Source organism: Agromyces subbeticus DSM 16689, assembly GCF_000421565.1.
In the GTDB taxonomy this organism is placed as follows: domain Bacteria; phylum Actinomycetota; class Actinomycetes; order Actinomycetales; family Microbacteriaceae; genus Agromyces; species Agromyces subbeticus.
Genome location: NZ_ATXG01000009.1, coordinates 110,491 through 158,912, shown reverse-complemented (window position 1 = coordinate 158,912; position 48,422 = coordinate 110,491). Strand labels below are relative to the sequence as shown.

Annotated in this window: 43 protein-coding genes (1 of these 43 running past the window's edge); 28 read left to right on the top strand and 15 right to left on the bottom strand. The window is 69.0% G+C overall.

Going from position 1 to position 48,422, the window contains the following annotated elements:
* Positions 1–1,016: hypothetical protein (locus H521_RS26445; RefSeq protein ID WP_245560992.1), on the top strand; the 1,016-nt coding region annotated here is incomplete at its 5' end.
* A gap of 83 nt (positions 1,017–1,099) precedes the next feature.
* Here the strand turns inward: H521_RS26445 and H521_RS23330 are convergent.
* A complete protein-coding gene (locus H521_RS23330) occupies positions 1,100–2,095 on the bottom strand; it encodes a ketopantoate reductase family protein (protein WP_051159307.1) in 996 nt (331 codons plus the stop codon).
* Positions 2,096–2,153: 58 nt separating this feature from the next.
* On the opposite strand from H521_RS23330, the gene truB reads away from it, so the two are divergent.
* From truB to H521_RS23320, 12 genes are all read left to right on the top strand, one after another.
* Complete coding sequence (gene truB / locus H521_RS0113495; RefSeq protein ID WP_026482276.1) at positions 2,154–3,086, top strand: tRNA pseudouridine(55) synthase TruB; 933 nt, start codon at positions 2,154–2,156, stop codon at positions 3,084–3,086.
* Positions 3,083–3,451, top strand: coding sequence for a hypothetical protein (locus tag H521_RS0113490; protein WP_022893559.1), 369 nt, complete (start codon positions 3,083–3,085; stop codon positions 3,449–3,451). Before truB ends, H521_RS0113490 begins: the two co-directional genes overlap by 4 nt.
* A 26-nt stretch (positions 3,452–3,477) precedes the next feature.
* Entirely contained in the window at positions 3,478–3,921 is a 444-nt protein-coding gene (locus H521_RS0113485; RefSeq protein WP_022893558.1) for a hypothetical protein, read from the top strand.
* Positions 3,918–4,886 carry a bifunctional riboflavin kinase/FAD synthetase gene (locus tag H521_RS0113480; protein WP_022893557.1) on the top strand — a complete coding sequence of 323 codons (969 nt, stop codon included), beginning with the start codon at positions 3,918–3,920 and terminating at the stop codon, positions 4,884–4,886. Before H521_RS0113485 ends, H521_RS0113480 begins: the two co-directional genes overlap by 4 nt.
* Positions 4,883–6,097 (top strand): MFS transporter, encoded by a 1,215-nt coding sequence (locus H521_RS0113475; RefSeq protein WP_022893556.1) that lies wholly within the window; start codon positions 4,883–4,885, stop codon positions 6,095–6,097. The genes H521_RS0113480 and H521_RS0113475 overlap by 4 nt, the downstream gene beginning before the upstream one ends.
* Positions 6,098–6,192: 95 nt before the next feature.
* Positions 6,193–6,603 (top strand): hypothetical protein, encoded by a 411-nt coding sequence (locus H521_RS0113470; protein ID WP_156891435.1) that lies wholly within the window; start codon positions 6,193–6,195, stop codon positions 6,601–6,603.
* Positions 6,604–6,752: 149 nt separating this feature from the next.
* Complete coding sequence (locus H521_RS0113460) at positions 6,753–7,697, top strand: sugar-binding transcriptional regulator (protein ID WP_022893554.1); 945 nt, start codon at positions 6,753–6,755, stop codon at positions 7,695–7,697.
* Between the two features lie 39 nt (positions 7,698–7,736).
* A complete protein-coding gene (gene deoC, locus H521_RS0113455) occupies positions 7,737–8,744 on the top strand; it encodes a deoxyribose-phosphate aldolase (RefSeq protein ID WP_022893553.1) in 1,008 nt (335 codons plus the stop codon).
* Positions 8,745–8,753: 9 nt separating this feature from the next.
* Positions 8,754–10,355 carry an aldehyde dehydrogenase family protein gene (locus H521_RS23325; RefSeq protein WP_022893552.1) on the top strand — a complete coding sequence of 534 codons (1,602 nt, stop codon included), beginning with the start codon at positions 8,754–8,756 and terminating at the stop codon, positions 10,353–10,355.
* Positions 10,352–11,212: an aldehyde dehydrogenase family protein gene (locus H521_RS0113445; RefSeq protein ID WP_022893551.1), complete on the top strand. Its 861-nt coding sequence runs from the start codon at positions 10,352–10,354 to the stop codon at positions 11,210–11,212. Before H521_RS23325 ends, H521_RS0113445 begins: the two co-directional genes overlap by 4 nt.
* Before the next feature lie 160 nt (positions 11,213–11,372).
* The gene (locus tag H521_RS0113440) at positions 11,373–12,533 is read left to right on the top strand and encodes a N(5)-(carboxyethyl)ornithine synthase (RefSeq protein WP_022893550.1); all 1,161 of its coding nucleotides are present in this window, start codon (positions 11,373–11,375) and stop codon (positions 12,531–12,533) included.
* A 220-nt stretch (positions 12,534–12,753) separates the two neighbouring features.
* Positions 12,754–13,611 (top strand): glycerophosphodiester phosphodiesterase, encoded by an 858-nt coding sequence (locus H521_RS23320; protein ID WP_051159301.1) that lies wholly within the window; start codon positions 12,754–12,756, stop codon positions 13,609–13,611.
* On the opposite strand, the gene H521_RS0113430 is transcribed toward H521_RS23320, so the two are convergent.
* Together H521_RS0113430 and H521_RS0113425 are read right to left on the bottom strand one after the other, a co-directional pair.
* Positions 13,608–14,156 carry an O-acetyl-ADP-ribose deacetylase gene (locus H521_RS0113430; RefSeq protein ID WP_022893548.1) on the bottom strand — a complete coding sequence of 183 codons (549 nt, stop codon included), beginning with the start codon at positions 14,154–14,156 and terminating at the stop codon, positions 13,608–13,610. The genes H521_RS23320 and H521_RS0113430 overlap by 4 nt on opposite strands.
* Positions 14,157–14,164: 8 nt before the next feature.
* On the bottom strand, positions 14,165–14,443 hold the full coding sequence (locus H521_RS0113425; RefSeq protein ID WP_022893547.1) for a metal-sensitive transcriptional regulator: 279 nt from the start codon (positions 14,441–14,443) through the stop codon (positions 14,165–14,167).
* Between the two features lie 76 nt (positions 14,444–14,519).
* Here H521_RS0113425 and H521_RS0113420 point away from each other — a divergent pair, with 76 nt between their 5' ends.
* Positions 14,520–16,436, top strand: coding sequence for a DUF2207 family protein (locus tag H521_RS0113420; protein WP_040424678.1), 1,917 nt, complete (start codon positions 14,520–14,522; stop codon positions 16,434–16,436).
* 43 nt (positions 16,437–16,479) lie between these two features.
* Here H521_RS0113420 and H521_RS0113415 read toward each other — a convergent pair whose 3' ends face one another.
* A complete protein-coding gene (locus tag H521_RS0113415; protein ID WP_022893546.1) occupies positions 16,480–16,692 on the bottom strand; it encodes a hypothetical protein in 213 nt (70 codons plus the stop codon).
* Positions 16,693–16,957: 265 nt separating this feature from the next.
* On the opposite strand from H521_RS0113415, the gene H521_RS0113410 reads away from it, so the two are divergent.
* The 5 genes from H521_RS0113410 to H521_RS0113390 all read left to right on the top strand — a co-directional run bounded on the left by H521_RS0113410 (position 16,958) and on the right by H521_RS0113390 (position 22,342).
* A complete protein-coding gene (locus tag H521_RS0113410) occupies positions 16,958–19,081 on the top strand; it encodes a DEAD/DEAH box helicase (protein WP_022893545.1) in 2,124 nt (707 codons plus the stop codon).
* Positions 19,082–19,198: 117 nt separating this feature from the next.
* Entirely contained in the window at positions 19,199–20,230 is a 1,032-nt protein-coding gene (locus H521_RS0113405; protein WP_022893544.1) for a 6-phosphofructokinase, read from the top strand.
* Between the two features lies 1 nt (position 20,231).
* Positions 20,232–20,714 (top strand): 8-oxo-dGTP diphosphatase, encoded by a 483-nt coding sequence (locus H521_RS23315; protein ID WP_022893543.1) that lies wholly within the window; start codon positions 20,232–20,234, stop codon positions 20,712–20,714.
* 108 nt (positions 20,715–20,822) lie between these two features.
* Positions 20,823–22,001, top strand: coding sequence for an inorganic phosphate transporter (locus H521_RS0113395; protein WP_022893542.1), 1,179 nt, complete (start codon positions 20,823–20,825; stop codon positions 21,999–22,001).
* Positions 21,998–22,342 (top strand): hypothetical protein, encoded by a 345-nt coding sequence (locus H521_RS0113390; protein WP_022893541.1) that lies wholly within the window; start codon positions 21,998–22,000, stop codon positions 22,340–22,342. Before H521_RS0113395 ends, H521_RS0113390 begins: the two co-directional genes overlap by 4 nt.
* 102 nt (positions 22,343–22,444) lie before the next feature.
* Here H521_RS0113390 and H521_RS0113385 read toward each other — a convergent pair whose 3' ends face one another.
* A complete protein-coding gene (locus H521_RS0113385; protein ID WP_022893540.1) occupies positions 22,445–23,731 on the bottom strand; it encodes a uracil-xanthine permease family protein in 1,287 nt (428 codons plus the stop codon).
* 122 nt (positions 23,732–23,853) lie between these two features.
* Between H521_RS0113385 and H521_RS0113380 the strand changes: the two genes are divergently transcribed.
* Complete coding sequence (locus tag H521_RS0113380) at positions 23,854–24,171, top strand: DUF4190 domain-containing protein (RefSeq protein WP_022893539.1); 318 nt, start codon at positions 23,854–23,856, stop codon at positions 24,169–24,171.
* A 79-nt stretch (positions 24,172–24,250) separates the two neighbouring features.
* Here the strand turns inward: H521_RS0113380 and H521_RS0113375 are convergent, their stop codons facing one another.
* The 5 genes from H521_RS0113375 to H521_RS0113355 are packed head-to-tail and all read right to left on the bottom strand — an operon-like array spanning position 24,251 to position 29,306.
* The gene (locus tag H521_RS0113375) at positions 24,251–25,012 is read right to left on the bottom strand and encodes a FadR/GntR family transcriptional regulator (RefSeq protein WP_022893538.1); all 762 of its coding nucleotides are present in this window, start codon (positions 25,010–25,012) and stop codon (positions 24,251–24,253) included.
* A gap of 9 nt (positions 25,013–25,021) precedes the next feature.
* A complete protein-coding gene (locus tag H521_RS0113370) occupies positions 25,022–25,813 on the bottom strand; it encodes a 3-oxoacyl-ACP reductase (RefSeq protein WP_022893537.1) in 792 nt (263 codons plus the stop codon).
* A gap of 25 nt (positions 25,814–25,838) precedes the next feature.
* The gene (locus H521_RS0113365) at positions 25,839–27,194 is read right to left on the bottom strand and encodes an aldehyde dehydrogenase family protein (RefSeq protein ID WP_022893536.1); all 1,356 of its coding nucleotides are present in this window, start codon (positions 27,192–27,194) and stop codon (positions 25,839–25,841) included.
* Positions 27,191–27,958, bottom strand: a complete 768-nt coding sequence (locus H521_RS23310; RefSeq protein ID WP_022893535.1) for a gamma-glutamyl-gamma-aminobutyrate hydrolase family protein — start codon at positions 27,956–27,958, stop codon at positions 27,191–27,193. Before H521_RS23310 ends, H521_RS0113365 begins: the two co-directional genes overlap by 4 nt.
* Positions 27,939–29,306: a glutamine synthetase family protein gene (locus H521_RS0113355; protein ID WP_022893534.1), complete on the bottom strand. Its 1,368-nt coding sequence runs from the start codon at positions 29,304–29,306 to the stop codon at positions 27,939–27,941. Before H521_RS0113355 ends, H521_RS23310 begins: the two co-directional genes overlap by 20 nt.
* A 227-nt stretch (positions 29,307–29,533) precedes the next feature.
* On the opposite strand from H521_RS0113355, the gene H521_RS0113350 reads away from it, so the two are divergent.
* Positions 29,534–31,096, top strand: coding sequence for an amino acid permease (locus H521_RS0113350; protein ID WP_022893533.1), 1,563 nt, complete (start codon positions 29,534–29,536; stop codon positions 31,094–31,096).
* 120 nt (positions 31,097–31,216) lie between these two features.
* On the opposite strand, the gene H521_RS0113345 is transcribed toward H521_RS0113350, so the two are convergent.
* The 4 genes from H521_RS0113345 to H521_RS0113330 all read right to left on the bottom strand — a co-directional run bounded on the left by H521_RS0113345 (position 31,217) and on the right by H521_RS0113330 (position 37,932).
* Positions 31,217–32,854, bottom strand: a complete 1,638-nt coding sequence (locus tag H521_RS0113345) for a fucose isomerase (protein ID WP_022893532.1) — start codon at positions 32,852–32,854, stop codon at positions 31,217–31,219.
* A gap of 10 nt (positions 32,855–32,864) precedes the next feature.
* The gene (locus H521_RS23305) at positions 32,865–35,354 is read right to left on the bottom strand and encodes a GH116 family glycosyl-hydrolase (RefSeq protein WP_022893531.1); all 2,490 of its coding nucleotides are present in this window, start codon (positions 35,352–35,354) and stop codon (positions 32,865–32,867) included.
* Positions 35,351–36,841, bottom strand: a complete 1,491-nt coding sequence (locus H521_RS0113335; RefSeq protein WP_022893530.1) for an FGGY-family carbohydrate kinase — start codon at positions 36,839–36,841, stop codon at positions 35,351–35,353. Before H521_RS0113335 ends, H521_RS23305 begins: the two co-directional genes overlap by 4 nt.
* A 92-nt stretch (positions 36,842–36,933) precedes the next feature.
* On the bottom strand, positions 36,934–37,932 hold the full coding sequence (locus H521_RS0113330) for a LacI family DNA-binding transcriptional regulator (RefSeq protein WP_022893529.1): 999 nt from the start codon (positions 37,930–37,932) through the stop codon (positions 36,934–36,936).
* A gap of 149 nt (positions 37,933–38,081) precedes the next feature.
* On the opposite strand from H521_RS0113330, the gene H521_RS0113325 reads away from it, so the two are divergent.
* The 7 genes from H521_RS0113325 to H521_RS0113295 all read left to right on the top strand — a co-directional run bounded on the left by H521_RS0113325 (position 38,082) and on the right by H521_RS0113295 (position 47,588).
* A complete protein-coding gene (locus tag H521_RS0113325) occupies positions 38,082–39,200 on the top strand; it encodes a glycoside hydrolase family 172 protein (RefSeq protein WP_022893528.1) in 1,119 nt (372 codons plus the stop codon).
* A 75-nt stretch (positions 39,201–39,275) separates the two neighbouring features.
* Positions 39,276–40,382, top strand: a complete 1,107-nt coding sequence (locus H521_RS23300; protein ID WP_211215508.1) for a DUF4185 domain-containing protein — start codon at positions 39,276–39,278, stop codon at positions 40,380–40,382.
* A 228-nt stretch (positions 40,383–40,610) separates the two neighbouring features.
* Positions 40,611–41,945 (top strand): ABC transporter substrate-binding protein, encoded by a 1,335-nt coding sequence (locus tag H521_RS0113315; protein ID WP_022893526.1) that lies wholly within the window; start codon positions 40,611–40,613, stop codon positions 41,943–41,945.
* Positions 41,946–42,023: 78 nt separating this feature from the next.
* Complete coding sequence (locus H521_RS0113310) at positions 42,024–43,022, top strand: carbohydrate ABC transporter permease (RefSeq protein ID WP_022893525.1); 999 nt, start codon at positions 42,024–42,026, stop codon at positions 43,020–43,022.
* A 9-nt stretch (positions 43,023–43,031) separates the two neighbouring features.
* On the top strand, positions 43,032–43,853 hold the full coding sequence (locus tag H521_RS0113305; RefSeq protein ID WP_022893524.1) for a carbohydrate ABC transporter permease: 822 nt from the start codon (positions 43,032–43,034) through the stop codon (positions 43,851–43,853).
* A 36-nt stretch (positions 43,854–43,889) separates the two neighbouring features.
* Positions 43,890–45,932, top strand: a complete 2,043-nt coding sequence (locus tag H521_RS0113300; RefSeq protein WP_022893523.1) for a glycoside hydrolase family 183 protein — start codon at positions 43,890–43,892, stop codon at positions 45,930–45,932.
* Positions 45,933–46,079: 147 nt separating this feature from the next.
* Positions 46,080–47,588: an aspartate ammonia-lyase gene (locus tag H521_RS0113295; RefSeq protein WP_022893522.1), complete on the top strand. Its 1,509-nt coding sequence runs from the start codon at positions 46,080–46,082 to the stop codon at positions 47,586–47,588.
* 10 nt (positions 47,589–47,598) lie between these two features.
* Here H521_RS0113295 and H521_RS0113290 read toward each other — a convergent pair whose 3' ends face one another.
* Positions 47,599–48,422: the 3' portion of a fumarylacetoacetate hydrolase family protein gene (locus tag H521_RS0113290; protein WP_022893521.1), read on the bottom strand. 52 nt of this gene lie beyond the right edge of the window; the window shows 824 of its 876 coding nt (coding positions 53–876); its start codon lies off the right edge, out of view; its stop codon occupies positions 47,599–47,601.

The window sequence follows — 48,422 nt, the reverse complement described above, 5'->3', positions numbered from 1 at the left end:
CGTCGTGGCCCTTCACGATCGACGATGAGCCGTGCGTGATCCAGGTCGACGGTGCTCCGACCTTCTCCGACACGTGCGGTCCCGACAACGAGAAGCTCACTGTTCCCGACGACACGGAGACGATCGACTGGAACTCGACCGAGGTCGCCGGCGTCATCACGGTGACGGCGACGGCGAAGCCGGGCTCGGCGTTCCCCGAGGGCGTGACGACGACCTGGACGTTCAAGGTCGATGACAGCCCCTGCGTGATCGAGCTCGTCGGTGCGCCGACGTTCACGGACACCTGCGGACCGAACAACGAAGAGCCGATCATTCCTGATGACACCGAGACCATCGACTGGAGCGCGGTCGACGGCGACGAGGTCTGGACCGTGACCGCGACGGCGAAGCCCGGCTACGCCTTCAAGGAGGGCGGTCCGGTGACCTGGACCTTCCCATACTCCGACGATGAGTGCATCGAGCCGAGCCTCAAGGGCTCGGTCGCGACCGGCGAATGCGTGGCCGACTCCCCGTGGATCTTCTTCGACGTCGAGCTGACCGACCCCGACCAGCAGTCCACGGGTAACACGGCATCGCTCGTGCTGACCGACGGCACGAACACCCACACCATCGAGCTCGGCGACCTCGTCGACGGCAAGCTCACGGGTGAGGCGCTGTGGCCCGGTGCCTCGGTCGACGAGAACGGCGTCGCGAACGGCTGGCCGGGCTGGGCCAAGGTCGGCAACCAGTGGATCGAGGTCGACGACAACTTCGCGTGGACCCGCGGTGACATCGAGGCCACGATCGTCGTGAACCCCGAGACCACGGTCGCGATCTCGTACCCCGAGGCCACGCCCCTGTGCGCCACCGGCCCCAAGGGATCCGGGGGCGGCGCGAGCACGCCGGCCGCTTCGACCGGCACCGGGCTCGCGAGCACCGGTTTCGCGGGAACGACGGTCGCCATCGTCGCCGGCATCATCGTGATCGCCGGACTCGCGTTCCTCGTGATCGCGCGCATCCGCCGCAAGCGCGCATAACGCACGCTGCACACTGAGGGGGCCCGGTTCGCCGGGCCCCCTTCGTGCTGTTCCGGGGGCAACTCGGGTGTGGAACCCGGCGGTCAGGCCGGCACGTCGGCGAGCACGCGCTCGAGCGGCAACGAAGCGCCGCGGGCCTCGACCTCGTGCACGAGGGCGGTGAGCGCACGGTTGACCGGCGCATCGAGACCGGCGGCGGATGCCTCGCGCACGACGGCGCCGTTCAGAAAATCCACTTCGGTCGGCTGGCCGCGGCGCACGCTCTGCTGCGTCGACCCGAGGTTCGGCACCGCGCCCATGCGCAGGCGCATGAGCAGCGGCAGCACCTGGCCGATGGCGAGCGGCAGCCGGGCGAACAGTCGCAGACGGCGATCGCCGAGCCCTTGCAGCGTGCCAAAGCGCACACCGCGCGCGATGCCGACCCGCACGGTCTCGCGCATCGACGCGGTGACGACCCGGCGGAGGCGCCGATCGTCGACGACCTCCTGCACGCTGCGCCCCACGATCGCGGGAACGGCGTTCAGCATGTTCACGATGAGCTTGGTCCACTGAGCACCTCGGAAGCCGTCGATCGCGACCACCGGCACGGCAGCCGAGAGCACCGCGGCGATTCGCACGCTCTCGGGGTCGGCCGGCCCGTCGCCGCGCCCGAGGTAGCTCGTGGCCGGCGTCGTGATGCGTACGACACCGGGCTCGGTGTAGTTGGCCGCGATGATCGACAGCAGGCCCATGCAAGCCGATCGTGGGAGCAGGCGCGCGGCGGTCGCGACCCCGTCGAGCCCGTTCTGCACAACCACGACGGGGGCGCCGTCGATGAGGGCGGCGTTCGCCTCGATCGCGGATGCCGCGTCTTGCGCCTTGGTGCAGACGAGCACGAGATCGGGCGAGGCGGTGAGCCACTCGCCGGCGGCGACTCGCGCGCGCACCTCGCCGTATCCGCCGCTCAGGCTGATGCCCGACTCGCGGATGACCTCGAGGCCCGCGCCTCGCGCCGTCACCTCGACATCGTGCCCCGCTCGCGCGAGCAGTGCTGCGAACGTGCCGCCGAGCGCGCCTGCGCCGATGATGCCGATCTTCACCGCTCCAGCGTATGCGCGCCGCGCGAGCGGGCCGCGCACGACTGTTAGCCTGTACGGCGTGAACAGCGGCATCCTCCTCGTCGACAAGCCGCAGGGAATCACGAGCCACGATGTGGTCTCGCGCATGCGTCGCCTCGCCGGAACCCGCAAGATCGGGCACGCCGGCACCCTCGACCCGATGGCCACCGGGCTGCTCGTGCTCGGCGTCAACGGCGCCACCCGGCTGCTGCACTACCTCGTCGGACTCGACAAGGAGTACTTCGCCACGATCCGTCTCGGCTGGAACACGAGCACCGACGACGCAGAGGGCGAACCGCTGCGCGCGGCATCCGCCGACGTCATCGCCGCTGCGACCGAGCAGGCGATCCGCGCCGCGATCGCCCCCCTCACGGGCGAGATCGAGCAGGTGCCGAGCACAGTCAGCGCCATCAAGGTCGCCGGCAAGCGCGCGTACCAGCGTGTGCGCGACGGTGAGACCGTCGAGCTCGCGGCACGCCGGGTGACGGTTTCGGCGTTCGAGCCGCTCGCGTTCCGCGCCGGCGACGCGCATCTCGATGTCGACGTGCGCGTCGAGTGCTCGTCGGGCACCTACATCCGGGCGCTCGCCCGTGATCTCGGTGCCTCGCTCGGCACCGGCGGGCACCTGACGGCCCTCCGGCGCACGCGCATCGGCCGGTTCAGCGTCGACGAGGCGAGCGAGCTCGAGGGATTCGACGTCGCCGCCTCCATCATGAGTCCAGCGGATGCCGCGCGGCGTGCGCTGCCCGTCGTCGAGCTCAGCTCGGCGCAGGCCGTCGACCTCGGGCACGGCAAGCGGGTCGACCTCGCGGAGGTCGGCGGGCTCGCGGCATCCGGCGAGACGCCGCTGCCGGCGGTGCTCGCCGCCATCGACGCCGACGACCGCCTGGTCGCGATCGTCGAGCCGAAGGGCCGCCAGCTCAAGGTGGTCACCGGGTTCCCGCCCGCCGAGGCGGGGGAGGCCGGGGCATGATCGAGTGGTTCACCTGGGTGCAGTTCGCCGTCGCCGTTCTCGCCGGGCTGGTCGCGATCGGGCTCGGTCTCGCCGGGCGGGTGCCGAGCGATCTCACGATCGGGGCGCTGGCGCTCGTCGAGCTGCTGCTCGTCGCCCAGCTCGTGATCGCGATCGCTGCGCCGGCATTCGGCAACGTGCCGACGGGAAGCCCGCTGGAGTTCTACACCTACCTCGTCGGCGCGCTGCTGCTGCCGCCGGCGGCGGCGTTCTGGGCGCTGCTCGAGCGCAATCGCTGGGCGACGGTGATTCTCGGCGTCGCCGCCCTCGCCGTCGGCGTGATGGTCTACCGCATGCTGCAGATCTGGACCGTGCAGCAGGCGTGAGTGCTGGTCTGAGAGAATCGAACGACATGAGTGACGTGCGCAGTGCCCAGCCCGAAGTACGACAGGGCCGGCGAATGAGCGGCATCGGGCGCGTGCTCGTCGCCGTCTACGGGGTGCTCGCGCTTGCGGCGATCGGGCGTTCCTTCGTGCAGATCGCCTCCAAGTTCGACGAGGCACCGCTCGCATACGCGCTCTCGGCACTCGCAGCGCTCGTCTACGTCGTCGCGACCGTCGCGCTCATCCGCCCGGGCCGCGCGTGGTATCGGGTGGCATGGGCGACGATCGCGTTCGAGTTCACGGGCGTCGTCGTCATCGGCGCTCTCAGCGTCGCCTTCCCCGCACTCTTCCCACACGACACCGTGTGGTCGTGGTTCGGTCGCGGCTACCTGTTCATCCCGCTCGTGCTGCCGGTGCTCGGCATGTGGTGGCTCGCCCGGCACCGCCCGGCCGTCGAAGGGGATGCCTCGTGAAGACCTTCAAGGGCCTGGCGGGCGTGCCGTCCGGCATCGGACCGTCGGTCGTCACGATCGGCAAGTTCGACGGCGTGCATCAGGGCCACCGCGCCGTGATCGCACAGGCGCGGCGCATCGCCGACGAACGAGACCTCGCGGCCGTCGTCGTGACCTTCGATCGCAACCCGCTCGCTCTGCTGGCTCCCGACAAGTGCCCCGACTCGCTCGTGAGCGTGCGGCAGAAGCTCGAGCTGCTCGCCACCACAGGGGTCGACGCGACCCTGCTGCTGCCGTTCGACCGCGCGCTCGCCTCGGTGCCGGCGACGGAGTTCGTCGAACGAGTGCTCGTCGACGCGCTCGACGCGAATGCGGTGCTCGTGGGCAGCGACTTCCGCTACGGCGCGCGCGGTGCCGGAGATGTGCCGCTGCTGATCGAGCTCGGTGCGAAGTTCGGGTTCACGGTCGACGTCATCGACGATGTGCGCCCAGAGGGCGAGCGCCGGGTCTCGTCGACCTGGATTCGCGAGCTGCTCGCCGAGGGCGACGTGCGCCGCGCGACGGAACTGCTCGGGCACACGCCGACGGTGTCGGGCATCGTCGTGCACGGCGCGGCCCGCGGACGCGAGCTGGGTTTTCCCACGGCGAACCTCAGCCCCGAGTCCGAGGGGCTGATCCCTGCCGACGGCGTCTACGCGGGCTGGCTCACCGATGCCGGCACCCGGTACCCCGCAGCGATCTCGGTCGGCGACAACCCGACCTTCGAGGGCGTTCCCAAGAAGCAGGTCGAGGCCTACGTGCTCGATCGCGAACTCGATCTCTACGACCACGTCGTCGACGTGGAGTTCGTCGAGCGCATTCGAGGCATGGTCGCCTTCACGAGCATCGAGGCGCTGATCGAGACCATCCGCGACGATGTCGAGCGATCCCGCGGCATCCTCGCCGGGGCAGCGGCACCGGAACCCCAACGAGATTCGAAGCGATGACTCCACCCGCGATCCGCCCGCTCTGGGCGGGTCGCGCGCTCGCCCTCACCGGCATCGTGCTGGTCGCGTTCAACCTCCGAACGGCCGTGGCATCGGTCTCGCCGATCCTCGAGCATCTCGAGGCCGAAGTTCCCCTCGCGCCGGCGGTCGTCGGATTCCTCGGCATGCTGCCTCCGCTCTGCTACGCGGTCTTCGGTGTTCTGACGCCCGTGGTGGCGAAGCGGCTCGGGCTCGAACTGACCCTCGTCGTCGCGCTGGTCGCACTGACCGCTGGCCTCGCCGGACGAGGCCTTGCAGGGTCGGCGCTGTGGCTGGTCGTGGCGTCGTCGGTCACGTTCGCGGCGATCGGTGTCGGCAACGTGCTGTTGCCGCCCCTCGTCAAGCGCTACTTCCCCGATCGCATCGGTCTCGTCACGACGATCTACGTGACCGCGATGTCGATCAGCACCTTCACGCCGCCGCTGATCGCGGTGCCGATGGCGGATGCCGCGGGCTGGCGGGTCTCGCTCGGCGAGTGGGCGTTCATCGCCGCGCTCTCGCTCGTGCCATGGGTCGCGATGCTCCTGCACCCGCGGAGGCAGGCGCCCGAGGCACTGCCTGAGGAAGCGGACCCCGGGCAGTTGCGGCATGCCCTGCGCTCACCGCTCGCCTGGTCCCTCACGGTCGTGTTCGCGGTGTCGGGCTTCAACGCCTATGCGGCGTTCGCCTGGCTGCCCACCGTCCTGCACGACGTCGCGGGAGCCTCTCCAGCGCAAGCGGGCGCCCTGCTGTCGCTGTATGCGGCGATGGGACTTCCGGCCGCGCTGCTCGTGCCGATCGTCGCCGCGAGGTTTGGAAGGGTTCGCCTTCTCACGGCGGTCGCCGTCGCGGCGCTCGTGGCCGGATACCTCGGGCTGCTGCTCCTGCCCGACTGGGCCACGTGGCTCTGGGTCGCCCTCACGGGCTCGGCGCAGCTCCTGTTCCCCCTCTCGCTCGTGCTCATCAACGTGCGAACACGAACGCACTCGGGGGCGGTGGCACTCTCGGGGTTCGTGCAGTCGACGGGCTACCTCATCGTCGCCGTGGGCCCGCTCGTGGTCGGCCTGTTGCACGAATGGTCGGGAGGATGGACGTGGCCCCTGTCGTTCCTGCTGATCTCCGCGGTGCCGGCGGCGATCGCGGCGGGCGTGATCGCCCGCCCGCGGTTCTTCGAAGACGATCGGGTCTCGTAGAGCCGGGGCCGCGAGGCGGCTCGGGTCGTCGTCTCGGAACGGATGCGCCGTATTCCATTGCCGTCGAGGCCATCGGGTCGTAGTATCCGGGTGCCATGGATATGCTCCTGCAATTCGCCGAGGCCGCGACGACCGCGAAGCCCCCGAACCTCTGGGGAGCGCTCGGTTGCGCGCTCGCCTACAGCGGCGCCCTCTTCGCGACGATCGACTCCTTCGCCGACATGCTGCTCGCGCCGGGCGATCGGCCTGATGGCAGGATGTCGCCTGCGCTGAAGCTGAAGTCGGGGTCGAAGCTCTCCGCTGCCGGCATCACGGTGGTCTCCGCCGGCACCGTTCTGGCGCTCGACGCCAATTGGTTCGCGCTCGTCGCTCTCAGCATCGTGTTCCTCGTGCTCGTGGGCATCGGCGCACTCGTGCTCGTGCGGCACCGTGCCGCATCGACGGTCCGGATCGCCGCACTTCCGGCAGCAGAGGCCCGGGAACAGACGCCGCTCGTCGGAGGGTGACCTCGCTCGAGCGCCGAAACGCACGTGTCTGCTTCGAGTCGCGATGGCGCGCGGCATCCGTCACCACTCTGCTCATCTGAGCACTCGAGCCTACGAGTGTTGCCGATGCGCACCCGGCTGCTTACGCTGGAGTGGACGGACGGAGGCGCATGGACGAGATCGACGAGCTGCTCTCGATCAGGGCGGCTGAGCTGTACTACGAGGAGAACAAGACCCAAGACGAGATCGGGCAGGCGCTGCGCCTGACCCGGTGGAAGGTCGGGCGGCTCCTCGCTCAGGCGAAGCAGCGCGGGTTCATCCGCATCGAGATCCTGCATCCGCGCGCGCGGAGACTGCCGATCGAGCGGCGACTGCGCGAAGAGCGCGGCCTCGCCGACGCGATCGTCGTCTCGACGGCAGGCGTCACGTCGCCCGAAGAGCTGCAGGCGCGCACCGCGCAGGCCGCGGCCGACTACCTCACCGCGCTGCGACCCGTGCCGCACACCCTCGGGGTGAGCTGGGGCCGCACCCTCTTCGAGATCTCGCAGCACCTGCGCAACGGCTGGGCCACGGGCGTCAACGTCGTGCAGATCAACGGCGGCGTGAGCCTCAACCGTCGGCCGGGCACTGCGGCGGCAACCGCCGTCGGCATCGCTCAGAAGGGCGGCGGCAGCGCCACGCTGCTGCCGAGCCCGGCGATCCTCGAGCGCCTCGAGACGAAAGAGGCAATCGAGTCCGACCGCGTCGTCGCGGGCGTCATCGATCTCGCGCGCTCCGCCGACGCGTACCTCTTCAGCGCCGGCGCAGCCGATCACTCCTCGGTGCACGTGGAGAGCGGCTACCTCTCGGTTCCCGACGTCGACCTGCTCGTGCAGAAGGGCGCAGTGGGCGACGTCGTCGGCCGATACATCGATTCCGATGGCAACATCGTCGATCCCGCCCTCGATGCGCGAACGGTCGGGCTCACGCTCGACGAGCTGCGCCGGGCCGAGCTCGCGATCGCCGTCATCTCCGGCCCGGGCAAGCACGCCGTCGCCGATGCCGTGGTGCGCAGCAGGCTGTGCTCCGTGCTCGTCACCGACGAGGCCACGGCCCTCCACCTCCTCGACGGCTGACGCGAGCGTCGGCCCCATACGAAAGCCAGGTTCTTCCCCATGTCAGGCACCTCACTCGTCACCGCCCGCGAGCGGGCCATCGCCGTGCTCGGCGGCGAGCCCGACGACGCGACGCTTCGCCGCTATCTGCACGGCATCCCCGGGGTCGACGCGGTCGGCCTCGAGCAGCGCGCCGCCGGTCTCGGCACGCGTTCGATCAAGACCACCTCGAAGCAGTGGGCACTCGACAAGATCATCACGCTCATCGACCTCACGACGCTCGAAGGTGCCGACACCCCCGGCAAGGTGCGCTCGCTCGTCGCCAAGGCGATGACACCCGACCCGTCGGATGCCACGACGCCGCGAGTCGCGGCGGTCTGCGTGTACGGCGACATGGTGCCGTACGCGATCGAGGCACTCGGCGCCGCTCACGGCGATCCTGACGACGGCCTCATCTCGGTCGCAGCGGTCGCGACGGCCTTTCCGAGCGGTCGAGCGTCGCTCGAGATCAAGCTCGCCGATACGGCCGAGGCGGTCGCCGCGGGCGCCGACGAGATCGACATGGTCATCGACCGCGGCGCTTTCCTCGCCGGTCGCTACGGACTCGTGTTCGACCAGATCGCGGCCGTGAAAGGGGCGTGCCGCCGGCCCGACGGCTCGAGCGCGAGCCTCAAGGTGATCCTCGAGACCGGCGAGCTCGTGACCTACGACAACGTGCGCCGTGCCTCATGGCTCGCGATCCTCGCGGGCGGCGACTTCATCAAGACCTCGACCGGCAAGGTCGCGCCCGCCGCGACCCTGCCGGTCACGCTCCTGATGCTCGAGGTCGTGCGCGACTGGCATCTGGCCACCGGTCAGCGCATCGGGGTCAAGCCCGCCGGCGGCATCCGCTCGTCGAAAGACGCCATCAAGTACCTCGTGACCGTCGCCGAGACGGTGGGCGAGGAGTGGCTGGTGCCGCACCTCTTCCGCTTCGGTGCCTCGAGCCTCCTGAACGACGTGCTGCTGCAGCGGCAGAAGATCGCGACCGGGCACTACTCCGGCGCCGACTACGTGACGATCGACTGAGACGGAAAAATGAGCTTCCTCGACTACGCACCCGCCCCCGAATCCCGGGCGATCCTCAACCTTCGCGACCGCTACGGCCTGTTCATCGACGGCGAGTTCGTCGACGGGCGCGGTGAGCCGTTCCACACCATCAGTCCGGCCACCGAAGAGCACATCGCGACCATCTCGACGGCGAACACGGCCGACGTCGACGCCGCGGTGGCCGCCGCCCGTCGTGCGTACGACCGCACCTGGTCGCGCATGTCGGGCCGTGACCGCGGCAAGTACCTCTTCCGCATCGCCCGCCTCGTGCAAGAGCGCGCCCGCGAACTCGCGGTCGCCGAGTCGCTCGACAACGGCAAGCCGATCAAGGAGTCGCGCGACGTCGACGTGCCACTCGTCGCCGCCTGGTTCTTCTACTACGCGGGCTGGGCCGACAAGCTCGATCACGCCGGCCTCGGCGCGAATCCTCGCTCGCTCGGCGTCGCCGCACAGGTGATCCCGTGGAACTTCCCGCTGCTCATGCTCGCGTGGAAGATCGCCCCGGCGCTTGCCGCGGGCAACACCGTCGTGCTGAAGCCGGCCGAGACCACGCCGCTCACGGCGCTCATCTTCGCCGAGATCCTGCAGCAGGCCGAGTTGCCGCCCGGAGTCGTCAACATCATCACGGGCGCGGGTGACACGGGCGCGGCGCTCGTTGCCCACGAGGGCGTCGACAAGGTCGCCTTCACCGGCTCGACCGGCGTCGGCCGGGCCATCGCCAAGCAGATCGCCGGCACCGACAAGAAGGTCACGCTCGAGCTCGGCGGCAAGGCCGCCAACATCGTCTTCGACGACGCACCCATCGACCAAGCGGTCGAGGGCATCGTCAACGGCATCTTCTTCAACCAGGGGCACGTCTGCTGCGCGGGTTCGCGCCTGCTCGTGCAGGAGAACATCCACGACGAGGTCGTCGAGCGGCTGAAGCTGCGACTCTCGACGTTGCGCCTCGGCGACCCGCTCGACAAGAACACCGACATCGGTGCGATCAACTCGAGGGAGCAGCTCGAGCGCATCCGCGAACTCTCCGATATCGGCGTTGCCGAGGGAGCCGACCGCTGGACCGCACCCTGCGACATCCCGGCGAACGGCTTCTGGTACGCCCCGACGATCTTCACGAACGTGCAGACGTCGAGCCGCATCGCGCGCGAGGAGATCTTCGGCCCGGTGCTCTCGGTGCTCACGTTCCGCACGCCGGCCGAGGCGATCGCGAAGGCGAACAACACGCCCTACGGCCTGTCAGCCGGCATCTGGAGCGACAAGGGCAGCCGCATCCTCGCCGTCGCCGATCAGTTGCGGGCAGGAGTGATCTGGGCGAACACGTTCAACCGCTTCGACCCCTCGAGCCCGTTCGGCGGCTACAAGGAGTCGGGCTACGGCCGCGAAGGCGGGCGTCACGGCCTCGCTGCGTACCTCGCCCCGGCCCCGATCGGCCAGTCGGCGGCGGGCCGAAGCGCACTCGGCCGTGGCGCATCGAAGGGCGCGATCGAGGCGGATGCCGCTGAGCCGGCCGTCGGCGCACGAGCCGCCAAGCCCGCCCGCGGCGCGAAGCGCCGACAAGCCGACGCCGCGACGAAGGGATCGAAGCGATGAGCCGCCTCGCCGTGCCGAAGACCTACAAGCTCTACATCGGGGGAGCGTTCCCCCGCAGCGAGTCGGGCCGCACCTACGAGGTGCTCGCCGCCGACGGCGGGTTCCTCGCGAACGCCGCGAAGGCCTCGCGAAAAGACGCTCGCGATGCGATCGTCGCGGCTCGGGCCGCAGTGGCCGGCTGGTCGGGCGCCACCGCCTACAACCGGGGGCAGGTGCTCTACCGCATCGCCGAGCTGCTCGAGGGTCGTCGCGCCCAGTTCGTCGCCGAGATCGAGCAGGCCGAGGGCGTCACACGCGCCGCGGCATCCGCTCAGGTCGACGAGGCGATCGACCGCTGGATCTGGTACGCCGGCTGGGCCGACAAGTTCGCCCAGGTCACTGGCAACGCGAACCCCGTGGCCGGGCCGTACTTCAACATCTCCGTGCCGGAGCCCACGGGCGTCGTGGCGGTCATCGTGCCGCAAGACAGCTCGTTGCTCGGCGTGGTGTCGGCGATCGCACCCGCCCTCGTCGCGGGCAATGCCGTCATCGCCGTCGCGAGCGAGCGGTTCCCGCTCTCGGCGATCAGCCTCTCCGAGGTGCTCGCCACGAGCGACGTGCCGAAGGGCGTCGTCAACGTGCTCACCGGTTCGCCGGCCGAGATCGCGCCGTGGCTCGCGAGCCACGCCGATGTCAACGCGCTCGACCTGGTCGGCGCCGGCGACCTCGACTGGATCTCCCTCGAGGTCGACGCGGCCGAGACCCTCAAGCGCGTGCTGCGCCCCGAGTCGGGCCCGGATGCCGCGGCTCCGGCGCTCGGCCGCATCAGCGCGTTCACCGAGACCAAGACCGTCTGGCACACGAAGAGCCTGCTGTAGGCGAGCTCTGCGCGGGCCGTGCCCGCGCCGACGACATGGCGTAGCCTCGGGAACAGGTCGCCGCAAGCGCGGCCGGTGATTCGACGGCGACCTGTTCATCGCGGATTCCTTCGAGCGAATCCGTCGATGCACCGCACCGGCGGGAGACAGGCTGTCCGCCATGACCACGAACCCCACTCCGCTGCTGAAACTCGGCGTGCTCGCCCACTCGAGCAAACCCGACGAGCGCCGGCTGCCGCTGCATCCCGCGCATCTCGAGCGCATCGACGCCGATCTCCGCGAGCGCATCATGCTCGAACGCGGGTACGGCGAGCGATTCGGCGTCGCGGATGCGGAGCTCGAGCCGCTCGTCGCGGGCATCGGCAGTCGCGCCGAGGTCATCGCCTGGGGCGACGTCGTGCTGCTGCCGAAGCCGCAGGCGCTCGACCTCGCCGACCTGCGCGACGGCCAGGTGCTGTGGGGCTGGCCGCACTGCGTGCAGGATCGCGCGCTGACCCAGCAGGCGATCGACAAGCGCCTCACCCTCATCGCGTGGGAGGCGATGAACCACTGGACCGCGAGCGGCGGCTTCGGACTGCACGTGTTCCACAAGAACAACGAGCTGGCCGGGTACTGCTCGGTGCTGCACGCACTGCAGCTCTGCGGGTCGACGGGCGACTACGGCCGGCGCCTGAGCGCGGTCGTGATCGGCTTCGGCGCCACCGCTCGCGGCGCGGTCACCGCCTTGAACGCCCACGGCGTCCATGACGTGCGCGTGCTCACGAATCGCGACACGGCGGCGGTCGGATCCCCGATTCCCTCGGTCGACATCATCCAGTTCGAGCACAACCCCGACGCGCCGTTCCTCAGCACGGTGAACAGCGAAGACGGCCCGGTTCCGCTCGCACCGTTCCTGGCCGAACGCGACATCGTGGTGAACTGCACGCTGCAGGACCCGAACGCGCCGCTCACCTACCTGCGTACCGAGGACCTCGCGGCGTTCCGCCCGGGCAGCCTCATCGTCGACGTGTCGATCGACGAGGGCATGGGCTTCAGCTGGGCTCGGCCGACCTCGTTCGCCGCACCGATGTTCACGGTCGGAGAGTCGACGAACTACTATGCCGTCGACCACAGCCCGTCGTATCTCTGGAACTCGGCCACCTGGGAGATCAGTGAGGCGCTCCTGCCCTTCCTGCGCACCGTCATGGAGGGAGCCGCCTCGTGGGCGGCGTCGGCGACCATCGACCGAGCGATCGAGATCGCCGACGGCCGGGTTCGGAACCCTGCCATCCTCGACTTCCAGCAGCGGGCGGGGGAGTACCCGCATCCGACCGTCGGGTGACGAAGCCGCGGTGCCCCCCCGAACGGGATGTAACGAAATGGTAACGGGCTTGCTAGAGTGACCTGCACCATCGCGCGACGGAGCGCGATCGGTGGAAAGGCCCGAATCCGTGACCCGCACTCCACGTGCGATCGGCTCGTCGATCGCACCTCCGGCTCGTTCAACTCGCCAACGCTCACGTCCTCTCCTCGATCGCCTCGCTCACCCGCCTCGTCGTGCCGTGCGCATCCTGCTCGCGGCCGGCGCCGTGGTCGCGACCGCGTCGACGCTGCTCGTCGCTGGCACACCGACCACGGCGTCCGCTGTCGACGTCTTCGGTGCGCTCCGCGTTCCCGGTGAGGCCGCGTTCATCGTCGGGCACCGCGGCGACCGTGCGGCGGCGCCCGAGAACACGATGGTCTCGCTCGAACTCGCGATGGACGAGCTCGACTTCGTCGAGACCGACGTGCAACTGAGCCGAGACGGAGTGCCCGTGCTGTTCCACGACACGATGCTCGAACGGGTGACGGGCATACGTGACACCGTCGGCGAACTCGATCTCGCCGAGCTCCAGCGCCTCGACGTCGGAGCCTGGTACGGCGAGGAGTACGCGGGGGAGCGGATGCCGACGCTCGACGCATTCCTCGAGTCGCTCGCCACCCGCGAGACGGCGCGCGCCCTCGTCGAGCTGAAGGCCGACTGGACGATCGCCGAGGTGCGCACGGTCATCGACCTCGTCGAGCGGCACGGGCTGCGCGGCCGCGTCGTGCTGCAGAGCTTCAGCCTCGAGACGTTGTTCGCCGTGCAGCAGGTCTCACCCACGACCCCGCGCATCATGCTGATCCGCGAGCTGCCGGCCGATCCGGTGCCGCTCGCCGAGCGACTCGGCGTGATCGGCTTCGGCACGACGGTCGCCTCCGTGACCGCCGAGCCGGCCGCCCTCGTCGCGCTGCACGAGGCCGGCGTCGCGGTGCTCTGCTACACGCTCAACAGCAACGAGCACTGGCAGGAGGTCAGCGCGCTGGGAGTCGACGGCATCATCACCGACGAACCCAGTGAGCTCGACGACTGGCTGGCGGTGACAGCGCCGGGCACCTAGGAAGCGTCGGTCGCTGCGATGCCGAGTTCGAGGGCCGCATCGGCGAACACCCGATGCATGGCCGGGGAGAAGAGCACGAACCGGATGCGTTCAGACGAGGGGGCGCCGGCTGCGGCCGCGAGGGCCGTTCGCGCGGCATCCGCCGCCGGCCAGCCGTAGACCCCGGCCGAGATCGCGGGAAGGGCGACGGATGCCGCGCCGAGCTCGGCCGCCAGGGTGAGCGAGCTGCGCACCGCTCCCGAGAGGAGGAGCCGCCGGCGATCGGCCTCCGCGCCGGGGCCAGGCCAGACGGGACCGACGGTGTGGATGACCCATCGGGCCGGCAGGCGGCCGGCACTCGTCGCCACGGCTTCGCCGACTGGCAGGCCGTCGGGCAGGGTGGTCGCCCGGAGGTGGCGGCACTCCGCGAGGATCTGCGGCCCTCCCGCGGCGTGGATCGCGCCGTCGACACCACCTCCGCCGAGGAGCGAGGAGTTCGCGGCGTTCACGATCGCATCGACGCGCTGCACGGTGATATCGCCCGAGATCAGTTCGATGCGAGGCATCCGCTCGGCTACCCCCGGTTGTTGGAGAGCTCGAAGATGCGCACGAGCTCTGCCACCGCCGCTTCGCGCTGCTCGCCACCCGCCTCGTACATCTCGGTCACGTGGGTGCGCAGGTGATTCTCGACGAGGAGCTTGTTGAGCGAGCCCAGCGACTTCTGCACCGCGAGCGAGAGGGTGATGATGTCGACGCAGTAGTCGTCGTTCTCGATCATCTTCTCGATGCCGCGCAGCTGGCCCTCGATGATCTTCGTGCGGTGCATGGCGCGCTTCTTGATGTCCTCGATCACGAGTACAGGATACCCCGTTCGCCGGTGATACCCCCAAGGGGTACCTGTGAATGTGCGAGGGAGCTAGCGTAGGGTCATGCGCCGCCACCGACTCGCCGCAACGCTCGCCGCCGCCATGGCCGCAGCAGCACTCGCCCTCGCGCCGACCGCCGTGGCGTCTGCGGCTGGTGCGCCGGGCGAGACCGCGGCATCCGTCATCGGCGACGTGTCGACGGGCGTCGACGACTTCACCTTCGACTCCTTCGATGCCGTCTACGAGCTGTCGCGCGACGAGGGCGGCCGCTCGGTGCTCGACACCACCGAGACGATCGTGGCGAGATTTCCCGAGATCGACCAGAACCGCGGCATCCGGCGGGCGATCCCGAGCTCCTACCGCGGTCACCCCACCGACATCGAGCGCATCACGGTGACCGATGAGACCGGTGCGCCCCGCTCGTTCGAGGTCGACACCGAGGACGACGACGAGGACTTCGTGTACGTCACCGTTCGCGCCGACGACTACGTGCACGGCGAGCAGACGTACGTGATCGGCTACCGCCAGCACAACGTCACGCTGCAGCCCGACGATGCCGCGATCGACGAGTTCTACTGGGACGTCAACGGCACCGGCTGGGCGCAGCCCTTCGGACGAGTGAGCGCCGAGTTGCGCCTGAGCGATGACGTTGCGGCGGCGTTCACCGGTGATGCTTCCTGTTATCAAGGCGGCAGCGGCTCGAGCGCGTCGTGCGACGCGCTCGAGATCGTCGAGTCGCAGCCGCCGGTCATCACGGCCGAGGGTCTCGACCTCGGCCCGTACGAGAACCTCACGCTCGCCGCGGCGTTCGCGCAGGGCACCTTCGTGCCGCGCGACGAGTCGTTCGGCTCCTCGCCCGCTGCGATCACGAGTGCCATCGCCGCCGCGTTCGCCGTGCTCGCGGCCGGTGCCGCGGCCGTCATCCGCGGCACCCGATGGCGCGACCACCCCGGTCGCGGCACGATCATCGCCGAATACGAACCGCCGGCGGGAACCTCGGCCATGACGGCCGCCGACCTGGTCGGCCGAGCCGACAAGGGCGTGACCGCGACGATTCTCGATCTGGCGGTCGGCGGCGAGCTGCGCATCGTCGAGTCGGGACGGCGCAAGTACGCCGTCGAACGGGTCAGCGAGACCTCGGCCCCGCTCCCGGCCGACGACGACGCGGCCGGGGTCATGCGAGCCCTGTTCGCCGACTACCGGCGTCGCCGAGAACTCACGCAGGACACCGCACTCGGCAAGCAGTTGCTCGCGCTGCGAACGTCGGTGGGCAAGCGGGTGGTGAGCGATGGGCTGCGCCGTCGTGCGCCGATCGGGCCGCGCCTGCTGCTCGCGGCTGGGGCGCTCGTCGCCGCGGTGCTCGCGCTCGTCTTCGGCATCATCGCGCTCGACGCGCAGATGGGCGGATTCTGGCCGGCCGCGTGCTTCATCGTCGCGATCATCGCGGCGGTCGCGACCTTCGGCACGGTCGCCGTCGTCCGGCCGCTCACCGCTCAGGGGCGCGTCGTCCGCGACCACCTCGAAGGGCTTCGGCTCTACATCCGCCTCGCCGAGGCCGATCGGCTGCGAGTGCTGCAGAGTCCGAGCGGTGCGCTCCGGGTGGAGCGGCCTGCCGCCGCATCCGTGCCGGGTGCTTCGCCGACGGATGCCTCGAGCGCCCAGCCGTTCGCCACGACCCTCGACCCCGTGACGGTGCTGAAGCTCAATGAGCGCTTGCTGCCGTACGCCGTGCTGTTCGGCCTCGAACGCGAGTGGAGCCGCGAACTCTCGGCGCTCTACGAGCAGACGGGCGCCGAACCCACGTGGTACGCCGGCCGCGACGGGTTCAACGCCGGACTGCTCGCTGCCGGGGTGTCGTCGTTCTCGTCGGCCGCGAGCTCGTCGTGGTCGGGCTCGAGCTCGAGCTCGTCATCGAGCGGCTCCGGCGGAGGCGGCTCGTCGGGCGGCGGCGGTGGCGGCGGGGGCGGCGGGGGCGTCTAGCCCGGTCCGACGGCTCGGCGCGGTTCGAGTCACCCGCTGCGAATCACTCCTCGCCGGCCGCCTCGCGTTCGTCGGCGAGGTCGACTCTGCGCTCCTCGTCGATGCCGGGCGTCTCGTCGGTGAGCGCGTCGTCGAGCGGTCGCTCGTCGTCGGCAGCCTCACCCGCGGCGTCGGCTTCGTCGAACTCGGTGTCTTGCGCGACGGTGAAGTCGTCATCGGGCGAGAGGGCCTCGCCCCGGCCTGCGCGAACGTTCATGAGGGCAGGGTAGGCCTGTCGCGCCGAATCCGCACGGGGTTGACGCTAGACTGGGGGTTGCGCACGGCGAATCCGTTCTTCGGCCGACCGCGTGAGCTGGGTGTGATCCCGTGAGTTGGTGTGATCACGAACCTGAGTTCACGCGATGCTCGGTTCGGGATTCGCGCACCGCGAGCCACCGATGCAACTCGGTGCGACCGAGCGGTCTCGACCATCTGACGGTGGCGAGGGGCGTGCCGGATTCGGCCCAGATACTGGAGGACCATTGGCCCAGACGAGGCAGCGACAGCGGACGCGTTCGCGCGACGATGACGCACCGATCATCCCGATCCTCGCGCGCAAGGTGCGCGAGGTGGAGCAGAAGGCGCAGAAGGGCAAGCTCGGCCCGACGAACCGCACCAAGTTCCAGGTGATCGCGCTCCTCATGCGCGAGGAGCGCGCCCGGGTCAAGGCCGACACCGAGGTGACCGACGCCGCGCGTTCAGAGCTGCTCAAGCGGCTCGACGGCATTGCACAGATCCTCGCGAAGACCGCGGCTCGCGACACGAGCCTCATCGCCCTGCTCGAGCCCGACGCCTCGATCTCGACGGTCGCGCAGCGATTCCGCCGCGACTGGCTGCTCGAATCCGGTGCCGAGCTCTCAGCCGATGAGCTCATCATCACCCGCGAGGCCGAGGTCACGCCGCAGCTCAGCGAGAACCAGGTCATCCCGGCATCCGTTCGCTCGCGCCAGCTCGCGAACCCGTTCCTCCCGCCCGACTTCTCGAAGCCGACGGCCTCGAACGTGCCCGTGCGACGGCTCGCCAACTGGGAGCTGCTCGGCCCCCTGTTCAAGTCGTTCGAGGTGGGTTCGGGCGGCCAGGCGGCCACCATGGAGCTGCCGGAGGCGCCGAAGGTCGACCGGCTCTCGCCGCGCGGTCTCGAGCTCATGGCACACCAGGTGCGCTTCATCGAGAGCGCGCGCGAAGGGCACCGCACCTTCCTGCTCGCTGACGAACCGGGCCTCGGCAAGACGGCGCAGTCGGTGCTCGCGGCATCCGTCGCCGGTGCCTATCCGCTGCTCGCCGTCGTGCCGAACGTCGTGAAGATGAACTGGGCACGCGAGGTCGAGCGGTGGACTCCGCACCGCCGCGCCACCGTCATCCACGGCGACGGCGACACGCTCGACGCGTTCGCCGACGTCGTCATCGTCAACTACGACGTGCTCGACCGGCACATGGCGTGGCTGTCGACCCTCGGCTTCAAGGGCATGGTCGTCGACGAGGCGCACTTCATCAAGAACCTGCAGTCGCAGCGCTCGAAGAACGTGCTCGCCCTCGCCGAACGCATCCGTCGTGCCGCGCCGGGCGGCGACCCCCTGCTGCTCGCCCTCACCGGCACCCCGCTCATCAACGATGTCGACGACTTCCGCGCGATCTGGAAGTTCCTCGGCTGGATCGAGGGTGACAAGCCCTCGCCCGAGCTGCTCGGCCGACTCGAAGAGACGGGGCTGACTCCCGCCGACCCCGGCTTCTACAGCGCCGCCCGCCGATCGGTGATCGATCTCGGCATCGTGCGCCGTCGCAAGGTGGATGTCGCGGCCGACCTGCCCGCCAAGCGCATCGCCGACCTTCCCGTCGAACTCGACGACGAGCTCGGGCGTTCGGTGCGCGCCGCCGAGCGCGAGCTCGGCAATCGTCTCGCCGGGCGCTTCCGTGCGCTCGTCGAGGCGCGCAAACTGCGCGTCGGCGACCTCGACGACGATCAGCGCGACCAGTTCATCCGCGCCGTCGCGAGCGCCGAACTCGAGGAGTCGAAGTCGACGAAATCGGGCGAGAACGTCTTCACGATGGTGCGGCGCATCGGCCAGGCCAAGGCCGGGCTCGCCGCCGACTACGCGGCCCAGCTCGCACGCTCGGTCGGCAAGGTCGTCTTCTTCGCCAAGCACATCGACGTCATGGACCAGGCCGAGGCGGCCTTCGCGGCGCGAGAACTGCGCACCGTGTCGCTTCGCGGCGACCAGACCGCCCTGCAGCGGCAGGCTGCGATCGACGCGTTCAACAAAGACCCCGAGGTCGCCATCGCGGTCTGCTCGCTCACCGCGGCGGGCGTCGGCGTCAACCTGCAGGCCGCGTCGAACGTCGTGCTCGCCGAGCTCAGCTGGACCGCAGCCGAGCAGACGCAGGCGATCGACCGCGTGCACCGCATCGGCCAAGACGAGCCCGTCACCGCGTGGCGCATCATCGCCGCGCACACGATCGACGCCCGCATCGCCGAGCTCATCGACTCCAAGCAGGGCCTCGCGGCTCGCGCGCTCGACGGCAGCGATGTCGAGCCGGGCTCGGCCGACTCGGTGCAACTCGACGCCCTGCAGCACCTGCTGCGGCAGGCGCTCGACGGCGCGCTGTAGGCGATCGCGAGCCGCGTCGGAACACGAAGTCGAGGTTCGCTAGACTTCCCGGAGTCGTGCCCCGATGAAGCGGCTCCCGCGACGCAATTCCCCCACAGCGAAGGAGTCTCACGCGCCATGAAGATCGGCATCCTCACCTCGGGCGGCGACTGCCCCGGCCTCAACTCGGTCATCCGCGGCGCGGTGCTGAAGGGCGTCATCTCGCACGAGACCGAGTTCGTCGGGTTCCGCTGGGGTTGGAAGGGCGTCGTCGAGGCCGACATCATGCCGATCACGCGTCATGACGTGCGCGGACTCGCCAAGCAGGGCGGCACGATCCTCGGCTCGAGCCGCACCAACCCCTACGAGGGCGAGGGCGGCGGCCCCGAGAACATCCAGCGCATGCTCGACGAGCAGGGCATCGACGCGATCATCGCGATCGGCGGCGAAGGCACCCTCACTGCGGCGCGCCGCCTGCACGACGAGGGCGGCATCAACGTGGTCGGCGTGCCCAAGACGATCGACAACGACCTCGCCGCCACCGACTACTCCTTCGGCTTCGACACGGCCGTCGAGATCGCGACCGAGGCCATCGACCGCCTGCGCACGACCGCCGACTCGCACGGCCGCTGCATGGTGCTCGAGGTCATGGGCCGCCACGTCGGCTGGATCGCCCTGCACTCCGGCATGGCCGGGGGAGCGCACGCGATCCTGATTCCCGAGCAGCCGCAGTCGATCGAGCAGATCTGCGAGTGGGTCGAGTCGGTGCGCGACCGCGGCCGCGCGCCGCTCGTCGTCGTCGCCGAGGGATTCACGCTGCCCGGCATGAACGAGGCGCACTCGCACAAGGGACTCGACGCGTTCAACCGGCCTCGCCTCGGCGGCATCTCGGAGCAGCTCGCACCGATGATCGAGGAGCGCACCGGCATCGAGTCGCGCGCGACCGTGCTGGGCCACATCCAGCGCGGCGGCGCCCCATCGGCCTACGACCGGGTGCTGGCGACGCGCCTCGGCATGGCCGCCGTCGACGCCGTCTACGACCGCGCGTGGGGCTCGATGGTGACGCTTCGCGGCACCGACATCCGCACCGTGTCGATCGCCGACGCCGTGGGCAGCCTCAACCGCGTGCCGCAGTCGCGGTACGACGAGGCGAAGATCCTGTTCGGCTGAGATGCCGCTGCCCCAGGTGTGCGTCTGCTACCTCCTTCGCGAGCGCGACGGGCGCGTCGAGGTGCTCCTGGGGCGCAAGAAGCACGGGCTCGGCATGGGGTACTTCGTCGCGCCGGGCGGCAAGCTCGAGCCCGGTGAGTCGCCGGCGGATGCCGCGGTGCGAGAGATCTTCGAGGAATCCGGTCTCGTCGTGGCCGCCGCCGACCTGGAGTCTCGCGGCGTGCTGAGCTACCTCTTCCCGCATCGAGAGGCGTGGAGCCAGGAGTCGAACGTGTTCGTCTGCCGTCGATGGCAGGGCGAACCGACGCCATCCGATGAGATCGACCCCGAGTGGTTCGACGTGCTCGCGATCCCGCTCGACGAGATGTGGGACGATGCGCGCCGCTGGCTCCCCGTCGTGCTGGCCGGGGGCGATGTGCGGCGCACCTTCGTCTTCGGCGCCGACCTCGCGACCGTGGTGGAGGAGCGCAGTCCGGTCGCGTAGTATCGACGGGTGCACGGCGAACGCCGACTCTGCAAGGCACGTCCCCTGAACATCTGGTGAAGTCCTCTCTGAAGGCGTGGGCTGCACCGATCCCAGAGAAAGACGCCGGTGGATCTCACCCTCATCGTCGTGCTGGTCATCGCACTGGCGCTCTTCTTCGATTTCACCAACGGCTTCCACGACACGGCCAACGCCATGGCGACCCCCATCGCAACGGGGGCGCTGAAGCCGAAGGTCGCCGTGGGCCTCGCCGCGATCCTGAACCTCGTCGGCGCCTTCCTCTCGACCGAGGTGGCCAAGACCATCTCGGGCGGCATCATCAAAGAGGGCGACGGCGGCGTGCTCATCACGCCCGAGCTCATCTTCGCCGGGCTCATCGGCGCGATCGTGTGGAACATGATCACGTGGCTGCTCGGCCTGCCGTCGTCGTCGAGTCACGCGCTCTTCGGCGGCCTCATCGGCGCCGCCCTCGTCGGCTTCGGCGTCGGCGCGATCGACTTCGCCGTCGTCATGTCGAAGGTGATCCTGCCGGCACTGCTCGCGCCGCTGACCGCCGGCCTCATCGCCTACGCGGCGACGAAGCTCGCCTACGCGATCACGCGTCGCTACGACGGCAAGCCCGACGGCCGCGACGGATTCCGTCACGCTCAGGTCTTCTCCTCGTCGCTCGTCGCCCTCGCGCACGGCACGAACGACGCGCAGAAGACCATGGGCGTCATCACGCTGACCCTGGTCGCCGCGGGCCTCCAGCCGGCCGGTGCCGACGTGCAGCTCTGGGTCATCGTCACGTGCGCCGTCGCCATCGCGCTCGGCACGTACATGGGCGGATGGCGCATCATCAAGACACTCGGCACCGGACTCACCGACGTCAAGCCCGCACAGGGCTTCGCCGCAGAGACCGCCACCGCGGCGACGATCCTCGCCTCGAGCCATGTGGGCTTCGCACTCTCGACCACGCAGGTCGCTTCGGGTTCCGTCATCGGCTCCGGGCTCGGCCGCCGCGGCTCCAAGGTGCGCTGGCGCACCGCCGGCCGCATCGGCATCGGCTGGCTGCTGACCCTCCCGGCCGCCGGTGGTGTCGGCGCGCTCGCGGCCGTCGTCGCGCACCTGGGCGTCATCGGTATCATCATCGACACGATCGTCGGCGTGGGCGTCATCGCCGGCATCTTCCTCTGGTCGCGACGCAACGAGGTCTCGCACCACAACGTCGTGAGCGAGGTGGCCCACTCCGGGCGGGCCGTCAAGATCAAGCGCAACCCGAAGCCGAAGAAGAAGGTGACCTCGTGATCGACTGGCTCGCGTTCCTGCTCGTCTTCGTCTCGGCGATGGTCGGCACGGGCGTGGTCGTCGCGTCGTACTCGCTCGGCATCCGACTGCTCACCACCTCGGGCCGCACGCCTATCGTGACGCCCGCCGAGTTCACCGATGCGATCACCGTGGTGACACCCGCCGAGATCCGTCAGGCCGAGAAGCGGGCGGCCAAGGCCGCGCGAAAGAGCCCGTTGAGCGACGGGCAGAAGCGCGCCGCACTCATCGCGGCATGGGTGTGCTTCGCGGTCAGCGGCATCTCGGTGCTGGTCGGCATCTACCTGATCGTCGGCGAGCACCTGATGAAGCTGTTCGGCTGACCTCGCTCAGCGCACCGGTTCTTCGCTGAGCGCACCGAGCACGAACAACGGATGCCCCGTCGCCGATCATCGGCAACGGGGCATCCGTCGTTCACGCGCGCGTCAGTTCGTGCCGCGGGCCTTCGCGATGCCGTTCATGAGGTGGTAGATCGCGATCGCGGCGATCGTGCCGAGGGCGATGCCGTTGAACGCCACCGTGCCGATCTGGAAGGTGAAGTTCGCGATGCCGATGATGAGCGCCGTCGCGGCGGTGAACTGGTTGACCGGCTTCGTGAAGTCGACCCGGTTGTCGAGCCAGATCTTCACGCCGATGATGCCGATGAGGCCGTACAGCGCCGTGGTGACGCCGCCCAGCACGCCCGCCGGAATCGTGTTGATGACCTCGCCGAACTTGGGCGAGAGGCCGAGCAGCACGGCGATGAGGCCGGCGACCCAGTACGCGGCCGTTGAGTAGATGCGGGTCGCGGCCATCACGCCGATGTTCTCGCCGTACGTCGTGGTCGCCGATCCGCCGAAGAATCCGGCGATCGTCGTCGCGAGGCCGTCGGCGAAGAGTGCGCGACCGGTGTGTGCGTTGATCGACTGGTCGGTCATCTGGGCGATGCCCTTGATGTGACCGACGTTCTCGGCGACGAGCACGAGCACGACCGGGAGGAACGCCGGCAGCAGCCCCCAGACCGCGGCATCGGCGAGCGGGTTGGCCGGCAGGTGGAACGACGGCAGGCCGACCCACGCGGCGCTCTCGATGCGGCTGAAGTCGATCTCGCCCTGCACTGCGGCCGCCGCGTAGCCGACGAGCACGCCGATCAGGATCGACACCCGGCCGAGGATGCCGCGGAACGCGACGCTCGCGATGACGACGACGGTCAGCGTGATGAACGCGGTGAGCGGTGCGGCCTTGAAGTTGTCGAATGCGGCGGGCGCGAGGTTGAACCCGATGAGAGCGACGATCGCGCCAGACACCACCGGTGGCATGAGCACGTCGATCCACTTGGTGCCGACCCAGAGCACCAGCAGGCCGACGAGCGCCAGCAGCACGCCCACGACGACGATGCCGAAGAGCGCGGCGCCCATGGGGTCGGACACGCCCTTCGCCGCCGTGGCCGCGGTGATCGGGGCGATGAACGCGAACGAGGAGCCGAGGTAGCTCGGCACCCGGTTCCTCGTGATCAGGAGGAACAGGATGGTGCCGATGCCCGAGAAGAGCAGGGTCGTGGCGGGCGGGAAGCCGGTGAGGATCGGCACGAGGAAGGTCGCGCCGAACATCGCGACCACGTGCTGGGCACCGAGGCCGATCGTGCGCGGCCAGCTGAGGCGCTCGCCGGGGGCGACGACCTCGCCCGGGGCGACGTTCTTGCCATCGCCGTGAATGGTCCAGGGCAGGGTCATGCTGCTCCGTTCAGGAGGAGGGGAGGGGGATCCATCAGATCGTATCGGGGGGATACCCCGATACCCGGCGCCCCCCGGCGTGCGTAGCGTGGAAGCACACCCACGAACAGGAGAAACACACCATGACCACCGTCACCGACACCGCAACCCAGGCGCCGTTCGCGGAGCCGAACCCCTACGCCACCCCGGCTGCGGAGACGCGCGGGTTCAGCATCTCGAGCCTCGTGCTCGGCCTCGTCTCGATCATCGCGAGCTACACGTTCATCGTGCCGGCGATCGGTCTGGTGCTCGGCGTCATGGCGCTCAAGCGCGAGCCCGCGGCCCGCACCATGGCCATCTGGGGCATCGTGCTCAACTCGGTCATGCTCGCCGGCGCCGTGCTGGCGACACTCGGCTTCCTCGTCTTCGGCCTCGCGATGCTGCCCTTCGCGTTCATCTGAGTCCGCTGGCACGCGTGACGGGTCGTCTCTCTCGGGAGGCGGCCCGTTCTCGCGTTCGGCGCCGCCACGCGGCATCCGCTCAGGCGTAGAACCCGCGGAGCAGGGCCTCGGTGCCCTCGAGGTGCTCGGCCATGGCGCTCGCCGCGTCGTCGGCGTTGCCACGCAGAATCGCGTGCACGATCGCTCGGTGCTGCTCGTTGGAGTGGGCGATGTTCGGTGCGAGCAGGGGAATGCCGTCGAGCAGTTCGTTGACCCGCATGCGCACGTCGGCAACGAGGGGAATGACGCTCGGCGCTCCGAGCACCTCGGCGATCAGCAGGTGCAGCCGGGAGTCCGCCATGCGGTACTGCTCGCCCGTGGCTGTGCGGCACTCCTCATCGGCCTGCCACAGTCTTTCGCGATCGTTGCTGCTGAGCTCGCTCTCGGCGGCGCGGCGCGCGGCGCCCACTTCGATCACCGAGCGCAGGGCGAGCGTGTCTTCGAGACGCCCCGAGGCGACGAGCGGATCGGCCGATGACCCCGAGGTCGCCGGAATCGCGGCCGGCAGCTCATCGGAAACGAAGGTGCCGCCGTAGCGTCCCCTTCGCGCGACGATCCATCCGGCTTCGGCCAGCGAGGCGATCGCCTCGCGCAGGGTGTCGCGGCTGACCTCGAGCATGCTCGCGAGCTCGCGCTCGGCGGGCAGGCGCTCGCCCGGACCGATGAGGCCGAGGCGGATCGACTGCAGCAGCCGCTGCACCGTCTCTTCGAACGCGTTCGCCGGGCGGGCCGGCGTCAGCAGCAGGCCGGCGCTCAGCACCTCGGCGGGTTCCGCCGGTTCGTCGTGCGTGGCGTCGGTCATGGTTCGAGCCTAGAGCGGTGTGACGTACGCCGAGCTGATGCCACCGTCGACGAGGAACGTCGAGCCGGTGATGAACGAGGAGTCGTCGCTCGCGAGGAACGCCACAGCCGCTGCGAGCTCGTCGGGCTCGGCGAACCGGCCGACGGGGATGTGCACGAGCCGGCGCTGCGCGCGCTCGGGGTCTTTCGCGAAGAGCTCCTGCAGGAGCGGCGTGTTCACCGGCCCAGGGCACAGCGCGTTCACGCGGATGCCCTGACGGGCGAACTGCACGCCGAGCTCGCGGCTCATCGCGAGGACGCCGCCTTTCGAGGCGGTGTACGAGATCTGCGAGGTCGCCGAGCCGAGCACGGCGACGAACGACGCCGTGTTGATGATCGAGCCCCGGCCCTGGGCCGTCATGTGCCGCAGCGCGGCCCGGGAGCAGAGGTAGACCGACTTCAGGTTGACGTCTTGCACCTTCTGCCATGCCGGGAGTTCGGTGGTCTCGATGGAGTCGTCGTCGGGCGGCGAGATGCCCGCGTTGTTGAACGCGATGTCGACCGAGCCGTAGACCCTGGCCGCCTCGTCGAACAGGTGGTCGACCTGGGCCTCGTCGGTGACGTTCACCTGCACGAAGAGACCGCCGACGAGCTCGGCGGCGGCCGGGCCGGCCGTGGCATCCATATCGCCGATGACGACCTTCGCGCCTTCAGCGGCGAGACGCTTCGCGGTGGCGAGGCCGATGCCCGATGCCCCGCCCGTGATGACGGCGACGCGGCCGGCGAGGCGCTGGGTGAGATCGATGCGGGGGAGGTCGGTCATGGTGCTCCTGTCGTGGATCGTGCCGTCAGTCGACGGCGAGGAAGACGTTCTTGGTCTCGGTGAAGGCGAGCGGTGCGTCGGGCCCGAGCTCACGACCGAGTCCCGATTGCTTGAACCCGCCGAAGGGCGTCGAGTACCGCACCGACGAGTGCGAGTTCACTGAGAGGTTGCCCGCCTCGACGGCGCGGGCGACACGGATGCCGCGGCTGAGGTCGCGCGTCCAGATCGAGCCGGAGAGGCCGTAGCGGCCGGCGTTCGCGAAGCCCACCGCGTCGGCCTCGTCGTCGAACGGGAAGACCGAGACCACCGGCCCGAAGATCTCCTCGCGGGCGGTGCGGGCATCGCGCGACGGGGCGAGCACCGTCGGCGGGAACCAGAACCCGGGTCCGGTCGGGGCGCTCGCGCGGAACGCGAGCTCGGAGTCATCCGGAACGAAGGATCGCACCCGCTCGAGGTGGGCCGCCGCGACGAGCGGGCCCATCTCGGTCGACTCGTCGGTCGGGTCGCCGACGCGCACCCCGGCGACGGCCGGCTCGAGCAGTTCCATGAAGCGCTCGTAGACGCTGCGCTCGACGAGGATGCGGCTTCGCGCGCAGCAGTCCTGGCCGGCGTTCTCGAAGACCCCGTACGGGGCGGTGGCCGCCGCTCGCTCGAGGTCGGCGTCGGCGAACACGATGTTCGCGCTCTTGCCGCCGAGTTCGAGGGTGACCCGCTTCACCTGGTCGGCGCAGCCCGCCATGATGTGCTTTCCGGTCTCGGTCGAGCCCGTGAAGACGATCTTTCGCACGGTCTCGTTCGAGACGAACCGCTCGCCGACGACGGACCCGGCGCCGGGGATCACCTGGAAGAGCCCGTCGGGAAGGCCGGCCTCGAGTCCGAGCTCCGCCAGCCGAAGGCTCGACAGCGGCGTCCACTCCGCCGGCTTCAGCACGACGGCGTTGCCGGCCGCGAGCGCCGGCGCGAAGCCCCACGCGGCGATCGTCATCGGGAAGTTCCACGGCGTGATCACGCCCACGACGCCGAGCGGCTCCTGGAAGGTCACGTCGAGTCCGCCGGCGACGGGGATCTGGCGCCCGAAGAGCCGCTCGGGGACGGCCGAGTAGTACTCGAGCACGTCGCGCACGTGCGCGGCCTCCCACCGGGCCTGCGTGATCGGGTGCCCCGAGTTGCGCACCTCGATCGTCGCGAGTTCTTCGACGGCGCCGTCGACGGCGTCGGCGAAGCGGCGGAGCATCCTGGCCCGGTCGGCGGGAGCGACTCGCGCCCACTCGAGCTGTGCGGCGGCGGCACGGGCGATCGCCGCGTCGGTCTCGTCGATCGAGGCGGCGGTGACGGTGGTCACGACGCTCTCGTCGGCGGGGTTCACGATCGTGTGGCTCACGACTGGCTCCTCGTTCGCGCTGTGGTCTGGCGGTGGGTGCGTGCGGCGTCGACGAGTCCGGCGAAGAGCCTCCGGTCAGCGGCGTTCTCTTCGGGATGCCACTGCACGCCGAGGCCGAACGGAACCGTCGTGAGCTCGACGGCCTCGATCACGCCGTCGTCGGTGCGGGCCGTGACTCGAAGGCCTGGCGCCACCTCGTCGAGCGCCTGGTGGTGGTAGACGTGGATCGGCAGGGGATCGCCCCGATCGCCGAGCAGCGCTGCGAGGCGCGAACCGGCCACGACGGATGCCTCGGCCTCGCCGAACTTCGCGGGTGCGGGCTGGTACGCGTCGCTGCCGACGACGTCGGGCAGGTGCTGTACGAGCGTGCCGCCGAGTGCGACGTTCAGCATCTGGGCGCCGCGGCAGATGCCGAGGAAGGGCAGTTCGAGGGCGATCGCCGCCGTCAGCAGGTGGTCCTCCCAGTCGTCGCGGTCGGTGCGGGGCACCCCCGTTCGCTCGTGCGGCGACTGGCCGTAGCGCCGCGGGTCGACATCGGCGCCGCCCGAGACGATGAGCCCGTCGAGCGCAGAAAGCAAGGTGCGCGCGATGCCCTCGCTGCCCGGTTGTGGCGGCAGCAGCACGGCGATGCCGCCGGCATCGGTCACGGCGTCGATGTAGACCTTCGGCAGGAACGAGGCGGGGACGTCCCAGACGCCGGTCCGCGCCTGCTCGAGATAGGTCGTGACGCCGATCACCGGCGATTCAGAGTCGTTCGAAGCCACGCACCCGCTCCCAGTCCGTCACGGCCGCGTCGTAGGCGGCGACCTCGATGCCGGCGTTGTTCAGGTAGTGGTCGACGACCTCGTCGCCGAAGGCCTCGCGCGCGATGGCCGACTCGGCGAAGAGCGAGGCCGCCTCGCGCAGTGTCGCCGGCACACGGGCCACATCGCTCTCGTAGGCGTTGCCGGGGAACGCGTCGGGCAGTTCGAGCTCCTGGTCGATGCCGTGCAACCCCGCCGCGATGAGCGCCGCGACCGCGAGGTACTGGTTCACGTCGCCGCCGGGCACCCGATTCTCGACGCGCATGCCGAGGCCCCGGCCCACGACGCGCAGCGCGCAGGTTCGGTTGTCGAGTCCCCAGGCGATCGCGGTGGGCGCGAAGGAGCCGGCGACGTAGCGCTTGTACGAGTTGATGTTCGGCGCGGAGAAGAGCGTGAGCTCTCGCATCGCCGCGAGTTGGCCGGCGAGGAAGTGGCGGAAGAGCTTCGAAATGCCGTGCGGGGCATCCGGGTCGCTGAAGACCGCGTCGCCGTCGGCCCCCCGCAGGGAGATGTGGATGTGGCAACTGTTGCCCTCGCGCTCGTTGAACTTCGCCATGAACGTGAGCGATTTGCCGTGCCGGTCGGCGATCTCCTTCGCCCCGTTCTTGTAGATCGAGTGGTTGTCGCACGTGCCGAGTGCATCGGTGTACCGGAACGCGATCTCCTGCTGACCGAGGTTGCACTCGCCCTTGACGCCCTCGCAGTACATCCCGGCGCCGTCCATGGAATTGCGGATGTCGCGCAGCAGCGGCTCCATGCGCGTCGACGCGAGCAACGCGTAGTCGATGTTGTAGTCGCTCGCGGGCGTCAGCTCGCGGTAGCCCTTGCCCCACGCCTCGCGATAGGAGTCGTCGAAGACGATGAACTCGAGTTCGGTGCCGACGAAGGCGGTGAGGCCGCGCTCTGCGAGGCGTTCGAGCTGGCGTTGCAGGATGCGCCGTGGCGACGGTTCGACGGGGGTGCCGTCGAGCCACTGGAGGTCGGCCGTGACGAGAGCGGTCGCCTCGAGCCACGGGGCCGCGCGGAGGGTCGTGAAGTCGGGGATGAGGGCCATGTCGCCGTAACCGCGCTCCCAGCTCGAGATCGCGTAGCCGTCGACCGTGTTCATCTCGACGTCGACGGCGAGCAGGTAGTTGCAGGCCTCCACGCCGTGCGCAACGGCGTCCTCGAGGAAGAGTCGGGCCGAGACGCGCTTGCCGATGAGCCGGCCCTGCATGTCGGTGAACGCGACGATGACCGTGTCGACGTGTCCGTCGGCGACCGCGCTGCGCAGAGCGTCGAGGGTGAGATATCCGGTGGGTGCCGACATCCGCTGGCGCCTCCTCGAGTCGGTGAATGGTCGGTGCTGCCGACCATTACACCACACGGTCGCCCGTTCCCGATCTGGCTCGACGCGGCAGGTTGTCGTCGATGTCGAGGAGCTTCTGAGAAAAAGGTCTGTACGGGCAACCATTGGGAGCCCTATAGTTCAGGCCAACGCATCCCACCCCCGCGCGCTGCTGCGGCCGCGCGCTTCGAGAGAGCAAGGGAACCGCCATGACCAAGGACACGCTCAAGGTCTCGGGAGTCAAGTACACGACTGCCGAATCCGGGTACTTCGAGAAACGCCGACTCACCCGCACGGCCGGGGTCTGGGGCCTCTGGGGTCTCGCCGTCGCCGCGGTGATCTCAGGCGACTTCTCGGGCTGGAACTTCGGCATCGACTTCGCGGGCTTCGGCGGCATGCTCATCGCCTTCGCGGTGCTCGTCGTCATGTACTACGGGCTCATCTTCTCGATCGGGGAGATGTCGTCGGCGATGCCGCACACGGGCGGCGCCTACTCCTTCTCTCGTGCTGCGATGGGGCCGTGGGGCGGATTCGTCACCGGTCTCGCCGAGACCATCGAGTACGTCGCGACGACCGCGGTGATCGTGTTCTTCTCCGGCTCGTACGCCGATGCGATCACGAGTGAACTGCTCGGCTTCTCGATGCCCCAGTGGATCTGGTGGGTGCTGCTCTACCTCGTCTTCATCGGCATCAACGCGGCGGGCGCGAGCATCTCCTTCAAGTTCGCGATCGTCGTCTCGATCATCTCGATCGCGATCCTGCTCGTCTTCAGCGCGATGGCGATCTTCTCGGGCCAGTTCTCGTGGGACAAGCTCTTCGATATCGTGCCCGACGCGGGCCAGACCGCGTTCCTGCCGCATGGCGTGCTGCCGATCCTGTTCGCCCTGCCGTTCGCGATGTGGTTCTTCCTCGGCATCGAGGAACTGCCACTCGCAGCCGAGGAGTCGAAGGACCCGGTCCGCGACATCCCGAAGGCCGGCCTCATCGCGCGTGCCACGCTCATCGTGACCGGACTGCTCGTGCTCTTCCTGAACACCGGCGTCGTCGGCGCAGAGGCCACGGGCACGGCGGGAGAGCCGCTGCTCGACGGATTCAGGGCGATCGTCGGCGACGAGCTCGCCGCGGTGCTCGCCCTGTTCGCGCTCATCGGCCTGCTCGCGTCGCTGCAGGGCATCATGTTCGCCTACGGGCGCAACATGTACTCGCTCTCGCGGGCCGGCTACTACCCGAAGTTCCTCTCGCTCACCGGCAAGCGCCAGACGCCGTGGGTCGCACTCGTCGCGGGCGCGATCATCGGCTTCGTCGCGCTCATCGTGCTCGACGTGCTCGCCCAGGTCGACGCAGAGGGAGCCGGCGCGGTCGCCGGCGCGATCGTGCTGAACATCGCGGTCTGGGGCGCCGTGCTCGCCTACCTGCTGCAGATGATCGCGTTCGTGATCCTCCGGCGCAAGTACCCGAACGCCAAGCGCCCGTACCGCAGCCCGTGGGGCGTGCCGGGTGCCGTGATCGCCGCCATCATCGCCGCGCTCATCTTCCTCGGTTTCCTCCTGAACCCGACCTTCGTGCCGGCGATCATCGCGATCGTCGTCGTATACGCCGTGATGCTCGCGATCTTCGCGCTCTGGGGTCGGCACCGACTCATCCTCTCGCCGGAAGAGGAGTACGCCGTGTCGGGCGGCCTGCACGGCGACCCGCAGGCAGAGGGCTACGGCGGTGCGGTCGAGAGCGAGCTGCTCGCGTCGAACGGAGTCGACGAGACCGACCGGGTGTGAGCTGACGGCGACGCGGCGGGGCGTGGCGGCGCCCCGCCGCAACCGATGGGCCTGTGACGCACACCGGAACGACGGTGGGCCTGCCGAGCGGCAGACCCACCTGCACGCTCACATCGTCGATCAGATGTCGAGGTCGCCGCAGAGATGCACGTCGAGGCCGAGCTCGGCGAAGAGCGCCGCCTTCGCGAGCAGCGCGCGATCGGCCGTCGCGGCGTCGGGTGCGTACGCCACCTGGGCGTGGTTCGCCTTGTGCCTCGCCATCAGCTGGTCTCTGCTCACGCCGTGCAGCACCGCGTGCATGATCGGCCACTGCGGGTCGGTCGCGTCGAGGCGGCGCTGCGTCTCTTCGGCGGGCAACTCGCGCACCGAACCGCGGCCGAGGTCGACGTGCAGTCGACCGTCCATGACGAAGACGCGCGACCAGACGATCTCCCCGGGCTTCGAGACGCCCGAGAGCGTTCCGCCGCCGAGCGGGAAGAACATCGGCGGCTGCCGCATGCTGTACGACTTGTCGTAGCCGCCGTTATGGCTCGCAGGCACCGACCCCGAGATCTCGAACACCCACACGAACTCGCCGCCGTATTCCTCGCCCCAGCGAATGTCGTGGAGCGTGTTCGCCGGGTCGAGGCCCATCGCATTCCAGATGCGATTCGTCACGAGAGCGTCGACGGCGACACCCTCGTCGACCTCGTTGAAGTGGGGAAGCGCGGCGCCGGGGTAGAGCTCGCGCTCGTCGTCGCGCGAGCGGACCGGGGGCCGCTCGACGTTGTTGAGCAGGCCCTCGGCGAGGTCGGAGGCGGGCACCATGTCCTTCAGGCCCTGCTGATACTGGATGCCGACGGCATCGAGCCCGTAGTCGTCGGAGATGCGCACTGCGGCGATGTACATCTTCAACTGGCTCTGCACCTGTGCGCGCGTGAGTTCGGTCGCCTCGTCGGTGCCGAAATGGAAGGTGAGCCCGGCGTCCTCGAGCCACGCGAACGCCGCGTCGGCTTCCGCATCGCTGACGCGTGCCATCTCGGCGAGCAATGCGCTCTGCGAGAGGCGCTCTTTGTAGATGCCGAGGGGGTTCAGCATCTCATCGTCGATGATCGCGTTGTACATGCCCATGCAGCCCTCGTCGAAGACGCCGATGATCGCCTTCTCCTCGCGGAGCTCGACCGCGAGCGCGCGGCCGAGTGCGACCTCGGGTGCGGACTCGTCGAGCGCCGGGAGCGCCCGCACGTGGCTGAGGTCGTGCTCGATGCGGCCCGTCTCGAGCCACTCGGCGAGCTTCGCCTTCGCCCACTCGTCGGTGAAGTCGGCACTCCAGAGCGCCGAGTACTCGACGCCCGCCTTGGTGAGGCTCGCGGTGAGGTTCAAGAGCCCCACGAGGCCGGGGAAGTCGCCCGCCCAGTTCGCGACGACGAGGATCGGCCCGCGGTGGGTGCGGAGACCCGCGAGCACGTGGTGACTGTACTGCCAGACCGCCTCGACGACGACGAGCGGCGCCTCGGCCGGCAGGGTCTTGAACACCTCGATCCCGGCGCGCTGGCTGTCGATGAATCCGTGGCCGGTGACCGGGTCGACGCCGTGGCCGCGCTCGACCGCCCAGCCGAGACCTTCGACGGCCGCCGTGAAGTCGGCTTCGAGTCCCTGCTGCGTCGGCCAGCACTTGACGTTGGCGCTCAGCCTGAGGTCGCCGGATGCCACGGTGTAGACCGTCTGTGCGGCGGCAGAGCGCGGCTCTCGCCGCACGGGGAGGGTGTACTGCGTCATGGTTCTCTCTCTACTCGTTCTCGGTTCTGAATCGGATGACGCCACCAGTGGATGTCGGCTCCGAGAGCTGGAAGGTGATGGCGGTCGAGGCGCCGAAAGGCCGCACCGAGATGGTCGACGCGTCGAGACGCCCGCCGAGCACGCGGATCTCGGTGGTGCCGCTCGCGATGCGAACGGTGCCCCACGCGGTACCCGCGCTGAACACCGAGGCGAAGTCGCCAGGGAGTGCCGGGGCGAAGGCGAGTTCGCCGCGTGAATCGTTCGCCTGCGCACCGGAGAGCGCGACGACGAGCCCCCATGCTGCGAGCGACCGGGCGTAGTGGTTGCCGCATTCGGCTTCATTCCACGGGTTGCGACGTACGCCGTCGTGGCGGGCGCGCACCGTGCGCACGATCTCGAGGGCTTCGTCGATGAGGCCCTCGTACACGAGGTGGGTCGCGACCTGATACTCGATGCCCGCCCAGACCTCGTCGGAGTAGACGAAGGGCAGCGCCGGGCGGCCGCCGTGCGGCCACGAGCAGAGCACGAGTCCGCCGTCGTCGGCGAGGGCGTAGCTGCGCTGCACGTTGTCGTGATCGGCGACCCGCTCGAGCAGGTTGTGCCGGTGCACCGCGGCGACCGCGCTGCGCACGTGTTCGGGCGGAAAGAGGTGGCCGAGCCCCGTGAGATGCGCGAGGGTCTGTCCGAAGAGCTGGTCGGAGAGGCATCCGTCACCGAACTGGTAGCGGTGTTCGTCGCGGGGCGGCAGCCGCTGCACGTAGTACTCGCCGTTGAAGAGCAACTCGTCCATGCGAGCCGCCCCAGTGGTCGCGGCATCGGCGTACCGGCGAGCGGATGCCTCGTCGCCGAGGTGATCGGCGAGCGCCGCCGCTGCCCGCAATGCGGCGTAGAGCATCGACCCCGAGAGCGGGTTCGCGCCGTGGAACTCGATGTCGTACGTGTTGTGCTGCACCTGTTCGAGCACGAGGTCGCCGTCGTGATCCCACTCGCGCAGTGCGTACTCGAGGGCGCGCACCGCGTGCGGCCAGAGCTCGCGCAGGAAGTCGTCGCCCGCGCCGAGCTGCCATTCGCGGTAGAGCCGCACGATCGTGCCGAGTTGCCCATCGACGGCGGGGCGGAAGTCCCAGGACTCGTTGCCGAAGACGCTGTTCGTGCGGAAGTTCATGCGGCCGTCGTCGCGGGTCTCGTGCAGGAACTCGGTGCGCCGGGCGCTGCGCTCGAGAGATGGGAAGAGCCACGCGGCCGCTTGCGCGTAGTTCCAGACGTGCGTGCACGTGCCCTCGCAGCTGCCGGCGTGGTCGAACGATCCCTCCCAAGCGGCGAACACGCCGCCTTCGAGCACCATGCAGGTCGTGCTGCGCAGCGCGACGAGCGTCGCGCTCGCCGCATCGATGACCTCGTCGGGCAGGGTGCTGCGATGCAGCGCGTCGTGGAAGGCGAAGGTCGCCGCCTCGAGCTCGGGAAGGCGCCCGGCGACGTCGGCTGCGACGGCCCACGCGTCGTCATATCGGCTTGCGTAATCGTTGCGCACGACCTCGTGCGCGTGGGTGTCGTCGAGGCGGATGTTGCCCTGCCAGGCGCGCGGCCGGTTCGGGAAGTGCCACGCGAGCAGGAACTCGAAGTCGTGCTCTTCACCGGGAGCGAGCGTGCGCGAGATCGCGAGCGATCCGGTGCGGGAGCGGGGGATCCAGTCGTGCACCTCGTCGTCGAGCGTGAATCGCGTCTCGGGTTCGAGCCGGCCGTCGTCCCGGAAGTCGTCCCAGAACCGCTGGATGCCGTCTTGCCACGCGCTCGTCACCCACTGGTGCGTGAGCGTCACGTCGCCGTCATCGGTCGTCGCGAGTGCGGCGCTGCCGGCGAGCGGGCTCTCGCCCGCCAGGTCGCTGCCGAAGCGGATGCCCGTGAGGCCGTCGCCGCGGCGCGCCTCGTTGAACGGCGTGCCCTCGAAGGTCGGGAAATGCAGCAGGTCGCGGCCGACATGGCCGACCGGGTTGGTGAGCGTGCCGGCGATCGAGACGTCGACCGGTACGGGTGCGTCGTTGCGCACCGAGTATCGGAAGACGGCGACGGGGATGCCGGAGCCGGCCACGTCGAGCGGCACGAACGGCGTGAACGCCGTGAGGAACACCGACACGGGAAGTCGTTCGTCGAGGAACTCGACCCCGGCGACGGGGTATTCGCCGTGGAAGCGGGTATCGCGAAGGCGCGGCAGGCCGAAGCCCGAGACGGCGTGGCCCTGGTCGTCGTCGAACGGCGGGCGGGGCATCGCCTCGAGCACGCGCGTGAATGCCGGTTCTCCGCCGGTCTGCGTGCGGATCGAGAAACAGCTGTAGGGGAGCGACGCACCCTTGTCGGGCCGGTTCGCGAGCTCCCAGTCGCGCAACTCGCCGCGTGCGCCGAGTGAGACGTTGCCGGTGCCGATGCCGCCGAGCGGGAAGGCGACGGGTCGTGCAGCGGCGTCGAGCACGCGTCGTCGGGTGGCCCAGGCACCGCCGTTCATGCGTGACTCCTCGACGAGCGCTGGAGCGCGGCCAGGTGGTGCGCGGTATCGCGGGTGGCGGGGTACAGCTCGAGGTACAGCCGGTAGAGCTCGTCGTAGCGCTCGGCTCGCCCGGACTCGGGCCGGATCGTCGACTGCGGTGGATTCCACCGCGCGATCGACACGTCGGCGATGGTGCGCGCGGCGAGATACGCGGCTCCGTAGCTCGCGCCGATCGTCACGCGCGGCAGCACTTGGGGCAGCCCCGTGACATCCGAGACGATCTGCGGCCAGAGTGCCGATTGCGTCCCACCGCCGGCCGCGATGATGCGGCGGATGTCTCCGCCGTCACGTCGCATGGTCTCGATGTTGTGGCGCACGGCGAACGCGGTCGCTTCGAGCGCCGCGCGGTAGAGATCGCCGCGGGTGTGCTCGATCGTCAGGCCGACGATGGCGCCCCGCGCATCGGGGTCCTGCACCGGGGTGCGCTCGCCGGCGAAGTAGGGCAGCATGACGAGCCCGGATGCTCCAGGGGGAGCCGCGCTCGCCTCGGCCACGAGCGTCGTGTAGTCGGGCCGGCCGAAGAGGTCCCTGAGCCAGGCGGTCACGGCACCCGACGTCGCCATGCCGCCCGCGAGGGAGTGGGTGCCCGGTTCGACGCCCGCCGTGCCCCAGAGGGTGGGCGAGGTGACGGGTTCGGGCACGGTGTCGATGAGGAACATCGTGGTGCCGTACATGAGGAAGAGATCGCCGGGGTGCACGCCGTCGACGCTCACCGCCTCGCTCCAGGCGTCGATCGTGCCCGTGATCACGGGAATGCCGGCGGGCAGCCCGGTCTCCTCTGCGACGTCGGTGCCGACGACCCCCGCGCGATCGCCAGCCCAGTGCAACTCGGGCGCATCGAGCCAGGGGCAGATCTCGGCCCACCACGGCTCGTACCAAGCGCTTGCGGCGCGGTCGTAGAGCGGCCAGCACTGGCTCGCCGAGTGGTGGTCGAGCACGTAGGCGCCGGTCAATCGGAAGGCGAGCCACGATGCCGGCATGAAGAGTCGCGAGGCGCGCGCGGCCACGTCGGGTTCGTTCGCGGCGATCCACGCGAGCTTCGGTCCTGCAGCCTGCGAGCTGAGCGTCGCTCCGCCGCGTTCGGCGATCGCCTCGGCGCCGAGCCGTGCTTCGAGCTCGGCGATCTGCACGCCCGCGCGGGTGTCGACGCCGTAGAGGATGGCGCGGCGCACCGGTGTGCCTTCGGCGTCGGTCACGAGCACGCACGGCCCCATGCCGCTCACACCGACGGCCGTGACCTCGACGTCGGGGCTCGCGAGTTCTCTGGCGAGCGAGACGAACTCCTGCCACCAGACGGTGGCGTCCATCTCGACGTGACCTGGGGCGGGGCGCTGCACCTCGTGTTCGCGCACGGCACTGCGCAGCACCGCACCGTCGAGGTCGACGAGGACGCCCTTGCTGCTCGATGTGCCGATGTCGACACCGAGCACCGCCCGTACGGCCATTCGCGATCCTCCTCGATCCGGATAGACGACAGCGTTGCAGAAATCGATTTCACACGCAAGCCGCGCCGACTGCGGGTGCGGCGTGCACGGGGTCAGATCACGTGCGCGAGCGCCTGCTCGGGGTTCACCGAAACCTCGTTCCGCAGCACCACGGTGCGCGGTGGACCGTCGTCGCCCGCGATGCGGCCGAGGAGCATCGTCGCTGCGGTCTTGCCCATGGCGCGCGCCGGCACATGGACGACGGTCATGCCGGCGGGTGCGAGTGCCGCGAACGGCAGATCGCCGAACGCGGCGAATCCGAAGGACTCGGTCGTCAACCCGGCGGCGTAGAGCACCTGCAGGGCGCCGACGCTCATGAGGTTGTTGGCGGCGAAGACCGCATCGGGCGGATCAGCGAGCGCCAAAAGTTGCTGCATGGCCGCACGACCGCCGTCGACGCGGTAGTTCGCGTGCGCGAGCAGCGTCTCGTCGACCTCCAGGCCGCCGGTTCGCAACGCATCACGCCAGCCATCGGCCCGGTGCTGGGCGGTCTCGACGTCGCTCGGGCCCGTGATGCATCCGATTCTCGTGAAACCGTGCGCGACGAGCGCGGTGGTGGCGGCAGCGCCGCCGGCGCGGTTGTCGACCATGACGGCGTCGATCTCGAGCCCGTGTGGCCCGCGGTCGACGGCGACGACCGCTCGAGAGCGCGAGAGCAACGGGTGCAGGTCGCTGTCGTCGCTCGCCGCGGCGATGATGACGCCCGCCATGTTCTCGAGCACCGCGATGTCGATGTACTGCGCCTCTTTCGTGACGTCTTCGTCGGAGTTGCAGAGCACGACCGAGTAGCCCGCCGCTCGCGCGGCATCTTCGACGCCTCGCGCGAGCGACGTGAAGAACGGGTTCTCGATATCGGGGATGATGAGCGCGATGACCTCGCTGTGCTGACGCCGCAGCGTGCGGGCCGTGCGGTTCGGCGTGTAGGCGAGATGAACGGCGGCATCGCGCACGAGCTTCGCCTTCTCGTCTGAGACGCTCGTGCCGTTGAACACGCGCGAAACGGTCGCCGGAGACACTCCGGCGAGGCGTGCGACCTCGTAGATGGTGGCCACGTCACCCCTCCGTTCTGCGGGCTCTCCGGTGCGTTGACAGGCACCGGTGTTCTCCCTACAGTGAACACTACTTGCTGAAATCGATTCCAACAGTGCAAGCGGACGGCGTCGTCGAGAGCTCTCGCCCGCGTTGCGGAGGGAGACTCACCGTGCACCATTCCGAGATCGCCGGCCTGCGATCCGTGCGCACGCGCTCGATCAGCCCCGAGAACTTCGACGGCGCAGTCGGCGGAGGCGGCCGTGCGACCGACGGCACCGGCAGGGCCGCGTCCCGCGACCTCGGTGTCGGCTGGAAAGTGTCGCCGAGCGTCGTCGTGAAGGCCGGCGACACCTTCGACCTGGCCACGATCGACGGCCCCGGCAAGATCACGCACATCTGGATCACGACGCACAAGGACAACTGGCGAACCCTCGTGCTGCGAGCGTATTGGGACGGCGCCGCTGAGCCGGCGGTCGAGGTGCCCTACGGCGACTTCTTCTGCAACGGCTGGGGTGTGTTCGCCCAGGTCGACTCGCAGGTCATCGCCGCGAACCCGCATGGCGGGTTCAATTCGTACTGGCCGATGCCGTTCCGCAGCGGCGCCCGCCTCACGGTCGAGAACACCTCGGTCGTCGACGTGGTCGTCTACTACCAGATCACCTACGAGGAGCGCGACGAGCCCGGTGATGACGCCTACTTCCACGCGCAGTGGCGTCGGAGCAACGTGCTCGACTACGCGACGACCCACACGATCCTCGAGGGCGTCGAGGGGCACGGGCATTACGTGGGCACCTACCTCGCGTGGGGCGCGAACAGCAACGGCTGGTGGGGCGAGGGCGAGTTGAAGTTCTACTTCGACGACGACGACGAGTACCCGACCATCTGCGGCACCGGAACCGAGGACTACTTCGGCGGTGCCTGGAACTTCGACGTGCCCGGACAGGGTTACACCGAGTTCTCCACGCCGTATCTCGGCATGCCGCAGGTGATCCGACCCGACGGGCTCTACGTCAGCCAACAACGATTCGGGATGTATCGCTGGCACCTGCCCGACCCGATCGTCTTCCACGAGCGCATGTCGAAGATCGATGTGCAGGCGCTCGGCTGGCGCAGCGGATGGCGCTACCTGCCCTTGCAGGACGACATCGCGTCGACCGCAGTGTTCTACCTCGACCGGCCGGTGACCAATCGCCCGGCGGCTCCCGATGCCGACGCCATGGAGGTGCACCTCGGCACTGCGCCCGTGCCCGACATCGGTGCCGAGCCTCCCCGCGCACCGCGGGACTGAGCGGTGACCGGTGCGCGCGGGCTGGTCTCCGGATGCCTCACGACGTTCGCCGCCGTGTTGCTGGTGGGATGCTCGGTGAGCGCACCACCGATCAGGGGCGCGGGTTTCGTCGACGACAACACCGTCGTCGCCGCGGCGACCGTCGGCGACGTTCCGACGAGGATCGGCATCTCCGACGGCGACCTGTGGCCCAATTGCTGGGCCGACGATGACGCGATCTATGCGGCGAACGGCGACGGGTCGGGATTCGGTGACGAGTTCTCCGACATCGTCGTGAATCGCATCGATGGCGGCCTCGACGATCTCATCGGCGAGGCGCTCGCGGTCGGCGACGCCGTCGGCCAGGTCTGGTCGGGGGAGGGCTTCACACGGAAACCCACCGGAATGGCGTGCGTCGGCGGGGATCTCTACCTCGCCGTGCAAGATCTCCGGGCCGACTTCAACGAGGCACCGGCCGCGACGATCGCCGTTTCGCACGACAAGGGCCGCACCTGGGAGTGGGATCGCTCGGCGCCGATGTTCGACGACCACGTCTTCACGACGATCATGTTCGCCGACTTCGGCAAGGACGCCGAGCACGCACCAGAGGGGTATCTCTACGCCTACGGCCTCGACGGCAACTGGCGCGACTCCTTCGACGACTCGGTGCCCGACCCCGTCGACCTGTGGCTCGCTCGAGTACCGCAGGATGCGGTGCAGGATCGCAGCGCGTGGGAGTTCTTCGCCGGACTCGACGGCGACGAGCCGCGCTGGAGCGACGACCTCGCCGAGCGAGTCGCGGTGCTGCACGATGAACGCCTGCAGCACCCCTCGAATGCCGATGCCCATGCCGGCGGCGGGCAGACCGTCGGTGCCGCGAATCTCTCGGTCCTCTCGCAGGGCGGTGTCACCTTCAATGAACCGCTCGGGCTCTACCTCTACACCTCGTGGACGGAGCTCACATTCGAGTTCTCCGCATCGAAGGCGCCATGGGGCCCGTTCGAGCTGTTCCTCTCCCGAGACTTCGGCCGGTATCCGTGGACCGACGTGGAGATGGGCGGCTACGGCACGACCATCCCGTCGAAGTTCATCTCCGACGACGGACGTCGCATGTGGGTGCAGTCGAACGTCTGCCCGTGCGCCCCGGCAGGCATCTCCTCGTACTGGTTCGGCCTTCGGCCACTCGCGCTCGAGCCTCGCTGAGCGCACGGTCCCGTTGCGCCGCGCTGCGCGTGTTCGACACGCGCCGATCCACTCAAATATGAAATCGATTCCACTTGTGCGTGAAATCGATTTCGCGTAGCCTGACGCTGAGACGAGATCAGCGGCGATCCGCGTTGAGCGGTGCGCCGACCTGATCCGACCGGACCGGGCTTCCTGACCGGCCACAGCAACGACTCAGCGAAGAGTCGAGTTCCTGAGGAGGGACGAATGCACAAGAGAATCACCAGGCTCACCACTGTCGGGCTCGCGGCCGCAGCGGTCGGGATCCTGCTCGCCGGATGCACGCCGTCGAGCGGCGGCGCGACGACTGAGGATGGCAAGTCCAAGGTCGTCTTCTGGCAACAGAAGTTCGAGGATTACCAACAGGACTGGTTCAAGGCGCAGGTCGCGGAGTTCAACGACAGCCAAGACGAGGTCGAGGTCGAGCTCGTGGTGGTGCCGGCGGACACGTGGGACCAGAAGCTCAAGGCCGCCCAAGCTGCCGGCAAGGCACCCGACGTGAAGACCACGAGCTACGGGAACATCAAACCCATGCAGGCCAATGGTCAGATCGCCGATCTCACCGGGCTGATGGACGACGGTGCTTTCGATGACATCGCCGAGAACATCGCGCCGTTCGTCACCATCGAAGGCGGCGTCTACGGCTACCCGCTGCTCGTCGAACCGTCGACGGTGCTGTTCTATCGCGCGGATCTGCTTGCAGCAGCCGGAATCGATGCGCCGCCGACGACCTGGGACGAGCTTCTCGACGACGCGCGAGCGCTCACGAAAGACGGGGTCTACGGCATGAACATCGCCCAGACCGCACCCGACCTCGGATGGTCGAGCTGGGGACTGCAGTACACGGCTGCCGGTGACCTTCCCCTGCGTGGCGACTGGTCGGAGGCGTCGGCCGTCGACCCCGCGTACGAGGATCTCGCGAAGTTCTACCAGACCCTCTACTCCGAGAAGCTGATGCCGCAGGAAGCGACCTATCCCTACGCCGACTGCTCGTTCTTCGGCGAAGGAAAAGTCGCGATGAGCGCGTGCGGATCGTGGGCGCTCGGCCAGATCTCGGCGAACCCCGACTGGGCAGGCGTCTGGGAGAACACGGCCGTCGCCGCCTTCCCCTCGATCGATGGAGATCCGACCCAGCCGACCTCGACGCTCGGCGGTTGGACGCTCACCGTCGATGCGAAGTCGAAGGTCCAGGACGGCTCGGCCGAGTTCGTCCAGTGGCTCCTCGCCGACGACACGGATCGACTCGTCGACTTCTTCACCGCGACCGGCTTCTCGAAGTATCCGGCGCGGGTCTCGGTCACGGAAGCGCTCGCGGCCACGCCGGAGGCGGCTGAGAACGCGTTCCTCGCGACGATCACGGAAGACATCGTGCCCTACGCCAAGGCCGAGCCGTCGTACCCGTGGGATGTCAGCATCGCATTCGCGACCAGCCTCGAGAAGGCGATGCGGGGTGGCGACATCCCTGCCGCGATGAACGAAGCGCAGGCAGCGATCGAGGACGTGATCAAGAAGCAAAAGCTGGCCGGTACCGGTGGTGACTGAGTCGTAGCCGTGAGCGGGTGCTGCCGTGCAGCACCCGCTCGACGCTCGCTCCCGACCGAATCGAAGGAGAACCGTGCGATGACGATGTCGCCGCAGTCCACCAACCGTCTCGCCACCGCTGCGAGCATCGCCCTGGAGCCCGAAGACGAGGACTCCGCTCCGAAGCCTCGGCGCAACGTCTCCGGGCGACTGAGCACGCACGTGATGGACAACCGCACCGCGTATGTGATGATCGCGCCGATGGTGGTGCTGCTCGGCATCTTCGTCTGGTGGCCACTGCTGTATTCGTTCTATCTCTCGACGTTCGAGATCAGCTTCTATGAGGATCCGGTGTTCGTCGGTCTGCAGTTCTACGGCTATGTGCTGGAGGACCCCGACTTCTGGCATTCCATCGGAATCGGGGCACTCTACGTTCTGTACACCGTGCCCGTGATCATGATCGTCGCGTTCCTCGTGGCGAGCTTCATCCGTACGTGCGGCATCAAGCTGGCCGGCCTGCTCAAGACGACGGTCTACGTGCCGACCGTGGTCTCTGCGGTGATCACATCGGTGGTGTTCGTCTTCATGTACCGGGCCGACGGCGGTCTCGTCAATTGGCTGATCGGGTTCGTCGGCCTCGGGCCGTTCGCCTACCTCTCCGACCCGAATATCGCGCTGCCGGCGATCTCCGTCCCGGGCATCTGGCTGGCCTTCGGAATCACGACGCTCATCATGCTCGCGGGCATGTACGACATCCCGCAGAGCTACTACGAGGCGGCTCAGCTCGAGGGTGCGAACTTCGTGCAGCGGACGTGGTTCATCACGATTCCGCTCATGAAGAACGTGCTGCTGTACCTGCTGGTCACCGCGACGATCGCGGGCATGCAGCAGTTCGAGCTTCCCCTCATCATGACGCAAGGCGGTCCGACGAACTCGACGATGACCCCCAACCTGTTCATCTTCAACCAGTTCAAGGACCCCACTCCGTATGCCACGAGCTTCTCGCTGACCGCAGCGCTGCTGCTCTTCTTCGTCTTGGGCGGCGTCAGCATGCTGATCTTCCGCCTCATCCGCTCCGACAAAGCGATCGACGCATAGGAACTCCGAATGAAAGCTTCTCTCGGGCGACGCATCGCCACGTATGCACTCGCTGCGCTCATCGTCATCAGCACCGCCCTTCCGCTCGGGTGGATGCTCATCTCGGGATTCAAAGGCCGGAACGAGGTGCTGAGAACCCCGTTCCAGTTCTTCCCCGACGTCTGGATCTGGCAGAACTACGCGACCATCCTGCAGGATCCGGCATTCCTCCAGGCGATGGCGGTGACGTTCGCGGGCGCGCTGCTCTTCACGCTGCTGAGCCTCGTGGTGAACTCCGTCGCCGCGTACGCATTCGCTCGCCTCGACTTTCGAGGCAAGCGATTCTGGTGGGTCTTCTGCATCACGCCGATGTTCATCCCGGGCATGGCGATCCTGCTGACGTCATACGTGGTCGTGTCGAACCTCGGCATGCTCAATACCCTCGCGGTCCTGATCATCCCCGGAGCGGCGTCGGCCATCCAGATGTTCTTCATCCGGCAGTTCTACCTGAACACCCCACTCGCCATCGAAGAAGCGGCCTTGATCGACGGCGCTGGTCGCTGGCGCATCTTCTGGTCGATCTTCCTGCCGCAGTCGCAAGGTGTGTTCGTCGTCGTGGGGGTCGGGTCGTTTCTCGCGTATTGGAATGCGTACGTCTGGCCGATCCTGACGATTCAAGACCCGGGCCTGCAACAGATCATGCAGTACATCGCCACCTTCCGGTCGGAACGCGGCAACGAGTGGGGCCTGCTGATGGCCGGGTCGACACTTGCGGCTCTCCCGACGATCCTTCTCGTCCTGGTCTTCCAGCGCTACATCGTCAACGGCGTGAGGCTCGCCGGAATGAAGTAACCACCCGTACCACGATTCCACCGAGAGGGAGATGCAATGTCGCAACCCATCCGAAAGAAGACCGCCGTGCTCGCCGCCGCCGGAGCGCTCGTCGTCGGAGTGCTCACACCATTGGGCGCATCGGCGGCGCACACGGCACCCGCGCCCACGGAGCGCGCGATCGCCGAGCCGCCCTCCGACCACTCGCCGGCGGTGCTTGTCAGCAAGATGACGGGGCCCAAGTCGCTGAGCGCCACCGATACGAGATGGGCCGTGACCGGCACCGACCTCGGCATCATGTGGGACAACGGCTCCGGCGAGATCCTCACCGCATTCGGCGATACGTTCGGCGATTGGAGCGGCCCGGGCGGTGGCGGCGGCGACTGGCGCTCCAACGTGCTGCTCCGCAGCAGTGACACCGACCTCTCCGACGGCATGACGTTCGACTCCGCCGTCGAGGACGCGCCGGGCCACGCGGCAGAGATCATCCCCTCACTGAAGGTGAACGGCGAAGAGCTCACGACGATCCCGACGGCCGGCATCGCCGTCGGCGATCGGCAGTACCTCGCGTTCATGTCGGTGCGCCAGTGGGGCGAACCCGGCGCGTGGGATACCAATTTCAACCGCATCGCCTACTCAGACGACAATGGCGAGACCTGGAACTCGACCGACGGGCCGGAGTGGACCAACACGGCCGACGGGCAGCACCCGTTCCAGATGGTCGCGTTCGAGCGCCACGACGGCTACGTCTACATGTTCGGAACGCCGAACGGCCGATTCGGTGCGGCGCACGTCGCGCGCGTGCCCGAGGCCTCCGTTCTCGACAAGTCGGCCTATTCGTACTGGAACGGCACGAGCTGGGTGCTCGGAGACGACACCGCCGCCGCGTCGATCGTGCCGCCGAACGCCGCCGAACTCTCGGTGCGGTACAGCGAGCACACGGGCGGCTGGCTGATGACGTACCTCAACGAAGACCTCGACCTCGTGCTGCGAACTGCACCGACGCCCGAGGGGCCGTGGGGCGAGGCGCAGCGACTGGCGAGCTTCGCCGACTACCCGGGCCTGTACGGCGGCTACCTGCACCCATGGTCGGAGGGTGGCGAGCTCTACCTCGCGCTGTCGCAGTGGGACCCGTACAACGTCTACCTCGTGCGTGCCGAGATCGACGAGACCGGGACCGTCGTGAACCCGAACCTCATCGCGGACCCCGGATTCGAGCGCGCCGTCGACACGGCCATGCCTGCACCGTGGGCGTGCACCGGCAATTGCGGCGTGGACATCAACCATGCGTGGGCGCACGGCGGCAGCAAGCAGGGCTGGATGCGCCACAACGCCGGCTGGATCGACGTGCACCAGGATGTCGCGGTCGAGCCGAACACGACGTACACCTTCACCGGCTTCGTCGTCACCGGGGGCACCCCGGCACCCGGATCGCTTGGCGTGCGCGAACTCGGTTCGGGCAGCGCGACGCTCGCCGAGGCATCCTTCGAAGAGGTCGGTGCGTACACGCGGTACTCCGTGACGTTCCACAGCGGTGATCGCACCGCGGTGCAGGCCTTCGTCGGCACGAATCTGGGCGGCGACCGCTGGCTGCAGATCGACGATCTCTCGCTCGTCAAGGCGAAGCAGCAGTTGCCAGGCCTGACCGTCGCGGTCGTCTCCGATCCGGTGGCCGGCTCCGAGGTCGTGCGCGACGACGTGGTCACGTACGAGGTGACTGCTTCCACCGACAGCTCGACCGCAGAGACCGTGCGCCTCGCCGTCGACCTCAGCGGTCTCGTCGACGATGCGAATCCGGATGCCGCGTCGGTGCGTTCCTCGACTGGCGAGCCGGTGCTCGACGGAGCGACGCTGCGCTGGTCGGGGCAGATCGCGCCCGGGGAGGACCTCACCCTGAGTTTCGATGCGACGGTCCGTCGCGATGCGTACCGCGGGGACTCGAACCTCGTCGTCACGACCACGGCGGAAGCCGAGCGGGCGATCCTCACCTCGTGCGACGGGTGCGAGTCGAGTCTCGTCGCGGTGCGCTACGACCCGAGGCCGCCACGCCCCGACTTCCCTGACAAGCCCGGCAAGCCCGACAAGCCCGGTCGCCCCTGACCGGGCCCGTGAAGTACCTCGCTCCGTCTCCGCGGCGATAGGCTCGATGGAGAAGCTGCCCGCGGTGACCCCGCGGGCCGACAGGCGATGGAGCCGGCTGCGGGTGCGTCAGATCCGACGTGCACTCGCGCCCAGTGTGGAGGAAGCATGCACGAGCCCGAGACCACCGACGACACGCGTACCGACACCGCTCCGATCCCGTCGCCGGCCGAGGCGCGCACGCGCACCGAGACCGACTCCCTCGGCTCGCTCGAGGTGCCGGCCGACGCGTACTGGGGCGTGCACACGATGCGCGCGCTCGAGAACTTCCCGATCTCCAAGCGACCGATCTCGGTCTATCCCGACCTCATCGTCGCGCTCGCGTCGGTGAAGCAGGCCGCAGCGCGCGCGAACCGAGAGGTCGGCGTGCTCACCGAGCAGAAGGCCGAATGGATCGACGAGGCCTGCCAGCGCATCATCGACGGCGAGCTGCACGAGCAGTTCGTGGTCGGCGTGATCCAGGGCGGCGCGGGCACCTCGACCAACATGAACGCCAACGAGGTCATCGCGAACCTCGCCCTCGAGATCGCCGGCCACCCCAAGGGCAGCTACGACGTGCTGCATCCGATCGACGACGTCAATCGGAGCCAGTCGACGAACGACACCTACCCGACCGCGGTCAAGCTCGCGATGACCTTCTCGCTCACGACGATGCTGCGGGAGCTCGATCTGCTGCGCATCTCGTTCGGACGCAAGGGCCACGAGTTCCACGAGGTGCTGAAGGTCGGGCGCACCCAATTGCAGGACGCAGTGCCGATGACGCTCGGCCAGGAGTTCCACGGCTACGCGACGACGCTCGGCGAAGACCACGAGCGATTGAGCGAGACGATCAAGCTGCTCTCCGAGGTGAACCTCGGCGCGACGGCGATCGGCACCGGCATCACCGCCGACCCCGGATACGCTGCAGCCGCCGTTCGGCATCTGAGCGCGATCACTGGGCTGCGCCTCGAGACAGCGCCCGACCTCATCGAGGCGACGAGCGACACCGGCGTCTTCATGACCTTCTCGAGCGCGCTGAAGCGCAGCGCCATCAAGCTGTCGAAGATCTGCAACGACCTGCGCCTGCTCTCGTCGGGGCCGCAGGCCGGGTTCGGCGAGATCAACCTGCCGCCGAAGCAGGCAGGTTCCAGCATCATGCCGGGCAAGGTGAACCCCGTCATTCCCGAGGCGGTCAGCCAGGTCGCCTACGCGGTGGCCGGGGCGGATGTCACGGTGACGATGGCGGCCGAGAGCGGCCAGTTGCAGCTGAATGCGTTCGAGCCGGTCATCGCGCACTCGCTGCTGCAGTCGATCACGTGGATGCGCCAGGCCTGCTGGACCCTTCGGGTGAACTGCGTCGACGGCATCACGGCCAACGTCGATCGACTCGAGGCGATGGTCGCCTCGAGTGTGGGCGTGATCACCGCACTCATTCCGTTCATCGGCTACACCGAGGCATCCACCCTCGCCAAGCTCGCGTTGAAGACCGGCCGGCCGGTCGCCGACCTCGTCGTCGAGGCCGGGCTGATGAGCCGCGAAGCCGTGATGGCGCAGCTGCAGCCCTCGAAGCTCTCGGGCATCCACCCGATCACGACGGCGATTCCCCTGGTCGACCTGCAGGGCGAGCCCGCGGAGTAGGTGCCGCGAGCTAGACCACGCGGCAGTGCGTGGTGAGCGAGCCGATGCCGCCGATCGAGACGGTGACCGTCGAGCCGTCGCGCAGGAAGACCTGCGGGTTACGCGAGTAGCCGGCGCCGCCCGGGCTGCCGGTTGAGATGAGCGTGCCGGCCGGGATCGTCGCCGAGCGCGAGAGATACGAGATGATCTCGGCCACCCCGCGCACCATCTCGCCCGTCGACGCGTCTTGCAGAATTCGGCCGTCGAGGTTCGTGGTCAGCCACAGGTCTTGCGGGTCGGCGATCTCGTCGGCCGTCACGACGACCGGGCCCGTCGGGGTGAAGCCGTCGAACGACTTGCATCGCGACCACTGCGCCTCGCTGAATTGCAGGTCGCGGGCCGTGATGTCGTTGACGACGGTGTAGCCCCACACGTAGTCGAGCGCGTCGCGCACGTGCACGCCGCGAGCCGGGCGACCGATGATGACGCCGAGTTCGGCCTCGTAGTCGACCTGCGTGGTGAGGTCGTCGGGCCAGGTCGTCGTGGCGCCATGACCGCTGAGCGAGTTCGGCCAGAGCGAGAAGATCGTCATGGCCGTCTCGGAGCGGAGCTTCAGCTCCGAGGCGTGCGCCGCGTAGTTCGCCCCGATCGCGATGACCTGCGCCGGACGCAGCACGGCCGACGAGTGCCGGAGGTCGGCCACCGGGGTAGTCTCGGCGCCGGCGTCGATCGCGCGGTCGACGATCTCGCGCACCTCGGCGAGCCCGTCTGCCCCTCGCTCGATGAGGTCCTGCAGATCGCGCGGAGGCTGCTGCATGTGGTCATCGAGGAAGATCGCGTGCTCGGCGATCACCG

Bases quoted from the DNA above. Each gene is read 5' to 3' on its own strand.
- H521_RS0113380 (WP_022893539.1), top strand. From the start codon at position 23,854: ATGACCACCGTCACCGACACCGCAACCCAGGCGCCGTTCGCGGAGCCG.
- H521_RS0113295 (WP_022893522.1), top strand. From the start codon at position 46,080: ATGCACGAGCCCGAGACCACCGACGACACGCGTACCGACACCGCTCCG.
- H521_RS0113460 (WP_022893554.1), top strand. From the start codon at position 6,753: ATGGACGAGATCGACGAGCTGCTCTCGATCAGGGCGGCTGAGCTGTAC.
- H521_RS23305 (WP_022893531.1), bottom strand. From the start codon at position 35,354: ATGAACGGCGGTGCCTGGGCCACCCGACGACGCGTGCTCGACGCCGCT.
- H521_RS0113355 (WP_022893534.1), bottom strand. From the start codon at position 29,306: ATGTCGGCACCCACCGGATATCTCACCCTCGACGCTCTGCGCAGCGCG.
- H521_RS0113305 (WP_022893524.1), top strand. From the start codon at position 43,032: ATGAAAGCTTCTCTCGGGCGACGCATCGCCACGTATGCACTCGCTGCG.
- deoC (WP_022893553.1), top strand. From the start codon at position 7,737: ATGTCAGGCACCTCACTCGTCACCGCCCGCGAGCGGGCCATCGCCGTG.
- H521_RS0113310 (WP_022893525.1), top strand. From the start codon at position 42,024: ATGACGATGTCGCCGCAGTCCACCAACCGTCTCGCCACCGCTGCGAGC.
- H521_RS0113370 (WP_022893537.1), bottom strand. From the start codon at position 25,813: ATGACCGACCTCCCCCGCATCGATCTCACCCAGCGCCTCGCCGGCCGC.
- H521_RS0113430 (WP_022893548.1), bottom strand. From the start codon at position 14,156: ATGCCTCGCATCGAACTGATCTCGGGCGATATCACCGTGCAGCGCGTC.
- H521_RS0113475 (WP_022893556.1), top strand. From the start codon at position 4,883: ATGACTCCACCCGCGATCCGCCCGCTCTGGGCGGGTCGCGCGCTCGCC.
- H521_RS0113345 (WP_022893532.1), bottom strand. From the start codon at position 32,854: ATGACGCAGTACACCCTCCCCGTGCGGCGAGAGCCGCGCTCTGCCGCC.
- H521_RS0113315 (WP_022893526.1), top strand. From the start codon at position 40,611: ATGCACAAGAGAATCACCAGGCTCACCACTGTCGGGCTCGCGGCCGCA.
- H521_RS0113485 (WP_022893558.1), top strand. From the start codon at position 3,478: ATGAGTGACGTGCGCAGTGCCCAGCCCGAAGTACGACAGGGCCGGCGA.
- H521_RS0113385 (WP_022893540.1), bottom strand. From the start codon at position 23,731: ATGACCCTGCCCTGGACCATTCACGGCGATGGCAAGAACGTCGCCCCG.
- H521_RS0113375 (WP_022893538.1), bottom strand. From the start codon at position 25,012: ATGACCGACGCCACGCACGACGAACCGGCGGAACCCGCCGAGGTGCTG.
- H521_RS23315 (WP_022893543.1), top strand. From the start codon at position 20,232: ATGCCGCTGCCCCAGGTGTGCGTCTGCTACCTCCTTCGCGAGCGCGAC.
- H521_RS0113490 (WP_022893559.1), top strand. From the start codon at position 3,083: ATGATCGAGTGGTTCACCTGGGTGCAGTTCGCCGTCGCCGTTCTCGCC.
- H521_RS23325 (WP_022893552.1), top strand. From the start codon at position 8,754: ATGAGCTTCCTCGACTACGCACCCGCCCCCGAATCCCGGGCGATCCTC.
- H521_RS0113335 (WP_022893530.1), bottom strand. From the start codon at position 36,841: ATGGCCGTACGGGCGGTGCTCGGTGTCGACATCGGCACATCGAGCAGC.
- H521_RS0113440 (WP_022893550.1), top strand. From the start codon at position 11,373: ATGACCACGAACCCCACTCCGCTGCTGAAACTCGGCGTGCTCGCCCAC.
- H521_RS0113420 (WP_040424678.1), top strand. From the start codon at position 14,520: ATGCGCCGCCACCGACTCGCCGCAACGCTCGCCGCCGCCATGGCCGCA.
- H521_RS0113470 (WP_156891435.1), top strand. From the start codon at position 6,193: ATGGATATGCTCCTGCAATTCGCCGAGGCCGCGACGACCGCGAAGCCC.
- H521_RS0113445 (WP_022893551.1), top strand. From the start codon at position 10,352: ATGAGCCGCCTCGCCGTGCCGAAGACCTACAAGCTCTACATCGGGGGA.
- H521_RS0113350 (WP_022893533.1), top strand. From the start codon at position 29,534: ATGACCAAGGACACGCTCAAGGTCTCGGGAGTCAAGTACACGACTGCC.
- H521_RS0113405 (WP_022893544.1), top strand. From the start codon at position 19,199: ATGAAGATCGGCATCCTCACCTCGGGCGGCGACTGCCCCGGCCTCAAC.
- H521_RS0113300 (WP_022893523.1), top strand. From the start codon at position 43,890: ATGTCGCAACCCATCCGAAAGAAGACCGCCGTGCTCGCCGCCGCCGGA.
- H521_RS0113415 (WP_022893546.1), bottom strand. From the start codon at position 16,692: ATGAACGTTCGCGCAGGCCGGGGCGAGGCCCTCTCGCCCGATGACGAC.